This is a genomic window from Streptomyces sp. SudanB5_2050, from assembly GCF_964272335.1.
GTDB lineage: Bacteria > Actinomycetota > Actinomycetes > Streptomycetales > Streptomycetaceae > Streptomyces > Streptomyces rochei.
The window spans coordinates 6,532,518-6,590,188 of the sequence record NZ_OZ186760.1 but is presented as its reverse complement, the minus strand read 5'-3'; the positions used below and the strand labels follow the sequence as shown (position 1 = coordinate 6,590,188).

Genomic DNA, 57,671 nt, shown 5'->3' with positions numbered 1-57,671 from the left:
CCGTCCGTTCTCCACGTGCCCGGCGAGGCGGCGCAGGAACGCCGGGTCGGACTCGCAGGTCAGCGTCACGTCGTACCAGCGCCGGCTGTGCGTGAGGTCGACGGTGTGGTGCACGGTGGCGCCGGGGCGCACCGTGACGGTGCGGCCGCGGCCGCCGTAACCGTCGGCGACCCGGAGCCGGACGGTGCCGCTCCCGGCGTTGGTGAGGGTCAGACGGAGGTCGTCGCCGGCGTGCCGGGCGGTGACCTCGGGGCCGGTGGTCCCGTTGCGGCCCCGGAAGGTGCGCAGGAAGCCGTTGGGGCCGTGCACGGTCAGGTCGTAGGAGCCCTGCGAGTACGCCGAGTTCCACGTGTCGGCGATGCTCTTGCCGGCCTCGGTGGTGTACGTCCAGGGGCCGTCGGTGCGGTTGCCGGAGGTGACCAGGAAGGCGGCGCCGGCCCGGGGACCGGAGGCGAAGGTCAGGGTGAACTTCCCGGCCGCCGCGTCCACGGCACCGTCCACGTGCGGGGCGTACCGCAGGGGGCGGGCGGGGCGCAGGCCGCGTTCCTGGCGGGGCATGTCCGGGTCGGCGGGAGGCGTGGGGCGGTAGTCCGGGTGGCGCTCGCGGTCCGGCGGCTCGTAGGCGTCGGTGTCCGGCAGGCGGGCCGGGCGGCTGTCCTTGCGGGAGAAGTCGAAGGCGCTGGTCAGGTCGCCGCAGATGGCGCGCCGCCAGGGCGAGATACCGGGCTCGCGCACACCGAAGCGGCGCTCCATGAACCGGATGATCGAGGTGTGGTCGAAGGTCTCGGAGCAGACGAAGCCGCCCTTGCTCCAGGGCGAGACGACCAGCATGGGCACGCGCGGGCCGAGCCCGTAGAAGCCCTCCCGGTGCTTCGCGCTGCCCCGGAAGACGTCCAGGGAGACGTCGACGGTGGACCGGCCCTGCGCGGCCGACTTCGGGGGCAGCGGCGGCACCAGGTGGTCGAAGAAGCCGTCGTTCTCGTCGTAGGTGATGAACAGGGCCGTCTTCGCCCAGACCGCGGGGTTGGAGGTGAGCGCGTCCAGGACCTGGGAGATGTACCAAGCGCCGTAGTTGGACGGCCAGTTGGAGTGCTCGGAGAACGCCTCGGGGGCGGCTATCCAGGCGATCTTCGGCAGCCTGTCCGCCTCGACGTCGGCGCGCAGGCGGTCGAAGTACCCGTCGCCGTTCTTCACGTCGGTGCCGGTGCGGGCCTTGTCGTACCAGGGGTCGCCGGGCTTCGCGTTCCGGTACTTGTTGAAGTACAGCAGGGAGTTGTCGCCGTAGTTGCCGCGGTAGGCGTCGTCGATCCAGCCCCAGGAGCCGGCCGCGTCCAGTCCGTCGCCGATGTCCTGGTAGATCTTCCAGGAGATCCCGGCCGCCTCCAGCCGCTCGGGGTAGGTCGTCCAGTCGTAGCCGAGTTCGTCGTTGCCGAGGACCGGGCCGCCGCCCGTGCCGTCGTTGCCCGTGTGACCCGACCACATGTAGTAGCGGTTGGGGTCGGTGGAGCCGATGAAGGAGCAGTGGTACGCGTCGCAGACGGTGAAGGTGTCGGCGAGCGCGTAGTGGAAGGGGATGTCCTCGCGGGTCAGGTACGCCATGGTGGTGGTGCCCTTGGCGGGCAGCCAGCGGTCGTACCTGCCGTTGTGGTAGGCGTCCTGGCCGTCCGCCCAGCCGTGCGGCAGACCTTCCAGGAACTGCATGCCGAGGTCGTCGGCCTCCGGGTGGAACGGCAGCACCTCCGTGCCGTCGGCCTTGCGCTGGTGCCACACCGACCTGCCGTCCTCGAGCCGGACCGGGTGCGGGTCGCCGAAGCCGCGGACGCCGCGCAGCTTGCCGAAGTAGTGGTCGAAGGAACGGTTCTCCTGCATCAGGACGACGATGTGCTCGACGTCCTCGATGGTGCCCGCGCGGTGGTTGGCGGGGAGCGCGGCGGCGCGCTCGATGCTCGCGGACAGCGCGCTGAAGGCGGCCGTCGCGCCCGCGACTTGGAGGAATCTGCGCCGGTTGACATCGGGCATGGGGTGAGGGACCTCTCGACTCGGGGGGTGGCCTTGGCGCGTGCCGGAAGTGCAACCGGCCGGACGGTGCCGGGTGATGACGTGATGCGCGCGAATGGAGTGTTCCAGGAGCAGCAAACGTCAGGGAAGGGTGCGGTGGCGTCGGTGTGAAGGTCCTCGGTACGTGAGGTGTGACGGGTCCACGGCCAGGGGATGGTCGCGATCATGACAGGCATGCACGTGGATTCCCCGCCCACCCGCCGGCCCGTACGGCAGCTCCTCGCCGCCTCGGTGGGCAACGCCGTGGAGTGGTACGACTGGTACGCGTACACCTTCCTGGCCACCTACATCGCCGACCAGGTCTTCCCGAAGGGCGCCGACAACTCGCTGGTGCCGCTGCTGTCGACCTTCGCCGTGTTCGCGGTGGGCTTCTTCATGCGGCCCGTCGGCGGGCTGCTGATGGGCGCGATCGCCGACCGGCGGGGACGGCGTGCCGCCCTGACGGTCACCATCCTGCTGATGGGCGGCAGCAGCCTCCTGGTCGGGCTGACTCCGACCTACGCGGCGGCCGGTGTCCTCGCCCCGGTGGTCCTGGTCGCCGCCCGGTTGCTCCAGGGCCTGTCGGTGGGCGGCGAGTTCGCCGCCTCGACGACCTTCCTGGTGGAGTCGGCGGGTCCCGGCCGGCGCGGGCTGTTCTCCAGCTTCCAGTACGTCTCCACGACGATCGGCCAGCTCGTCGCCTCGGGCGTGGCCACGGTGCTGGTGGACACGCTCAGCGAGGACCGGATGAACTCCTGGGGCTGGCGCGTGCCGTTCGTCCTCGGGGCCGTCCTCAGCCTGGTGGGCTTCTGGATCCGGCAGGGCGCCGAGGAGACCCGCAGCGCGGAGCAGCGACGGGCACCGCGCCCGGGCCTGTTCGAGGCGCTGCGGCGCCATCCGCGCGAGTCCCTGCTGATCTGCGGCATCACGGCGGGCGGCACCATCGCCTACTACACCTGGACGTCGTACCTGCCGACGTACGCGGAGCTCAACACCGGGCTGGACAAGTCCGACGCGCTGCTCGCGGGCACGCTCTCGCTGGCCTTCTTCGCGCTGCTCCAGCCGCTCGGCGGGATGCTGTCGGACCGGTACGGCCGCCGGCCGCTGCTGCTGTTCTTCGGGGTGGGCTTCGCCCTGCTGAGCGTGCCACTGCTGCACACCCTGCGCGACTCGTTCGCCGTGCTGCTGCTCGTCCAGTGCGCCGGCATGGTCCTGCTGACCGGCTTCACCTCGATCAGCGCGGCCGTCAACGCCGAGATCTTCCCGCCCCGGGTCCGGGCGGCGGGCATCGGCTTCCCCTACTCCCTCACCGTCGCCCTGTTCGGCGGCACGGCGCCGTACGTCGGCACGCTGTTCAAGGACCTGGGGCACTCCGGGCTCTTCCCCTGGTACGTCGCCGTGCTGTGCCTCCTGTCCTCGCTGGTGTACCTGCGGCTGCCGGAGACGGCGCACAAGGAACTGGAACGCTGACGCGCGGCCCGGCGGCGTCCTTCCGCCGGACGGAAGCGGCGTTGCCGCCCCCCGCCCTCGCCGTCGGCGCCGAAGGGCTGCACTCCTGCACCGAGGGCACCTGCGGCAGTTGCGAGACCGAGGTGGTCGAGGGCGAGCCGGACCACCGGGACTCGCTGCTCACCGAGGAGGGGTCGGGACCACCCGCAGATGGGTCGCCGCGCGGCGGGGGCGGGCGGGGCGCAGGGGGGTCCGGCGCGGCTCGCGCAGGACCAGCGTCCACCGGGTGCAGCCCAGCTCCGCGAGCGACTTCGGGGTCTCGACCACGATCCGGCACTCGGTGGTGCCCCAGCGCGGGTCGGGGTGGTGCAGCGGCCGTACGGCTCCGTCGTGTTCGACGGCCTCCGCGCCGACCGCGCGGATCCAGTGCGGCAGGCCCTGGCGGTAGGCGGCCTCCATGATCGGGTCCTGGGCGATGTCGCGGCGGACGGCCTGGAGGACCGGGTCCCGCCCGTGGCGCTCCAGGGTGGCCGCGAAGTGCGCCAGCATCGGCAGGCACCAGCTCGACTCGTGCTCCCCGAGGACCGCGGACGCGTCCGGGTGGAACAGCACGAACCTGAGGAAGTTGTCGGCCGGCATGGCCGTCGGGTGCGGTCCGACGCCCCGGAAGAGTGTCCGGAAGGCGCCGTTGGTCAGCACCACGTCCCAGCGGTGGTCGACGACGAGGGAGGGGAAGGGGACGGCCTCCAGGAACGCCGTGTAGTCCTCGAGATACGCCTGGACCTCGGGGGTCGCGGGAGCGGGCCGCGGCGCCGGCCGCTGCCCTCCTGCCTGATGTGCCATCGGGAGGTCACCCCTCTTGCCTATGCGGCCTTCTCGCGGCGTCCCGATCCTGCTGCCCCGACGCGAGCCGTGTCAACTATCGTGGCATTCCGCGCCTGTTGACGGCTGAAATAGGCCACAGTTGTGGCGAGACCTGGATGTGAGTTCGAGCGGCAGGCTACTCTCCGGGAAGTTCACGGCAACCGCTTGTGAGAAGCCTGTGAGGCCTGTGAGAGACGTGGGAGAGCTGTCGGTGACGGGTGGCTTCGAGGCTCCGGGTACCCCGCCGACGGCCGTGCTGTCCGCCGTCGTCGCCCGTGTCTCCGCTCTCGCGGACCGGTTGGGCGTGCCCGCCGCGGAGGTCTTCGACCTCGGCCGCCTGTCCACCGCCTCCGGCGTCCCCGAGCCCGTGGTGGCCGCCCTGCTGAGCGGCCGGCCGGCCGGCGAACCCGATGTGCAGGCCCGGTTCGTCCAGCGTCTGGACCTGCTGCGGCGCACCCGGCTCAAGCCCAACGGCCGCAGGTACACGCAGCAGGAGATAGCCGACGGCGCGGGCATGTCCCGGCAGCAGGCGGGCGCCCTCATCAACGGCGACCGGCGGCCCACCATGGAGCACTGCGACGCCATCCAGCGGTTCTTCAGGGTGCACGCCGGGTTCCTGACCGCCGAGGACCCGGAGGCGCTGGCGGTCGCCCTGCAGCACACCGAGCAGGAGCTGTTGCAGCAGCTCGCCGACCGGGAGCGGGCGGCGGCCGCCGCCGACGACCCGCTGGAGCGGCTGCTCCAGGACCACGGGGTGCGCGGGATCGCCTGGCGGGCCGCCCAACTCCCCACCGACCAGCACCGCGACAAGGTCGCCGAGTGGCTGGACATGCTCCTGGAGAGTGTCAAGCGGCCGGATTCCTGAGCCGGCGGGCGTGGGCGACGGCCATTGTCAGTGGTGGACGGCAAGCTGGTGGTGTGCCGCCGCCGTGCGGGGGCGCGTGACCGCTGACGTCGTTGTGGGGAGAGCCGACCGATGACCACCGCCGTACTGACCGATCACGAGCGCACGGCCGTCCAGGCGTATCTGCGGCTCCTGCACACGGTACGGGCCGAGTTCGACTCCGCGCCGGGACCGGCGGGTGCCCCCCGTCCCGCCGTGGTCCCGCCCTCGGTGCTCGCCGAGGCCGACCAGGCGCTGCGGGAGGCGGGACTCGCGGGGAACGAGGAGGCGTTCTTCCGGCTGCTGAGAAGCTGGTGCCCCGGCACCTGACCGGTCGGCCCGCGAGTGTCCGGCGGGTCAGGTGTACGGGACGGTGACGGCGCTGGCGACCAGTCCGTGCCGGGCGACCCAGCGCCCGTCGAACCGGTGCAGGCGCCGGCCCGAGACGGTCGGCCCCGGCACCAGCAGTTCGGCGCGCAGGGTGCCGCGGCGCGGGTCGTCCGGGTCCACCAGGATCTCGATGTCGGCCTCGGTGAAGTCCAGCCACCGCCCGGTGAGGGGGAACCACGCCTTGTACACGGACTCCTTGGCGCTGAACAGCAGCCGTTCCCAGTGGACACCGGGGTGCTCCCTGCCCAGCCGGCGCAGCCGCTCCGCCTCGGCGGGCAGGGAGACACTGGGCAGCACCCCGTCGGGGAGCGGCCCGTCGGGCTCGGCGTCGATACCGAGGGACGCCAGGTCGGTGGCGCGGACCAGGGCGGCGGCGCAGTAGCCGTCGCAGTGGGTCATGCTGCCGGTCAGCCCCTCGGGCCAGATCGGCGCGCCGCGCTCGCCGTTCAGCACGGGCTGCGCGGGCACGCCCAGCTTCTCCATGGCCCGGCGGGCGCAGGAGCGCACCACGGTGAACTCGCGGCGGCGTTTGGCCACCGCACGCGCCACCAGCGGCTCCTCCTCGGGGTGCAGGGGCAGGTGACCGGCGTCGTCGTTGCCGTGGGCCTCCACGGTGACGACCGTGTCGGGCAGCAGTTCCTCGATCACCGGGCCGCCGCCTCCTGTTCCCGGCGTACGGGCGCGGGCAGGATGCGGCGCAGCCGGCCCGGCGGCCCGCTCCGCTTGCGCCATTCACGCGGGTAACCCACCGACACCTCCTCGAAGCGCACTCCCTCGTGCCAGGTGGTCCGGGGGATGTGCAGATGACCGTAGACCATGGTGTCGACCCGGAACCTGCGATGCCAGTCGGCGGTCAGGCGGGTGCCGCACCACATGGCGAACTCGGGGTACCACAGGACGTCGGTGGGATGCCGGTCCAGCGGGTAGTGGTTGACGAGGACGGTGGGCAGGCCGTCCGGCACCTCGGCGAGCCTGCGTTCGGTCTCGGCGACGCGCGCCCGGCACCACGCCTCGCGGCTCGGGTACGGGTCGGGGTGCAGCAGGTACTCGTCGTTGCACACGACCCCGGTGCCGTGGGCGTAGGCCAGTCCCTCCTCCTTGGTGGCGCACCCGGCGGGCAGGAACGAGTAGTCGTAGAGCAGGAACAGCGGCGCGACGGCCACCGGGCCGCCGGCGCCCTCCCACACGGGGTACGGGTCCTCGGGCGTGGTCACGCCCAGCTCGCGGCAGACCTCGACGAGGTGCGCGTAGCGGGCGGCGCCGCGCAGGGTGACGGGGTCCTTGGGGTGGGTCCACAGTTCGTGGTTGCCGGGGGCCCAGACGACCCGGCGGAAGCGGTCCGCGAGGGTGCCGAGGGCCCAGCGGATGTCGGAGACGGTCTCCGCCACGTCGCCGGCCACCAGGAGCCAGTCGTCGTCGGAGGCCGGGCGCATCGCCTCCACCAGCGCACGGTTCTCCGGATGCCCGATGTGCAGGTCGCTGATGGCCCACAACTGTCCCGGGCCATCGGTCGCCGACGTCATACCCACCCCTTCCGGACCCACGTTCGACGCCACGAGATCACATCGCGGGCCCGGTCACAAGAGCGGCCCGCCGGGCCCGGCCGGACCTTTCGGCGCCCCGCTCGGGGAGCCGGTGCGTCCGCGCGGCGCACTTTGCGTTCGCGGGCGGGCGTGCCCCTATGATCGCCCCAACACCGCCGCCCCGACCCACCGTTCGCGCCAGGGCGCCCCGGTGTCCCTCCAACCCCCTGGCCGGGCACGGCCCGCTCCGCCCTGCCCGCGAACCGTGAAAGGCGGTCTGCATGGTTTCTCCGGTACGCGTCTGGCTCAACCGCACGTACGCGGAGAACGTCTTCTTCATGGATCAGCTGAGGCGAAATCCCGCCGACCGGGCGGTCGAGATCCACGCCACGCACGGCGACCCGGACTCCCCGGTGCTGGCCGCCGCCGACACCGCCGACCTGGAGCCGGAGGGCCTGTCCGCGGCGGGTTACGTGGAGTTCGCGCTGGACCAGTGCGCGCGGCGCGGCATCGACGTCTTCGTCCCCCGGCTGCACCAGACGGCGATCGTCGCCCACCGCGCGGAGTTCGAGGCGGCGGGCACGGCCCTGCTGGCGCCGCCGCCCGAGGCGGTGGCCGTCTTCCAGGACAAGGTGATCGCCTACGAGGCGGTCCGCGCGATCGGTGTGCCGGTGCCGCCCTGGTGGCGGGTGCGCACGGCCGACGAACTGGTGGCCGCCGTCGAGGAGCTGGAGGCACACGGCCACCGGGCGTGCTTCAAACCGGCGTCCGGCGCGGGCGGCGTGGGCTTCCGGATGGTCACCCGGGACCCCTTCTCCCTCACCCACCTCAACGGTTTCCCGAGCCCGTACGTCCCGTTGCCCCTGGTCGTGGAGGCGCTGCGGGCGGCGGAGGAACCCGTCGACTGGCTGGTGATGCCGCGGCTGGAGGAGCCGGAGGTGTCGGTGGACCTGCTCACCGGTCCGGACGGCCGGGTACGGATGGCCGTGGGCCGCACCAAGAACGGCCGCCGTCGCGGCTTCACCCTCCACGAGCGGTGGCTGGGCCCCGCCCGGCGCATCGCCGAGACGTTCGGGCTGCACCACCTGTCCAATGTGCAGTTCCGGATGTACGGGGACCGGCCCGTCCTGATGGACATCAACACCCGGCCCGCCGGCGGGCTGCACCAGCTGGCACTGTGCGGGATCAACGCGCCGTGGGCGGCGGTCCGCCTCGCCCTCGGGGACGATCCGGGCGAGCTGACACCGCCGTTCCTGGGCCAGGACTACTCGGTGGTGGCCGGCCCGCGCCCCCTGCGCCCGGCCCCCGCACGCCACCCCCGCCCGGACCTCGACCTCCCGTCCGTCCCCGCCCACGCGCCGGCGCCGCGGCCCACGGTCACCGCCGCGGCCGACGGACTGGCCGCGGCGGCGGCGCCGGACCCGGCGGCCGGGGCTCCCGCGTAGACGGGGCGCTCGGGAAAGCGAGCGGCACCCGGTCGGCGCCACGGCCCAGCCGTACGCCGTCCGGGCGTCGGTGACCCGGGCGGCGCAGCGCCGGGGAAGCGGCGGCCGGGCGGAAGCCCGGCGGGCTACCTCAGGTACGCCAGGCCCGGATGGACCGCCGTGTACCCCTCGACCAGGCGCCGTGCGACGTTGACCGAGTCGACCAGGGGATGCAGGGCGAAGGCGCGGACCGCCGACGCCCGGGAGCCGGTGCCGGCCGCCGCCAGGACCTCGCGCTCGACGGCCTTGACCGCGCACACCAGCCCCGTCGCGTGCCCCGGCAGCGGGTCCACGGCCACCGGGTGGGCGCCGTTCGCGTCGACCAGGCACGGGACCTCGATCACGGCGTCGGGGTCCAGGGCGGAGAGTGTGCCGCGGTTGCGGACGTTGAGGATCAGGGTGGCGCGCTCGTCGCGGGCGACGGCCCGCATCAGCGCCAGGGCCACCTTCTCGTACCCGCCGGACAGGTCGTCCGCCTCGCGCTCGCCCGCGCCGGCCGCCTCCCGGTTCTCGGCCATGTAGGTGGCCTCGCGTTCGGCGCGGGTGCGGTCCCAGGCGGCCAGCGCCGGGGTGTCCGGGTGCCGCATCTCCTCGTAGAAGCGGCCCTGCTGGTCGCGGAGGAACGCGCCGCGGGTGCGCTCGGCCTCCCGGTAGGCGCGGACCGTCTCCCGGTTGAAGTAGTAGTAGTGCAGGTACTCGTTGGGGACCGCGCCGAGCGAGCGCAGCCAGTCGGGGCCGAAGAGCCGGCCCTCCTCGAAGGAGCCGAGCAGCGCCGGGTCGGCGAGCAGCCGCGGGAGTTCGTCGCGGCCGGCCACGCGCAGGCCCCGTACCCAGCCGAGGTGGTTGAGGCCGACGTAGTCGATGAACGCCCGGTCCGGGTCGGCGCCGAGCACGCGGGCGATGCGGCGGCCGAGGCCGACCGGCGAGTCGCAGATGCCGATGACGCGGTCGCCGAGGTGCCGGGACATGGCCTCGGTGACCAGGCCCGCCGGGTTGGTGAAGTTGATGACCCAGGCGTCCGGCGCCAGCCGGGCCGTCCGGCGCGCGATGTCGACGGCGACGGGCACGGTCCGCAGCCCGTAGGCGATGCCGCCCGCGCCGACCGTCTCCTGCCCGAGGACGCCCTCGGCCAGCGCCACCCGCTCGTCGGCGGCCCGTCCTTCCAGGCCGCCGACCCGGATCGCGGAGAACACGAAGTCGGCGCCGCGCAGCGCCTCGTCCAGGTCGGTGGTCGCGGTGACCGCCGGCGCGTCCGGCACACCGGCCGCCTGCTCGGCCAGCACCCGGGTCACCGCCGAGAGCCGGGCCGCGTCGACGTCGTGCAGGACGACGTCGGTCACGCGTCCCTCCGCGCGGTCCCCGAGGAGCGCCCCGTACACGAGCGGCACCCGGAATCCGCCGCCGCCCAGAATCGTCAGCCTCACGCCCGTACCCTTCCGTCGCCAGCCGCACCTTCCGTCCGGCGCCGATCATGGCACGTCCGGCCCGGCACCCGGCCGACCGCACCACCCCTGTTCCGGGGCCCGCCTGACCCGTACCCTCTGCCCGGGACGCCGCCCCGCCACCGTGCCCGGGAGGCCGCCCCGCCACCGCGCCCGGGAGGCCGCCCGCCGCCCGAGACGACGCCCCGCCCCGTGCCGGGAGGTGCCCGCGCCGTGACCTCCGCCCCCGGACCCCGCGCCCTCGCCCTCCCCCGGCCCGGCCCGCGCGGGACCGTCCCCACCGCGGCCGACCGGCTGCCGGCCGTGCTCGCCGCGTTCGACCAGGAGCACCCGGCGCTCTGCCTGACCGACATCGGCCGCCGGGCCGGGCTGAGCCTGACCACCGCGCACCGGCTGGTGGGGGCGCTGACACGCTCACCGACCCGGCGCGCCTGCGCCGGGTGCCGGCCGAGGTGCGGCGGACCGGGGTCGCGGTGAGCGACCGGCGGATCACGGACGACGCCCTGTCGGTGGTCGCTGCGGTGCGCGGCCCGGACGGCGGCACGGTGACCGCCGCCGTCTCGGTCGTCGTGCCCTGTGCGGGGTACAGGTGCCGACGCTGGTCCCCGCGGTGCGGCCGACGGGACGGGGGATGTCCCGGGCCCTGGGACGGCACCCGGTGCGGACCGGCCGGCCGGTGCCGGAAATCCCTCGCACCGGTGAGGACACGGCCCCGCGAGGCTCGTGATACTGGGACGGCCCTTGCCCCGAGGAGCCGCCCATGCCCGCACGGTCCCCGCTCGCGCCCCTCGCGGCGCGGCTGCGCACCACGAACCCGTACGCCGTGGACGCGGCCGTCGCCACGCTGGTGCTGTTCGCCGTCTCCCTTCAGTGGATGTTCCCCGACGAGGGCGACGACCCGCTGTCCTGGCCGGGCTGGTTGCTCGGGGCGGCCACGGCGGTGCCGCTGGTGTGGCGGCGCGCGGCGCCCTTCGCGTCCGCCTGCGCCGTGTCGGCGGCCACGCCCGCGCAGGCGGTGTACCACGCGCCGCCGCCCGACCTGATGTACGGCGGGTTCGTCGTCCTGTACACGCTGGCCGCCCTCGGCCGGCCCTGGCAGCGGCGGGTGATGCTCGCGGGCTGGCTGATCGGGGTGGCGGTCACCATCCGGCACAACGAGGACGCCGAACCCTTCGAGTACGCCTTCCAGTTGCTGAGTCTGGTGGGCGCGTACGCCCTCGGGGTGCTGGCCCGCACGCAACGGGCCTACACCGCCGCGCTGGAGGACCGGGCCCGGCGGCTGGAGCGCGAACGGGCCGCCGACACCGCGCGGGCGACGGCGCGGGAACGCGCCCGCATCGCCCGGGACATGCACGACGTCCTGGCGCACGCGGTCAGCCTGATGGTGGTGCAGGCCGAGGCGGGGCCGGTGGTGGTGCGCAGCGATCCGGCGCGCGCCGAGGCGGCGTTCGACGCGATCGCGAGCACCGGGCGGGACGCGATGACCCAACTGCGGCGCATCCTCGGCGTCCTCGGGGACGAGGAGCGGCCGGACGCCGTGCCGAGCCGTGTGCCGCAGCCGGGCGTGGACGGGCTGGCCGGTCTGGTCCGGCAGGTCGCCGAATCCACCGGCCTGCGCGTCCGGTTGCGGGTGACGGGTGAGCCGCGGACGCTGGCGCCGGACACCGAGGTCGCCGCCTACCGGATCGCACAGGAAGCCCTCACCAACACGGTCAGGCACGCGTACGCTTCCTGCGCGACGGTCGGGCTCGACTGGCGGGAGGACGAAGTGACCCTGACGGTGACGGACGACGGGCGGGGCCCGTCCCCGGTGCCCGGGACCGGCGGGCACGGTCTGATCGGCATCCGGGAGCGGGCCGCCGCCTGCGGTGGCGATGCCGTCACCGGCGGTGGGCCCGGCGGCGGCTTCCGCGTGGCCGTACGCCTGCCCGTGGCGGCCGGACGGCGGGCGGCGCTCGGGTGACCCTCCGGGTGGTGGTCGCGGACGACCAGGAACTGGTCCGCAGCGGGTTCACCATGATCCTCGAGGCACAGGCCGACATCGAGGTCGTCGCCGAGGCGGGGGACGGGGCCGAGGCGGTCGCCGCGGTCGCCCGGCACGCGCCCGACGTGCTGCTCCTGGACATCCGGATGCCGGTCATGGACGGTCTGGAGGCCGCCCGGCGGGTGTGCGCGCGGTCCGGCTGCAAGGTCGTCATGCTGACCACGTTCGACCTGGACGAGTACGTGTACGAGGCGCTGTACGCGGGCGCGAGCGGCTTCCTGCTGAAGGACGTGCGCCGGGACGACCTGGTGCACGCGGTGCGGGTGGTCGCGGCCGGTGACTCGCTGCTGGCGCCCGCGGTGACCCGCCGGCTGGTCGCGGACATCGTCCGGCGCCGACGGCGGGAGGCCCCCGCCGGCGCCACGCCGGAACGCCTGGAGGTGCTGACCGCCCGTGAGGTGGAGACGCTGCGGCTGCTGGCGCGCGGGCTGTCCAACTCCGAGATCGCCACGACCCTGTTCGTCAGCGAGCACACCGTCAAGACCCATGTCAGCAACGTGCTGGGCAAGCTCGCCCTCAGGGACCGGGTGCAGGCGGTGATCTGCGCCTACGAGACGGGCCTGGTGGCACCGGGCTCCCCCTGACGGGTGAGCCGGGCGGCGCCCTCCCCCGCACGGGCGAGCGCCGCGAACCGCTCTTCCCGGCGATCCGGCCGCACCCCCGGGGCCGCGACGCTGTGGGCGACGCCGGTGGAGGCGTCCCCTGTCGTACGACGACCGCCGGGAGGGACCGTGCTGTCCACACTCGCCCGGGCGGCGACCCGCCGCCCACTGACCGTGATGCTCCTGTGGGGCCTGTTCCTGCTGCTCGGCTTCGGCCTGGGGACGGGGGTGTTCGGCAAGCTCTCCGACGACGTACCGGACGTCCCCGGCACCGAGTCGGAGGTGACGGCCGAGTACCTGGACGACATCGACCCCTCCGGTGCGTCGATCACCGCGGTCGTCGAGGCCACGGCGGTCGGCGCCCCCGAGGTCCGCGCCGAGGTGGGACGGGCCGTCGCCGATCTGCGCAGGACGGCGGGCGTCGCCGCCGTGCCCGACCCGTACGCGACGCGCGGACTGATCGCCGGGGACGGGCGGGCGCTGATCGTCCCCGTCGAGTTCGAGGGCGGCCTCGGGGACGAGGCCGAGGAGGAGGCGGTGGAGGCCGCGGCCGGGCGGCTGCACGCGATCGACGCGTCCGCGGTCCACGTCAGCGGTGGTCCGCTGCTCGGCGATCAGCTCGGTGAGCGGGCCCAGCAGGACGTCGCGCACGCCGAGATGATCTCGCTGCCGGTCGTGCTGGTGCTGCTGCTGGTCGTCTTCGGCGGGCTGCGCGCGGCCGGACTGCCGCTGCTGATCGCGGTGGCCGGCATCGCGGGCGCCTTCCTCGGCCTGTTCGCCTTCAGTCAGTTCACCGACATCTCCGTGTACGCGATCCAGGTGACGACGATGCTGGGGCTCGGCCTCGCCGTGGACTACGCCCTGCTGATGCTGGTCCGCTTCCGCGAGGAGCTGCGCGAGGCCGGGGACGTGGTGGAGGCCGTGCACCGCACGGTCGCGGCGGCCGGACGGACCGTGCTGTTCTCCGGCCTGACCGTGGCGGTGAGCCTGACCGGGCTGCTGGTCTTCCCCAGCACCTTCCTGCGCAGCATGGGCCTGGCGGTGGCCGCGGTGGTCGTCGTCGACATGCTCGCCGCGCTGACCCTGCTGCCCGCGCTGCTGACCCGGTTCGGCGGGCGGATCGCCCCCGCCGAGGTGCGGCCGGAGGGCGAGGAGGGCCGGCTCTTCGCCCGGCTGGCCCGCTTCGCCGCCCGACGGCGCCTGGCCGTCCTGGCGGTGGTGGTCCCGGCCCTGCTGGTGCTGGCACTGCCCGTCACCGGGATGCGGATCAACATCGGCGACGCGCGGCAGCTCCCGGCGAGCACCGAGGCACGGCGGCTGTACGACGCCGTGGAGGCGCACTTCCCGCCGGGCACCGGCGTCTCACCGGTCACCGTGGTCCTCCGGTCGGGCACCGACGCGGCGACGGCCGACCGGATCGCGGCGCTCGTGCCGGGCACCGAGCGCCGCGAGCTGCCCGACGGCACGGCCGTGCTCGAACTGCGCCCGGCGGGCACCGTCGACGGGCCGGCGGCCACCGAGCTGGTCGAGCGGGTACGGGAGCTGCGCGACGACGAGCCGGTCCAGGTCACCGGCACCGCCGCCCAGTTGGTGGACTTCCGGCAGATGCTGGCCGACCGCGCGCCGTGGGCGGTGCTGACCGTACTGGCGGGCATCTTCCTGCTCCTGTTCGCGTTCACCGGGTCGGTGCTGCTCCCGCTGCGCACGATCGCGACCACGCTGCTCAGCCTCGGCGCCGCGCTCGGCGCCGTGGTCTGGGTGTTCCAGCACGGCCGTCTGGCCGGGCTGATCGGCGCGGAGGGGCTGGGCGCGCTGAGTCTGACGGCCCCGCCGCTGATCATCGCGATCGCGTTCGGGCTCGCCATGGACTACGAGTTGTTCATCCTGGCCCGGATGCGGGAGGCACGGGAGCGGACGGGCGACGACCGGGAGGCCGTGGTCACGGGTCTGCGCCGCTCGGGCCGGGTGGTGACCTGCGCCGCGCTGCTCCTGGCGGTCGTGTTCGGCGCCTTCATGACGGGCGGCTTCTCCCCCATCCTGCAGATCGGGCTCGGCCTGACCCTGGCGGTGCTCGTCGACGCCACGGTCGTACGGATGCTGCTGGTCCCGGCGAGCATGGCACTGCTCGGCCGGCACGCCTGGTGGGCCCCGGAGCCGCTGCGCAAGGCGCACGCGAGGTTCGGAGTGCGTGAGGAGGCGGCCGTCCCGGAGCCGCCCGCACCGCCCGCGCCGGCCCGCCGCTGAGACCGGGAGCCGAGGCCGGGAGCCCAGGCCGGGAGCCGAGGCCGGCGCGCCGGGCCCCTCCTCGCCGACAGGGGGGAAGGGGCCCGGGGTGTGGCGCGCGCTTGGGCCCATTCGCGCCGTTCGTGGGTGTTCACGGGGTGAACTCCCCGGCGTGGCAAGGACTTTCCCGGCTTCACCTCTTGACGACGGGTACGCCCGGGAGCACATTGGCCGCACCCTGAGAGCGCTCTCAGAAGCATCGCGGAGAGCGCCCCGGGCCACTTCCGCTTCCCTCCCCCGCATCGAGAGGCGACCCCCACATGAGAGAGACCTCCGGCAACCCGCCCGGGCGACGGCGACTGCGCCGGGCCCTGGTGGCCGTCGTCGGCACGCTCGGCCTCGCCGCGGCCGCCACCGCCGTCACCGGGCCGTCGGCCAACGCCACCGTCCCGCCTCCCCCGTCCGGTTGGACCCAGGTCTTCGCGGACGACTTCGACGGCGCGGCCGGCTCCGGCGTGAACACCGCGAACTGGCAGTACGCGACCGGCACCGGGTACCCGGGCGGCCCCGCCAACTGGGGCACCGGCGAGATCGAGACGATGACCTCCTCCCCGAGCAACGTCTCCCTCGACGGCGCCGGCAACCTGCGCATCACCCCCCAGCGCGACGCCGCCGGCAACTGGACCTCGGGCCGCGTCGAGACCAGGCGCGCCGACTTCGAGCCGCCGGCCGGCGGCAAGCTGCGCGTCGAGGCCCGCATCCAGGTCCCGAACGTCACCGGGGCGGCGGCCAAGGGCTACTGGCCGGCGTTCTGGATGCTGGGTGCTCCCTACCGCGGCAACTACTGGAACTGGCCCGCGGTCGGCGAGATCGACATCATGGAGAACACGCAGGGGCTCAACACCGTCTGGGCCACGATGCACTGCGGCACCTCTCCGGGCGGCCCCTGCAACGAGACCAGCGGCATCGGCGGCAGCACCGCCTGCCCCGGCGCCACCTGCCAGGCGGCCTTCCACACCTACCGCGTGGAGTGGGACCGCTCGACGAGCGTCGAGCAGATCCGCTTCTACGTCGACGGCAACAACTTCCACACCGTGCGCGCCGACCAGGTCGACGCCACGACCTGGCGGAACGCCACCGACCACGGGTACTTCCTCATCCTCAACGTCGCGATGGGCGGCGGCTTCCCGAACGCCTTCGGCGGCGGCCCGGACGCCGGCACCCAGCCCGGCCACTCGATGCTCGTGGACTACGTCCAGGTGCTCACGGCCGGTGGGAGCGGTACCACGCCGCCGCCGACCGGCGGTGACCGGGACGCCTACAGCACCATCGAGGCCGAGTCGTACGACGCCCAGTCCGGCACGATGACCGAGGCCACCTCGGACTCGGGCGGCGGCGGCAACCTCGGCGCGCTCGCCAACGGCGACTGGGTCCAGTACAAGGGCGTGAAGTTCGGGTCGAGCGCGGCCACGCAGTTCAAGGCACGGGTGGCCAGCGGTGCGGCCGCCGGCGTCAGCGGCCTGGTGGAGGTGCGCCTGGACAGCCGTACCGGTACGCCGGTCGGCAGCTTCGCGGTGGGCAACACCGGGGGCTGGCAGTCGTGGCGGACGATCCCGGCGAACATCGGGGCGGTGACGGGTACGCACGACGTGTACCTGACCTTCACCAGCGGACAGCCGGCGGACTTCGTCAACGTGAACTGGTTCGGCTTCGGCCGCTGAGCGGCGGACGGCCGACCTCCCGAAGGAGGACGGAGGGGTCCCGCGCGGGCAGGCGCGGGACCCCTCCGTCGTGTGTGTCTCAGCGCAGCTCGGCCCGGAACGCCGCCGGCGTCCGGTCGGTGTGCTGCTGGAAGAACTTCGAGAAGTTCGCCGCGTCCGGGAAGCCCACCGCCGCGCCGACCCGGCCGATCGGCATCTCAGTGTGGGCGAGGAGGCGCTTGGCCTCCAGGACGACACGCCGGTCGATGAACCCCTTGGGCGTCTGGCCGGTGGCCGCGCGCACCGCGCGGACGAGGGTGCGGCGGGAGTAACCGAGCGCGTCCGCGTAGGCGCTGACGCTGTGGTTGGTGGCGAAACCCCGTTCGACGGCGTCCCGGAAGAGGGTGAACGTCGTGTCCCCGGACGCCGGCCCCGGGCGTTCCTGCTGCGCCGAGCTGACCGCGAGGTGCGCGAGCCGCAGCAGGAACGCGGACAGCGAGTGGCGCAGCACGGCGGTGTGCAGGCTCAGCGGGAGGGTGGTGGCGTCCTCGTACTCCCGGCGGAGCTGGTCGAGGGAGGCGGCGAGAGCGGCCAGGCGCGCCTCGTCCGGGCGCAGCAGGGGCGGCAGGTCGTAGCGGTAGAGGCCGGTGGCCTCCACGGTGGCGCGGGGCAGGAAGCCGGGCTGCATGGTCAGCACCGTTCCGCGGTACTCGCTGTCCGGCGAGAAGCGGTGGACCTGTCCGGGCCGGATCCACAGCAGCTCGCCGGCCGTCGCCTCGTACTCGGCGAAGTCGATCATGTGGCGGACCGGTCCGCCGGTGAACAGCATGACGACGTGGAAGTCGATGCGGTGCACGCGGTGCAGCGGGGCGTGCGCGTGCCAGGTGCGGCCGGCGCCCATGGGGCCGACCTGCATGCCGACGCCCAGGAGGCTGAGATCGACCGGGAAGGGGAAGGTTCTGATCCCGTCGCCGTCGCCCCGCGGGCCACCCCCGCCGTCTTGTCGGTTTTCGTGCGCCATGTCCTTCTCGTGCCGTCCCGCCCGTGCGCCCGCGCGCCGGGCCGTGTCCCAGTTTCACCACAGGCTGGCACACCACGACCTTCACTCTCAAAAGTCAGACTTTTAAGTTTGAACACGTCAGACCCGATACCCCGCTCCGATCGAGGATTTCTTGAAGATGAGCACGCACACAGTGGACAGCGCGGACCGCTTCGAATGGACCGAACTCGACCGGCGTGCCGTCGACACCGCCCGTGTCCTGGCGGCCGACGCGGTGCAGAAGGTCGGCAACGGCCACCCCGGCACGGCGATGGCGCTCGCCCCGGCCGCGTACACGATCTTTCAGAAGGTGATGCGGCACGACCCCGCCGACCCGGAGTGGACCGGCCGTGACCGCTTCGTCCTCTCTCCGGGACACACCTCGCTGACCCTCTACACCCAGCTCTACCTCGCCGGGTACGAGGTGGAGCTGGACGACCTGAAGGCCTTCCGCACCCACGGCTCGAAGACGCCCGGCCACCCGGAGTACGGGCACACCGCGGGCGTGGAGACCACGACCGGCCCGCTGGGCCAGGGCGTCGCCAACGCGGTGGGCATGGCGATGGCCGCCCGCTACGAGCGCGGTCTGTTCGACCCCGAGGCGCCCGAGGGCGAGTCCCCCTTCGACCACACCGTCTGGGCGATCGTCTCCGACGGCGATCTCCAGGAGGGCGTCTCCGCCGAGGCGTCGTCGCTGGCCGGCCACCAGAGGCTCGGCAACCTCGTCTTCCTCTACGACGACAACCACATCTCGATCGAGGGCGACACCGCCACCGCGTTCTCCGAGGACGTGCTCAAGCGGTACGAGGCCTACGGCTGGCACGTGCAGCGCATCGAGCCCGCCGACGACGGTGACGTCGACGTGCACGCGCTGTACGCGGCGCTGACGGCGGCGAAGGCCGAGACCGGCCGCCCGTCCATCATCGCCATGCGCACCATCATCGCCTGGCCCGCCCCGAACGCCCGGAACACCGAGGCATCCCACGGCTCCGCCCTCGGCGAAAAGGAGGTCGCCGCCACCAAGCGCGTCCTCGGCTTCGACCCGGAGAAGTCCTTCGAGGTCGCCGACGACGTCCTCGCCCACACCCGCGGGGCCCTGGACCGGGGTGCGGAGGCGCACGCCGCCTGGGACAAGCGGATCGACAAGTGGCGGGGCGCCCGGCCGGAGCGCGCGGCGCTGTTCGACCGGGTGGTCGCGGGCCGGCTCCCCGAGGGCTGGGAGGACGCCCTGCCGGTGTTCGAGACCGGCAAGGCGGTCGCCACCCGCGCCGCGTCCGGCAAGGTGCTCCAGGCGCTCGGCCCGGTGCTGCCGGAGCTGTGGGGCGGCTCGGCCGACCTGGCCGGCTCGAACAACACGACGATCGACAAGACGTCGTCCTTCCTCCCGGCGGGCAACCCGCTGCCCGAGGCCGACCCGTACGGCCGCACCATCCACTTCGGCATCCGCGAGTTCTCGATGGCCGCGGAGATGAACGGCATCGCGCTGCACGGGAACACCCGCGTCTACGGCGGAACGTTCCTGGTCTTCTCCGACTACATGCGCAACGCGGTGCGCATGTCGGCGCTGATGCAGCTCCCGGTGACGTACGTGTGGACGCACGACTCCATCGGTCTCGGCGAGGACGGTCCGACCCACCAGCCGGTCGAGCACCTGGCCGCCCTCCGCGCCATCCCGGGCCTGAACGTGGTCCGCCCGGCCGACGCCAACGAGACCGCCATCGCCTGGGCGGAGATCCTCAAGCGGCACTCCACCCACCCGGCTCCGCACGGTCTGGCCCTCACCCGCCAGGGCGTGCCGACGTACGAGCCCAACCCGGACGCGGCGCGGGGCGGGTACGTCCTCGCCGAGGCGTCCACCGGCTCCCCCGAGGTCGTCCTGATCGCCACCGGCTCCGAGGTGCAGCTCGCCGTCGCCGCACGGGAGGCGCTGGAGGCGGAGGGAACGCCCGCGCGGGTGGTCTCGATGCCGTCCGTGGAGTGGTTCGAGGAGCAGCCCCGCGAGTACCGCGAGAGCGTGCTGCCGCCGTCCGTGAAGGCACGGGTGGCCGTGGAGGCCGGGATCGGCCTGACCTGGCACCGGTTCGTCGGCGACGCGGGCCGCATCGTCTCGCTGGAGCACTTCGGCGCCTCCGCCGACGCCAAGACCCTGTTCACCGAGTACGGCTTCACCGCCGAGCACGTGGCCGCCGCCGCCAGGGAGTCCCTGGCCGCCGCCCGCGGCTGAGCCGGACGCACCGAGAAGCAGAAAGAGAAGATGATCACTGTGACCGAAGCAACCGCGACCGCGGGAGCGCTGCGACGCCTGTCCGAGGCGGGCGTCTCCATCTGGCTGGACGACCTGTCGCGGCGGCGGATCGAGTCCGGCAACCTGGCCGAGCTGATCGAGACGAAGCACGTCGTCGGCGTCACCACCAACCCGTCGATCTTCCAGGCCGCCATCGGCTCCGGCGAGGGCTACGAGGAGCAGCTCGCCGACCTCGCGACCCGCGGCGTCACCGTCGACGAGGCGGTCCGCATGATGACCACCGCCGACGTCCGCGCCGCCGCCGACGTGCTGCGCCCGGTGCACGAGGCGACCGGCGGCCGGGACGGGTGGGTCTCCATCGAGGTCGACCCGCGCCTCGCCCACGACACCCGGGCCACGGTCGCCGAGGCCCGTCAGCTGGCCTGGCTGGTCGACCGGCCCAACGTGATGATCAAGATCCCGGCGACCAGGGCCGGTCTCCCGGCGATCACCGAGGTCGTCGGCGCCGGCATCAGCGTCAACGTCACGCTGATCTTCTCGCTGGAGCGCTACCGCGAGGTCATGGACGCCTACCTCGCCGGTCTGGAGAAGGCGCAGGCGGCCGGGCTGGACCTCGCCGGCATCCACTCCGTGGCCTCCTTCTTCGTCTCCCGCGTCGACAGCGAGATCGACAAGCGGCTGACGGTGCTGGGCACGGACGAGGCCCTGGCACTGAAGGGGAAGGCGGCGCTGGCCAACGCGCGGCTGGCCTACGAGGCGTACGAGAACGTCTTCGCGGGCAGCCGTTTCACCGCCCTGGCCGGAGCCCGTGCCCACGCCCAGCGTCCCCTGTGGGCGTCGACCGGGGTGAAGGACCCGGCATTCCGGGACACCCTGTACGTGGAGGAGCTGGTCGCTCCCGGCACCGTGAACACGATGCCGGAGGCCACCCTGAACGCCGCCGCCGATCACGGCGACGTGCGGGGCGACACGGTCACCGGCGGTTATGCCCAGGCCCGGGCGGACCTCGCGGCCGTGGAGCGGCTCGGCATCTCGTACGACGAGGTGGTGGAGCAGCTGGAGCAGGAGGGCGTGGCCAAGTTCGAGGTGGCCTGGCAGGACCTGCTGGACGCCGTGACGAAGTCCCTCGACAGCAAGGGAGTTGACGGGGAATGAGCGAGGACCTTCCCGCTGAGACGGTCGGCGAGACCAAGGCGACGAAGGAGGCCAAGGAGACCGAGGCGGCCCGGGAGGCGGCGGGGCCGCTGCACGCCCAGCAGGCCGAGGAGTCGCGGGCCGCCGGGGCGCCGAAGGCCGGCAAGTCGTCCAGGTCCGCCCGGGCCGGGAAGAAGTCGGGGGCGGCCGGCGCCACGAAGGGCGTGAAGGCGGACGAGAAGCCCGTCGAGCCGGTGGCGCCCCTCGACTGGAGCAACCCCCTGCGCGATCCCCAGGACCGCCGCCTCCCCCGGATCGCCGGCCCCTCGGGGCTGGTCATCTTCGGCGTCACCGGCGACCTCTCCCGCCGCAAGCTGATGCCGGCCGTCTACGACCTGGCCAACCGCGGTCTGCTGCCGCCGGGCTTCTCCCTGGTGGGCTTCGCCCGCCGCGACTGGGAGAACCAGGACTTCGCGGAGGTCGTGCACGACGCGGTCAAGGAGCACGCGCGCACGCCGTTCCGCGAGGAGGTCTGGCAGCAGCTCGCCGAGGGCATGCGCTTCATCCCCGGCGACTTCGACGACGACGAGGCCTTCGAGCAGCTGCGCAAGGCCGTGCAGGAGCTGGACACCTCGCGCGGGACCAGCGGCAACTACGCCTTCTACCTCTCGGTGCCGCCGAAGTTCTTCCCGAAGGTGGTCCAGCAGCTCAAGAAGCACGGGCTGACCGACGCCCCGGAGGGCTCCTGGCGCCGCGCGGTGATCGAGAAGCCGTTCGGGCACGACCTGGGCAGCGCCCGGGAGCTGAACGCGCTGGTGCACGAGGTCTTCGACCCGGAGCAGGTCTTCCGCATCGACCACTACCTGGGCAAGGAGACCGTCCAGAACATCCTGGCGCTGCGCTTCGCCAACCAGATGTACGAGCCGATCTGGAACCGGTCCTACGTGGACCACGTGCAGATCACCATGGCCGAGGACATCGGCATCGGCGGCCGGGCCGGCTACTACGACGGCATCGGCGCCGCCCGCGACGTCATCCAGAACCACCTGCTCCAGCTGATGGCCCTCACCGCCATGGAGGAGCCGGCCGCCTTCGACGCCCGCTCCCTGCTCACCGAGAAGCTGAAGGTGCTGCGGGCGGTGCGGCTGCCCGACGACCTCGGCGCGCACACCGTGCGCGGACAGTACGAGGGCGGCTGGCAGGGCGGCGCGCAGGTCCCCGGCTACCTGGAGGAGGAGGGCATCGACCCGGCCTCCACCACCGACACCTACGCGGCGATCAAGCTGGGCGTCGACAACCGGCGCTGGGCGGGCGTCCCCTTCTACCTGCGCACCGGCAAGCGCCTGGGCCGCCGGGTCACCGAGATCGCGGTGGTCTTCCAGCGGGCCCCGCACTCCCCCTTCGACTCCACCGCGACGGAGGAGCTGGGCGAGAACGCGATCGTCATCCGCGTCCAGCCCGACGAGGGCATGACGGTGCGCTTCGGCTCCAAGGTGCCGGGCACCTCGATGGAGATCCGGGACGTGTCGATGGACTTCGCATACGGCGAGTCCTTCACGGAGTCCAGCCCGGAGGCGTACGAACGGCTGATCCTGGACGTCCTGCTGGGCGACGCCAACCTGTTCCCGCGCCACCAGGAAGTGGAAGAGTCCTGGCGGATCCTCGACCCGATCGAGGAGTACTGGAGCACGCACGGGAAGCCCGCGCAGTACGCCTCGGGCGGCTGGGGCCCCCGGGAAGCCGACGAGATGCTCGCACGAGACGGACGGAGCTGGCGCAGGCCATGAGGATCGACCTGACCGACACCACGGCAAGCAAGATCAACAAGGCGCTGGTCCAGGGCCGCCGGGCCATCGGCACACCGGCCGTGGGCATGGTGCTCACCCTGGTCATCGTCACCGACGAGGAGAACGCCTACGACTCGATCAAGGCGGCCGAGGAAGCCTCGCACGAGCACCCCTCGCGCACCCTGGTCGTGATCAAGCGGCACCCGCGCAACCTGCGCGACCGCACCCGTTCGCATCTCGACGCCGAGGTCCGGGTGGGCTCCGAGGCCGGCACCGGCGAGACGGTGGTGCTGCGCATGTACGGCGAGGTCTCCGAGCACGCCGACTCCGTGGTGCTGCCGCTGCTGCTGCCGGACGCCCCGGTCGTCGTGTGGTGGCCGGTGGACTCGCCCGACGACCCCGCCGGGGATCCGCTGGGTGCGCTGGCCCAGCGCCGCATCACCGACCTGTACGCGGTGGAACGCCCGATGGAGACCCTGGAGCGCCGGGTCCGCACCTACGCGCCCGGCGACACCGACCTGGCCTGGACCCGGCTGACGCTGTGGCGTTCCATGCTGGCCGCCGCCCTCGACCAGGCCCGGGTGCCGGTGACCTCCGCGACCGTGGAGGCCGAGGCGGACAACCCGGCGGCCGAGCTGCTGGCCCGCTGGCTGGAGGCGCGGCTGCACGTCACGGTCGACCGTGTGATCACCGACGGTCCGGTCGTCACGGCCGTCCGCCTCGGGACCGCCAACGGCGAGATCGTCATCGACCGGCCCGAGGGACCGATCGCCACGATGACCCTGCCCGACCAGCCCCCGCGTTCCCTCGCGCTGAAGGTCCGCTCGACCTCCGAACTGATCGCCGAGGAGCTACGGCGCCTCGACGCGGACGAGATGTACGCCATCGCCCTGCGCGGCGAGGCCGGCAAGGAGACCCCTGTCCATGTCTGAGACCGACACCCCGAAGCTCGACCGGCGGCCCGAGTGGACCGCGCTGGCGGACCACCGCAAGGACGCGCTGGCCCACCCGGACCTGCGCGAGCTGTTCGCCGACGACCCCGGGCGGGCCGAGCGGTACGTCGTGCGCGTCGGCGACCTGCGCATCGACTACTCCAAGAACCTGGTCACCGACGAGACGCTGGCGCTGCTGCGGGAGCTGGCCGCCGCGACCGGCGTATTCGAGCTGCGCGACGCGATGTTCCGCGGCGAGCGGATCAACATCACCGAGGACCGGGCGGTGCTGCACACCGCGCTGCGCGCCCCGCGGGACGCGGTGATCGAGGTCGACGGCGAGAACGTCGTGCCCAAGGTGCACGCCGTGCTGGACAGGATGGCCGACTTCTCCGACCGGGTCCGTTCCGGCGAGTGGACCGGCCACACCGGCAAGCGCATCAGGAACGTCGTCAACATCGGCATCGGCGGCTCCGACCTCGGTCCGGCGATGGCCTACGAGGCGCTGCGGGCGTTCACCGACCGCTCGCTGACCCTCCGCTTCGTGTCGAACGTGGACGGCGCCGACCTGCACGAGGCGGTCCGGGACCTGGACCCGGCCGAGACGCTGTTCATCGTGGCGTCCAAGACGTTCACCACCATCGAGACGATCACCAACGCGACCTCGGCGCGCTCCTGGCTGCTGGACGGCCTGGGAGGCGACGAGAAGGCGGTCGCCAAGCACTTCGTCGCCCTGTCGACGAACGCCGAGAAGGTCGCCGACTTCGGCATCGACACGGCGAACATGTTCGAGTTCTGGGACTGGGTCGGCGGCCGTTACTCGTACGACTCGGCGATCGGTCTCTCCCTGATGATCGCCATCGGCCCGGACCGCTTCCGGGAGATGCTCGACGGCTTCCGCATCGTCGACGAGCACTTCCGCAACGCCGAGGCCCCGGCCAACGCCCCGTTGATCCTCGGTCTGCTGGGCGTCTGGTACGGCAACTTCATGGGCGCCCAGTCGCACGCCGTCCTGCCGTACAGCCACTACCTGTCGAAGTTCACCGCCTACCTCCAGCAGCTGGACATGGAGTCCAACGGCAAGTCGGTGGACCGCGAGGGGCGCCCCGTTCAGTGGCAGACCGGGCCGGTGGTCTGGGGCACGCCGGGCACCAACGGCCAGCACGCCTACTACCAGCTGATCCACCAGGGCACCAAGCTCATCCCGGCCGACCTGATCGGCTTCGCCCGGCCCGTCGCCGAGCTGAGCGACGAGCTGAAGGCCCAGCACGACCTGCTGATGGCCAACCTGTTCGCCCAGGGACAGGCGCTGGCCTTCGGCAAGACCTCGGACGAGGTCCGCGCCGAGGGCGTGCCCGAGGAGCAGGTGCCGCACCGCACCTTCCGGGGCAACCACCCCACCACCACCGTCTTGGCCACCGAGCTGACCCCCTCCGTCCTGGGCCAGCTGATCGCGCTGTACGAGCACAAGGTGTTCGTGCAGGGCGCGATCTGGAACATCGACTCCTTCGACCAGTGGGGCGTCGAGCTCGGCAAGGTCCTCGCCAAGCGCGTCGAGCCGGCCCTCACCGAGGGCGCCGACGTACCCGGCCTCGATCCGTCCACGGCCGCGCTGGTGGCCGCCTACCGTGAACTGAAGGAAGTGCACTGACATGCAGATCGGTCTTGTGGGCCTCGGCAAGATGGGCGGCAACATGCGCGAGCGTCTGCGCAACGCCGGCCACACCGTCGTCGGATACGACACCAACCCCGAGCTGGCCGACGTGAACAGCCTCGTCGACCTGGTCGAGCAGCTGGAGCGGCCGCGCGCGGTCTGGGTGATGGTGCCGGCCGGTGCCGCCACCCAGAGCGTCATCGACCAGCTGGGGAGCCTGCTCCGGCACGGCGACACCGTCATCGACGGCGGCAACTCCCGCTGGACGGACGACGAGAAGCACGCCGAGGAGCTGGCCAAGCACGGCATCAACTTCGTCGACGCCGGCGTCTCCGGCGGCGTGTGGGGCCTGAAGAACGGCTACGCGCTCATGGTCGGCGGCGAGAAGGAGGTCGTCGACGACCTCAAGCCGATCTTCGACGCGCTCAAGCCCGAGGGCCCCTACGGCTACGTCCACGCGGGCAAGGTCGGCGCGGGCCACTTCTCCAAGATGGTCCACAACGGCATCGAGTACGCCATGATGCAGGCTTACGCCGAGGGCTGGGAGCTGCTGGAGAAGGTCGATTCCGTGGACAACGTCCGCGAGGTCTTCCGCTCCTGGCAGGAGGGCACGGTCATCCGCTCCTGGCTGCTCGACCTGGCCGTCAACGCCCTCGACGAGGACCACCACCTGGACAACCTGCGCGGCTACGCGCAGGACTCGGGCGAGGGACGCTGGACCGTCGAGGCGGCCATCGACAACGCCGTGCCGCTGCCCGCGATCACGGCCTCCCTCTTCGCGCGGTTCGCGTCCCGGCAGGAGGACTCGCCGCAGATGAAGATGATCGCCGCGCTGCGCAACCAGTTCGGCGGCCACGCGGTGGAGGCCGCGAAGAAGTAGGCGCTCACCGGGGCGGTCCGGAAAGCGCGTTGACGTGATCGGCCGGTTCGGGTCAGAGTCCCTCCCTGATGGAGATCAACGACCTGACACCGGCCGAGACGCGCGTCTGGCGGGCGTTCGCCTCCGGCGCCCTCGTGGACTTCCGCGCCTCGGACGACGAGGACCCCGCCGACGGTGGCGCCTGGGGACCCGAACGCACCGTCCGCGCCCGCGTGTTGAGGACACTGCTGCTGGACGGCCCGCGCGCGGAGGGCGAGGTGCCCGCGCTCAATCTGGCGGGGGTGCGCGTCACCGGTGTCCTGGAACTCCAGTACGCGACGGTCGACCATCCCGTGCGGCTGCGGTACTGCCACTTCGAGGACGTGCCGCGCCTGTACGGAGCGCGGCTGCGCGAGGTGAACCTGAGCGAGTCCGTGCTGCCCGGGCTGGTCTCGCACGCCGTCCGGGTGGAGGGTGTGCTGCGGCTGACCCGCACCCGGTTCGCGGGGATGGTGCGGCTCGGCGGCGCGGAGGTCACCGGGAGCCTGTACCTCGAGAGCACGCGGATCCAGGCGCCGGACGCCGAGGGACCGGTGCTCCAGCTCAACCAGGCCGTGCTGGGTGCCGACCTGTGGGCACCGGGCCTGGTGGCGCGGGGCGAGGTGCGGCTCGACGGCGCCCGGGTGACCGGGACCGTCAACCTCACCGACGCGGTGCTCGACCGGCCGGGCGGCACCGCGCTGAAGGCCGAGACACTGGCGGCCGAGTCCGACGTGCTGATGCGGAACGCCGAGGTGCGGGGCCGGCTGGAACTGCGCGGGGCGCGCATACCCGGGCGGCTGGACCTCTCCCACGCGCGTCTGGCCAACCCCGACGGAACCGCGATACGGGCCAGCAGCTGTGTGATCGGCGAACTGTGGCTGCGCCAGTGTCCGAGGGTGGAGGGCGCCCTCAACCTGCGCCGCTCCCAGGTGGACGTCCTGTTCCTCGAACCGGAGGCCGTACCGGCCTGGGTCCAGCTCAACGACCTCACCTACACCTCGCTCATCCCGCACGAGCCCGCCGAGCGACGGCTGCCGATGCTGGAGAAGGGCGACAGCTATCTGCCCTTCGTCTACGAGCAGTTGACCGCCTCCTACCGCAGGATCGGTGACGACGACGCGGCCCGGACGGTCCAGCTCGCCAAGCAGCGACGGCACCGGCGCACCCTGCCCTGGTACGGCCGACTCTGGGGCCACGTACAGGACATGACCGTCGGCTACGGCTTCCGGCCGCTGCGCGCGGGCGGCTGGCTGCTGTCGCTGCTCGCGGTCGGCTCGGTGGCGTTCGGACTGCACCACCCGCCGCCGCTCAAGCCCGCCGAGGCCCCCGACTTCGACCCGGTGTTCTACACCCTCGACCTGTTGCTGCCGGTGATCTCCTTCGGGCAGGAGAACGCCTTCGCCCCCGAGGGCGGCCACCAGACGCTGGCGTACGTCCTCATCATCACGGGGTGGATCCTGGCCACCACGGTGATCGCGGGCCTGACCCGCACCGTCAGCCGGCAGTGAACGCCCGCACCGCGTGCTGCGCCGCCAGCCGGACCGGCGCGTTCGCCGCGCCGTAGCCCCGGTAGCCGCCGTCGCGCTGGACCAGTTCGAAGAAGACCCGGCCGACGGTGTGCGTGTAGCAGTGCCGGAAGGTGCCGTGCGCGTCGCGGTCGTAGAGGATGCCCAGCTCCCGGTACGTCTCCAGCTCCCCGTCGGCGAACTCGAAGCGGGCGGCGAGGTCGTCGTAGTAGTTGGCGGGGATCGGCAGCAGCGGGCCGCCGGCCTCGCGGTAGCGGCGGGCGGCGGCGACCACGTCGTCGGTGGCCAGGGCGAGGTGCTGGGCGTGCGCGGTGTCGTCCGTGGGTGCCGGGCCGACGGTCAGGGCGATGCGCACGGCGCCGTCGTCCGTGCTCACGGCGCGGCTGCGCAGCAGGCCGTAGGGGTCGGCGACGTCCACGCTCTCCTGCGAGCGCAGGCCGAGCACGGAGCGGTGGAAGAGGGCCGCCTCGTCGAACTGGTGCCAGGGCTGGGCGAGGGAGAGGTGGTCGACGCGCCAGGGTCCCCCGTCGTGCGGCGCGGGCGCCACGTCCTCGAAGTCGGCGCGCCAGTCGGGCAGCGGGGAGCGCCGGGTCGCGCAGAAGAACAGCTCCGTGCCGTCGGGCGCGGCGACCGCCTCCAGTTCCGCGTCCCCGGGCGCGCGGCGGCGCGGCAGCACCGGGGCGAGCAGGGCCTCGGCGCGGCGGGCGGCCCCGGCGGGGTCGGGCGACTCCAGGCCGACGGCGGCCAGCCGGGTGCCGTCGCGGCGCTCGGCCGGGCCGGTGTTGACCAGGACGCGGGCTTCGCCGTGCTGCCACAGGTCGACGGGCTTGCCGCGGTGGCGTGCGGTGCGGGTGAAGCCCAGCGCCCCGAGCACGGCGGAGACGGGGGCGGCGTCGGGCGTGACCAGTTCGGCGAAGGCGATCCCGGTGGGCGGTGCGGGGGCGGGCGGGGTCGCGAGGCCGACGGTCTCCTGGAGGGTCAGCAGGGAGCGCCGGGCGTCCACCGCCGTGGGGCCGGCCTCGGACTGGCGGAAGACGTCGTTGAAGACCTCCAGGGAGAGCGGGCCCCGGTAGCCCGCGCGCAGCACGTGCCGCACCAGACCGGCGACGTCGAAGCCGCCCTGGCCGGGGAAGCAGCGGTAGTGGCGGCTCCACTGGAGCACGTCCATGGCGAGCAGCGGCGCGTCGGCGAGCTGGAGGAAGAAGATCTTCTCGCCGGGGATGTCCTCGATGCCCTTGGGGTCGCTGCCCCGGGAGAGGATGTGGAAGCTGTCGAGGCAGGTGCCGAGCGCGGGGTGGTCGGCGCTCTTCACCACCTGCCAGGCGTGGTCGTAGGTGCTGATGTGCCGGCCCCAGGCGAGCGCCTCGTAGGCGACGCGGACGCCGTGGTCCTCGGCGAGGCCGGCGAGGCGGCTGAGTTGCTCGGCGGCGAGGGCGTCGTCGTCCAGGGCGTGCGGCGAGACGCTGGAGCAGACCAGGACGGTGTCCGCGCCGAGCCGGCCCATCAGCTCGAACTTGTGCCGGGCCCGGCGCAGGGCGCGGGCGAACTCCTCCTCGGGCAGCGCCTCGATGTCCCGCATGGGCTGGTAGAGGTCGACCGAGAGGCCGAGGTCGGCGCAGCGGGCGCGGATCTCCTCGGGGGTGAGGGGGCTGGCCAGCAGGTCGTTCTCGAAGATCTCCACGCCGTCGAAGCCCGCCCGGGAGGCGGCGGTGAGCTTCTCGGTGAGCGAGCCGCTGAGGGAGACGGTGGCGATGGACGTCCGCACGTCGGTACCTCTTCCTACTTCGGGGCGCCGACCACGCCGGCCAGGTCGGCGATGTCGGCGAGCATCCGCACGGCGTCGGGTTCCCGCCCGGTGAACAGCCGGAACGCGTCGGCCGCCTGGAAGACCGCCATGCCGCCTCCGTCGAGGGTGGCGCAGCCCAGGGCGCGGGCGGTGCGCAGCAGTTCGGTCTCCAGCGGGCGGTAGACGACCTCGGCGACCCACAGCCCGGGGTGGAGCAGGGCGGCGGGCAGCGGCAGGCCGGGGTGGGCGGCCATGCCGGTGGGGGTGGCGTGGACGATGCCGTCGGCCTCGGCCAGCAGCGCGGGCAGCCGGTCGGGGGCGGCACAGGCGGCGCGTCCGGTCCCGAAGTGCCGGTTCAGCTGGGCGGCGAGGGCGGCGGCCCGCTCGGGCAGCGCGTCGACGACGGTGACCTGCCCGGCGCCCAGGGTGAGCGTGGCGTGGGCGACGGCCGCGCCCGCGCCGCCGGCGCCGAGCTGCACGATCCGCTCCAGCGGCGCGTCGGGCAGGCCCCGGGCGAAGGACGCGGCGAAGCCGGTGACGTCCGTGTTGTGACCGGTGGCCCGGCCGGTGTCGTCGAAGACGACCGTGTTGACCGCGCCGAGCGCCTCGGCCTGCGGGGCGAGCGCGTCCAAGTGCTCGATGACGAGCTGCTTGCACGGGTGGGTGATGTTCAGCCCGTCGACGCCGAGGTCCCGGGCGGCGCGCAGCAGGTCGCCCACGGCCTCGGGCGGCACCCCGAGGGTGTCGACGTCGATCAGCCGGTACAGGTAGCGCAGGCCCTGCCGGTCGGCCTCCCGCTGGTGCAGGGCCGGGCTGAGCGACGGGCCGATGCCGGAGCCGATCAGTCCGACGAGATACGAGTCCTTGGCCACCGGGGACCTCCTGAGCGGCTCGGGTCCACGCCCGAGCGACCAATGTACGAACCAGTACGTTAGTCATAGCAGGAGGGCGGGGCGGGAGGGAAGGCCGGGGCTTCTACAATCACCGCACGTCCCTCGCCCGCAGCGCCTCCCCAGCCCGCAGTTCCGCCCCGGCCCCCGAAGGAACCCGATGACCAGCGTCGACGAACCGGCACGATCCGGCGCGCGCACCCGTGACGCCGCCCGCACCCGGGCCGAGATCCTCGACGTGGCCACGCGGGAGTTCGCCCGGGCCGGCTACGACGGGGCCCGCGTCGACGAGATCGCCGCCCGCACCCGCACCACCAAGCGGATGATCTACTACTACTTCGGCGGCAAGGAGCAGCTGTTCACGGCCGTGCTGGAGCGGGCGTACGGCGTGATCCGGGAGGCCGAGCAGCAGCTCGACGTCGAGCACCTGGACCCGGTGGCGGCCATCCGGCGCCTCGCCGAGGTGACCTTCGACCACCACGAGCGCCACCCCGACTTCATCCGCCTGGTCAGCATCGAGAACATCCACGACGCCGAGCACATCGCGTCCTCCGAGATGCTGGCCAGCATCGGCTCCCCGGCCCTCGAGGTGATCCGCCGCATCCTGGAGGAGGGGCAGCGCTCCGGCCTGTTCACGGCCGACGTCGACGCCGTCGACCTGCACGCGATGATCAGCTCCTTCTGCTTCTTCCGGGTCGCCAACCGGCACACCTTCGGCGCGCTGTTCGGCCGCGACCTGGTCGCCCCGGACCAGCGCGAGCACTACCGGACCATGCTCGGCGACATGGTGATCGCCTACCTGACGGCGGAGCGCGCGGCGGACTGAGCGGCCGGCTCCGGGACGGCCGGGACCCCTTGACACACGCGAAACGTGCGCGCAACATCCCTTCCCATCCGCGACTAACTACCCAGTGGGTTAATTAGCCGATCGGCACTTCTCCCCTCCGCTCGCTCCGCCTACGGTGGAGCCCCCCGAAGGAGCAACGCCGTGTCCGTCCCCGCCCCCGCGCCCCAGGGCGCCGCTCCGCCCGGCCAGCCGAAGAAGGCGGCCACCGCCGCCTGGATCGGCAGCGCACTGGAGTACTACGACTTCTTCATCTACGGCAGCGCCGCCGCGCTGATCTTCCCCGAGGTCTTCTTCGACGAGTCGGACCCGGCCACCGCGACCCTGCTGTCGCTGGCCACCTTCGGCGTCGCGTACGCCGCCCGTCCCGTCGGCGCGTTCTTCCTCGGGCACGTCGGCGACCGCATGGGCCGCAAGAAGATCATGGTGTTCACGCTGATCCTGATGGGCGTGTCGACCTTCCTCATCGGCTGTCTGCCCACGCGCGAGCAGGTCGGCACGCTCGCTCCGGTGCTGCTGGTGCTGTGCCGCATCCTCCAGGGCATCTCGGCGGCGGGCGAGCAGGCCAGCGCCAACTCGATGACGCTGGAGCACGCGCCGCCGGGCAAACGCGGCTTCTTCACCAGTTTCACCCTCAGCGGCACCCAGGGCGGGCAGTTGCTGGCCACCCTGGTCTTCCTCCCCGTCGCCGCCCTCCCCGAGGAGCACCTGCTGACCTGGGGCTGGCGGGTCCCGTTCTGGCTGAGCGTCGTGGTCGCGGTCGTCGGTTACGTCATCCGCCGAAAGCTCGACGAGACGCCGGCCTTCGCGCAACAGGCGGCCACCGAGGGCGTCGCGAAGATGCCGCTCGTGGTGCTGGCGCGCGACCACTGGGCGGACGTGCTGCGGGTGGTCGCGGGGGCGCTGATCGCCTCGGTCAGCACGATCTTCACGGTGTGGGCGCTGGCCTACGCGACCAGTGACTCGGTCGGCATGTCCCGCACCGCCATGCTGTGGGTGGGGGCGCTCGCCAACGTCGTCGCGCTCGCCGCGATCCCGCTGTGGGCGACGCTGTCGGACCGGATCGGCCGGCGCCCGGTGTACCTGATCGGCGCGGTGGGCAGCGCGGTGACGATGTTCCTGTACCTGTGGGCGATCTCCAGCGGCTCGTACGCGCTCACCTTCCTCACCGGCATCGTCGCCTTCGGTGTCGTCTATAGCGCCGCGAACGGCGTGTGGCCCGCCTTCTACGGCGAGATGTTCTCCACCCGGGTCCGGTTGTCCGGCGTGGCGATCGGAACGCAGATCGGCTTCGCGGTGGCCGGGTTCGCGGTGACGTTCGCGGCGCGGATCGCCGGTCCGGACGGCGACGACTGGTTCGCGGTGGCGCTGTTCACGGCGGCGCTGTGCGTCCCGCCGGTGATCGCCGCGCTGTCGGCCCGGGAGACCCACCGGGTGCCGACCGAGGAGCTGGGCGAGCGCGGTCGCGCGAAGGCCGCCGCCCCGGAGACGGTGGCGGCCTGAGCCCCGGGCCGGTGGCCGACCGCGGGTCCGTCGGCGTTGGAGGGCCGCGGGCCGGCCCCCCGCCCCGGTTCAGGCTTCGGTGGCGGCGGCGTCCAGCAGCGGGCCGAGTTCGCGGGCGACGGTCGTCAGCGCCCGTACGTCCCGCTCGGCGCGGGCGATGACGATCGCCCCCTCCAGGGCGCTGATCATCAGTGTGGCGAGCGGCTCGGACCGGGCCGCCGGCACACCCATACCGGTGAGGGCGTCGGCGACCGGGCGGGTCCAGGCGGCGAAGGCGTCGGCGGCGGCTCGGCGGGCGGTCTCGGAGGACTGGGCGCGGTCCACCGTCGCCGCGGCGACCGGGCATCCGCCGGCGAAGCCGGAGGTCCGGTACTCGTCGGTCCACTGGCCCACCATCGCCGCGAACAGCCCGCTCGGCGTCGGCCGCTCCATCGCCGCCAGGAAGCGCGCGACCCGGTCGGCCGCGTACCGCCCGGCCCACCGCAGCGCCTCGGCGACCAGTTGCTCCTTGCCGCCGGGGAAGTAGTGCTGGAGCGATCCCCGGGGCGCCCCGGCGTGCGCGGCGACATCCCGCATCCCGGTCGCCTCCACCCCGTCGCGGCGGATCAACTGGGCGGCGCTGAAGACCATCCGCTCCCTGGGGCCCCGTTCGGGCTTCACCATCGAGGGCTCCCTCCGCACCTCGCACCTTCACTCACCTGCCGTCCACCGCCCTTCCCGGCGGCGTGACCACTCTATGACGGGCGTCATAACCGGGGCTACTATGACAGGTGTCATAACGAGGGCCCGCCGTGTGGCGCGCCCGGTACGGACGGACGGGTGGTGCGTCGTGCGGGTCGGTTTCCTCGGTCTCGGTGTCATGGGTCAGCCGATGGCCCTGCGTCTGGCGGACGCCGGCACACCGCTCGTGGTCCACAACCGCACCCCCGCCCGGGCCGAGCCCCTGCGCGCGGTCGGCGCCGAGGTGGCGGCCGGTCCCGCCGAGGTCTTCGAGCGGGCCGACGCGGTCCTCCTGATGCTGGCCGACGAGGCGGCGACCGACGCCGTGCTGGCGCGCGGCACCCCGGAGTTCGCCTCCCGCGTCGCCGGGCGCCTGGTCGTCCACATGGGCACCACCTCGCCGGAGTTCTCCCGCGGCCTGGAGACCGACGTCCGCGCGGCGGGCGGACGCTACGTCGAGGCGCCCGTCTCCGGTTCCCGGGTGCCGGCGCAGAACGGCCGGCTGGTGGCGATGCTGGCCGGCGAGGAGAGCGCGGTGGCCGAGGTGGCCCCGCTCCTCGCTCCCCTGTGCCACGAGTCCTTCGCGTGCGGTCCGGTGCCGGGTGCCCTGCTGACGAAACTCTCCGTGAACCTGTTCCTGATCACCCAGGTGACCGGTCTCGTCGAGGCGTTCCATTTCGCCGAGCGCCAGGGCCTGGACCGGGCCCGTTTCCTCGACGTCCTGGAGGCCGGCCCGATGGCCAGCGCCGTCTCCCGCATGAAGGCGCCGAAGCTGCTGGCGGGTGACTTCAGCGTGCAGGCGGCGGCCCTGGACGTCCTGAAGAACAACCGGCTGATCGCCGAGGCGGCCCGCGGGGCGGGAGTCGCCTCTCCCCTCCTCGACGCCTGCCACACCCTGTTCGAGGAGACGGTGGCCCTCGGGCACGGCGGTGAGGACATGGTGGCGGTGCTGCGCGCGATCGAGGCGCGTACCGGAGCGCACGGCGGGTCCCGAGGTCTGGAGGCGTCCTGACGGGGTATGCCGGACGCACCTCGGTGAGCGACCTGGGAGGCGAGGGACATGACACCCCTGCGGCAGGAGATCGACGCGGACGCGGCGGGACTGGACGCCGACGCGCTGGACCGGCTCGACGGGCACTTCGCCCGGCAGGTCGACGAGGGGCGGCTGCCCGGTTTCCTGGTGGCCGTCGCCCGCGGCGGGCGCGTCGCCCACCTCACGGTGCACGGGATGCGGGACGTGGCCGCCGGACTGCCCGTGACGGCCGACACCCTGTGGCGCATCTACTCCATGACCAAACCGGTCACGGCCGTGGCCGCCCTGACGCTGGTGGAGGAGGGGCGGCTGTCGCTCGACGACCCGGTGGAGCGGTACCTCCCGGCGTTCGCCGGGCCCCGGGTGTACGTGGAGGGGACCGCGGACGACGTCGTCACCCGGCCGGCCTCCGGGCCGGTCCTGGTCCGGCACCTGATGACCCACACGGCCGGCCTCACCTTCGGCTTCTACCACGCGCACCCCGTCGACGCCCTGTACCGGGCGGCCGGCCTGGAGTCGTCGACGCGGCCGGGCGCGGACCTGGCGGAGACCGTCGACCTGTACGCGAGCCTGCCGCTCCAGTTCGAGCCGGGCACACGGTGGAACTACTCGGTGGCCAGCAATGTGCTCGGACGGCTCGTGGAGGTGGTGTCCGGCCGGCCGCTCGACGTGTTCTGCGCCGAGCGGATCTTCCGGCCGCTGGGCATGCCGGACACCGGCTTCGAGGTCACCGACGAGCAGGCCGGGCGGCTGGCCGAGCTGTACGGCGAGACGGACGACGGCGGCATCGCGCCGGTCCCCGGACTGCCGCTGCGGGGCCGGCCGCGGTTCCTCTCGGGCAGCGGCGGCCTGGTCTCCTCGGCGTACGACGTCCACCGCTTCGCGGAGCTGCTGCGGCGCCGGGGCGAACTCGACGGGGTCCGCGTCCTCGCCCCCGCGACGGTCGACCTGATGACCCGCAACCACCTGCCCGGCGACGCCGACCTGCGCTCCTTCGGCAGCCGCCCGGCGCACGACCGGCCCGGCAACGACGGTGTCGGCTTCGGACTCGGGGTCTCCGTGGTGATCGACCCGAGCCGCACCGAGGCGCCCTCCGGGCTCGGCACGTACGGCTGGAGCGGGGTGGCGACGACCACCTTCTGGGTCGACCCGGAGCATGACCTGACGGTGCAGTTCCTGACCCAGGTCCGGCCGAAGTCCTCGCACACCGTCTACCCGGACCTCAAGCGGCTCGTGGCCGCCGCCCTGACGGACTGACCGTCCCCCTCAGGACGACAGGTGCGCCACCGCGTCGAGGTGGGGCAGGTGGTGGTCGAGCCGTTCCCGTTTGGTGCGCAGATAGGTGATGTTGCTGGCGCACGGCGGTATCAGCAGCGGCACCTGCTCGGTGACCCCGATGCCGTGCCGCACCAACGCCTCCCGTTTGCGCGGGTTGTTGGACATCAGCCGCACCGAACGCACCCCGAGGTCGGCCAGGATGCGGGCGGCCACGCCGTAGTCGCGGGCGTCCACCGGCAGACCGAGCGCGAGATTGGCCTCCACGGTGTCCAGGCCCTCCGCCTGCAACGCCATCGCACGCAGTTTCGCGAGCAGCCCGATGCCCCGGCCCTCGTGACCGCGCAGATAGACGACCACGCCGCTTCCGGCGGCGGCCACCTCCTGGAGGGCCGCGGCGAGTTGGGCGCCGCACTCGCAGTGCCGGGAGCCGAGGGCGTCGCCCGTCAGGCACTCCGAGTGCAGCCGGGTGAGCACGCCGTCGGGGCCCGGGTCGCCGTGGACGAGTGCGACCTGCTCGTCCCCGCGCTCGTGGTCGAAATACCCGTACGCCCGGAATTGCCCGTAGACGGTGGGCAGCGGAGTCACCACGACACGCTCCACATCCGTGCGCTGCGCTGCCTGCTCACCGAGTACACCGATTTTTTCCGTCATGATTCTCGCATTCCTCAACAGATGCTCTAATGGCTCAACAGTTTTCTCGACCGAGACGAAGGGCCGTGCGGGAATGGATGTCTCACTGGTGCCGGCGGACACGACCGAGGACGTGCGCGGGCGGGGCGTGGGAGTGCCGCGCCAGATCGCGGTGCTGCCGGTGGGCAGTTACGAACAGCACGGCCCCCACCTGCCGCTGGCCACCGACACGCTCGTCGCGTGCGCCGTGGTCCGGGAGATCGCCGCCGCGTACCCCGTGCACCCGCTCCCGCCGGTGACGATCGGCTGCTCGCACGAGCACGCGGACTGGCCGGGTACGGTCAGCGTCTCCGCGGTGACGCTGTACGCGGTGGTACGGGACATAGCCGACTCCCTGCGCCGCTCGGGCGTCGACGCGCTGGTGGTGGTCAACGGCCACGGCGGCAACTACGTACTGGGCAACGTCGTCCAGGAGGCGTCCGCGCGGGGGGAACGGATGGCCCTGTTCCCGGCCGTGGAGGACTGGGAGACGGCGCGGGAGCGGGCCGGGGTGACCACCTCGCTGCTCACCGACATGCACGCGGGGGAAATCGAGACATCCATTCTTCTGCACGCGCATCCCGAATTGGTCCGGCCCGGTCACGAGGCCGCCGATTTCGTCGCCGACGACCGGCGTCATCTGCTCTCCCTCGGTATGTCCGCCTATACCGATTCCGGTGTCATCGGACGCCCGTCACGCGGTTCGGCGGAAAAGGGGAAGGAACTGCTGGCGAGCCTCGCGGATTCCTTCGCTGCGTATTTCTCGCTCCTTACGGAGGTGGAGCCGCCCCGGCCGGGGGGCGAGCGCGGGTAGGTCCCGCCGGGCGCGGGGTGGGGGGCGGCCGGGTGGGGGTGTGGGCCCGGGTGGGACCGGGGGTGGGGGTCCGGGTGGGACTGGAGGTGGGGGTCCGGGTGGGACTGGAGGTGGGGGTCCGGGTGGGACTGGAGGTGGGGGTGGGGGTGTGGGTGGGGTACGGCGGTGGTGCCGGAGCGTCCGGCGCGCTGTCCGGCGTACCAGCGCCCGACGAGCACGACGGCGCCGGGCAGCCCGGCCACGAAGCTGAGGACCCCGTACACCGCTGCCACGCCCAGTCCGGTGCCCGCGCCGAGCCCGGCCGCGCCGAACGCCCAGGCGGTGACGCCCTCCCGGGGACCCCAGCCGCCGACGTTGAGCGGCAGCGTCATGGCGAGCAGCGCGAGCACGGCCAGCGGTGTCAGTACGGCGACGGAGGCTCCGCTGCCGGCCACGCGGGCGGCGAGGAAGAACATCGCCAGGTACCCGGCCAGGACGACGGCCGACGACAGCGCGATCCCCGGCAGGTTCGCGCGGGACAGCAGCGCTTCGCGCGCCTCGGCGAGCATCGTCGGCCGGCCCCGCCGTCCCTCGGGCGCGGGCACCCGGTTCCTGCGCACGGCGACGGCGACGGCGAGCGCGCCGAGTACGGCCGGCGCGGCGATCGGCGCCGCCTGCCGGGCCCCGGTCAGCAACGGGGAGGGCATGGTGAGCAGCACCGCCACGCCGAAGACGGCCAGCGTGAGTTGACCGGCGGCGCGTTCGAGGACGACGGATCGCACGCCGCGTCCCAGGTCGCCGGTGCTCCGCCCGTGCCGCACCGCGCGGTGCACGTCGCCGAGGATTCCGCCGGGCAGGGCGGCGTTGAGGAAGAGGGCGCGGTAGTAGTCGGCGACGGCCGGCGCGAGGGGCAGCCGGATGCGCAGACCCCGGGCCACCAGGGACCAGCGCCAGGCGCTGCACACGGTGGTGACCAGCCCGATCCCGAGCGCCGCCAGCAGCGCGGGCCCGTCGATCCGCCGCAGCCCGCCGAGCAGCGGCCCGGTCCCCGTCCGCCACAGCAGCACGCCGAGGACGAGGACGCCGGCGAGGGTCCCCAGCCGGGTGCGCAGGGCGCGCGCGCCCGCGTCGGCCTTGGGTGCGCTCACGAGGCCGCGCCCTTCGGCCGGCACAGCGCCAGCAGGTCGGTGTGGTGGACGACGACGCGCAACTCCCCCGCGGCGCAGGCGGCGAGGCGCTCCTCCACGTACCGGGCGGCCGGCTCGCGCAGCTCGGGGCGCTGCTCGACGGCCGCCGCCACCCAGCCGCGCAGCCACTGCCCGGCGAGCGCGGCCTCGTCCGGTCCCAGCCGCCAGGGGGCGGACCGCGTCCGTACGGTCGCCCCGTACGCGGCGAACGCCTCGGCGGCCGTGCTCACGGCGTCAGGACCGAGCAGGCCGGAGCGGCGCTGGTGGTCGTTGAAGGCCAGGGTGAACTCGGTGTCCAGGGGGTGCTCGGGAGTCAGTTCGACACGACCGGCGACGGAGAGGGTCAGCAGCGCCGGGCATCCCGCGGCGGCACAGGCGGCGGCGAGCGCGTCGACCTCCCGGGCGGTGAGCACGTCCAGCAGCGCGGACGCCGTCACCAGCCCGGCACCGGTCAGCGCGTCCGGTGTGAGGCGGGCCAGGTCGCCGCGCCGGGTCTCGACCGTGACACGGCTCCCGTCGGCCGCGGCACGCGGGGTGCCGACGGCGGCGAAGTGCAGGAGGTAGGGGTCGCGGTCGTGCAGCACCCAGTGCTGGGCGCCGTCGAGCAGCGGCGCGAGCCAGCGTCCCATCGAGCCGGTGCCGCAGCCCAGGTCGTGCACGACGAGCCCGTCGTGCGCCGCCCGGCCCGGCCTGTCGGCGAGGCGGACACGGAGCGGACCGAGAAGGTCGTGCGCCCGCGCCGCGGCGTCGGCGGGCTCCCGCAGCCGCAGCCACTCGGGCGCGTAGCGGGGCGGGTCGTCGGGGTGGTCGGGGGTGGCGCCGGTACCGGCGGCGGTCGTCGGGGGCTCGGCGGCGGACTCCGGGGCCTCGGCGGCGGGCTGCTCCGCGGACCCGGTGAAGGGCCTCGCGGTCCCGGTGAGGGGCGTCGCGGTCCCGGCCGTCTCGCGCAGGCGGATGGTGTCCCGGTCGGCGGCGGGCCCTGGGGGGTGGGCGGCGGGGCGGGCGGAGTGATCGGCGGCGGGGTGGGCGAGGTGGTCGGCGGCGGGGTGGTCGGTGAGCCGCCCGGCGCCGGGCTGTCCGGCGGCCCAGGCGGCCCACGCGGCCCACGCGGCCGGCCGATCGGTGCGCCCGGCGGTCCCGGCGGACGGTTCCGGAGCGGTGCCGCCGGGCGCGGTGGCAGGACGGCCGCGCCTTCGCACCGGTTCCCCGCCCCGCGGCGGGTCCGTCGGGAGTGGTGCGACCGGGCCGACCGGTCCCGCGCCGGGGATCACGCCGTTCGCGGACTCGGCGGCGTCCTGCGGGCCGGGCCGGGCCGCCACGGGCCCCCCGGCCGGTGCCGTCGTCTTCCTCATGCCGCCCTCCGGGGCTCGTCCGGGAGCCTGCGGAGTACCGCGGCCAGGCTCCGTGCCGTGGCCGCCCAGCCGTTCAGGGCGGCGCGGCGGCCGCGCGCCGCCGCCTTGAGCCGGCGCCGCACGTCCGCCTCGCCGAACCAGCAGCGCAGTTCCGCGGCGAGCGCGGCGGGGTCCTCCGGCGGCACGAGGATGCCGGGCACCCCACCGTCGGGCGCGCGTCCCAGCGCCTCCGGGAGGCCGCCGACGTCCGTGGCGAGCACGGGCACCCCGCGTGCGAGGGCTTCGGTCACCGCCATGCCGTACGTCTCGGCGTACGAGGTGAGGACCATGAGGTCGGCGCTTGCGTAGGTGGCGTCGAGTTCCGCGCCGGACCGCGGACCGGCGAGCTCCAGCCGTTCCTGGAGCCCGTGCCGCTCGATCAGCCTCCGCAGCCTGCCGACGTACTCCGGGTCGTGCCCGAGCCCGCCGACGCACACGCAGCTCCACGGCAGGTCGGCGACGGTCGCCAGCGCCTCCACCAGCCGGTGCTGCCCCTTGCGCGGGGTGACGGCGGCGACGCACACCAGCCGCGAGACGCCGTCGGTACCGGGTGCGAGGGGCGCGATGTCGGCGCCGGGGGCGGCGACATGGACGCGGGCCGGGTCGAGACCGTGGTGGGAGACGAGCCGGCGCGCCGCCCAGTCGCTGGTGGCGACGACCGCGGGGACGGCACGCAGCACCGCGCGTTCGCGGGCGTCGAGGTCGGCGGCGACACCGGGGGCGAGGCCGGTCTCGTCGCCGAGCGGCAGGTGGACGAGGACGGCCGCCCTCAGGCGCTCCGCCTCGGGGACGACCACCTCCGGGACCCCGCAGGCCACCAGCCCGTCCAGCAGGACCACGGCGCCGTCCGGCAACCGGCGCAGCAGCCGCGCGAGTTCGGCGCGTGCGGCGGCGTCCGGCCGGGGCCAGGCACCGTCGACGGGCAGCCCGCGCACCCGCCAGCCGAAGCCGGGCAGGTCCAGCCGTACGCGCCGGTCGTAGGCGTTGCCGCCGCTCGGGGCGGCCGGGTCGTCGACCCCGCCGGGCATGACGAAGTGCACGGAGCGCAGGGACATGGGGACGATCCCGCCGTTCCTCGGTGCGGCCGGCGACTGCGCCGGCACGTAGGCGAGGCGAGCGCGCCCCGCCGTGGTGGGATTCACCGGCACGGTGGTCGGGGCGACCACCGGCTCGATCGGCGTGCGACCTGCCGGCTCGATCCTCGTGGAACCTGCCGGCCCGATCGTCGTGGAACCTGCCGGCTGGGACCTCGTGCGCCCCACCGGCTCGGGCGTCTCGGCCGCCGCCGGCTCGGGCGTCTCGGCCACCACCCGTTCGGTGGACGTGTCGGTCACAGCGCACGCTCGTAACTGGCCCAGGCGATGTGCGACTCGTGCAGAGTGACGGTGAGCCCGGCCAGACCTCTGGCTCCCTCGCCGAGCGCGCCCTTGCGCACGCGTTCGGCGAGCCGGTCGGCGATGACCATGGCCAGGAACTCGGTCGAGGTGTTGACGCCGGCGAAGTCCGGTTCGTTGTCGAGGTTGCGGTAGTTCAACTCGCTGACGACGGCGCCCAGTTCCCGGGTGGCCAGCCCGATGTCGACGACGATGTTGTCCTCGTCCAGCTGCTCGCGCCGGAAGGTGGCGTCCACCAGGAACGTCGCTCCGTGCAGACGTTGCGCCGGTCCGAAGACCTCGCCGCGGAAGCTGTGGGCGACCATGAGGTGATCGCGGACGGTGATGCTGAACAACGGACGACCCTCCAGGTGTGGCACGTCTGGTCCCCCGCCGGTCGGTGCGCGGGGTACCGTCCATTACGGCCCGGTGCCTTCCCGTGTTCAGCGGCCCGCACGTCTTTCTCAAGGTCAGGCGCGGAGGACTCGCCCGTCGAAGCCGCCCGGTCTCAGTCGTCGTTCCCGGCGTACCTGATCCGGTGGCACAGCGCCGGGATCTCGCCCGAGGCCAACCCCGGCATCACGTCGGGCAGTTCGGCGAACGCGGACTCGCCGGTGACGAGCGCGTCGAGCGCCGGGTCCGCGAGAAGGTCGAGGGCGAGGGCGAGCCGGTCGGCGTAGGTGCGGGTGCCGGCGCGCGCCGGGGAGACGGTGCCGACCTGGCTGCCGCGCAGGGTCAGGCGGCGGGAGTGGAACGCCTCGCCGAGCGGTACGGCGACGCGCCCGTCGCCGTACCAGCTCAGTTCGACGACGGTGCCCTCCGGCCGCAGCAGCTCCAGCGAGCGGGCGAGGCCCGCCTCCGTCGCGCTGGCGTGCACGACGAGGTCGAGGCCGTCGAGGGCGTCGGCGGGGGACGCGAAGCCGACGCCCAACGCGTCGGCGACCTTCGCCCGGTCCGGGTCGGCGTCGACCAACTGGACGCGGACGCCCGGGAACCGGGCCAGCAGCGCGGCCACCGAGCAGCCGACCATGCCCCCGCCGACCACCGCGATCCGGTCGCCGACCAGGGGCGCCGCGTCCCACAGCGCGTTGACGGCGGTCTCCACGGTGCCCGCGAGCACGGCCCGCCCGGCGGGGACGGCCGGGGGCACGGGGGTGACGGCGGCGGCCGGGACGACGTACCGCGTCTGGTGCGGGTACAGGCAGAAGACGGTGCGCCCGACGAGGTCCCCGGGCCCCTCCTCCACGACGCCGACGTTGAGATACCCGTACTTCACCGGTCCCGGGAAGTCGCCCTCCTGGAACGGCGCGCGCATGGCGGCGTACTGGCTCTCGGGCACCCGGCCGCGGAAGACGAGCGTCTCGGTGCCCCGGCTGACGCCGCTGAAGAGCGTGCGCACGAGCACCTCGTCCGCCGTCGGCTCGGGCAGGCGCACCTCGCGGATCACGCCCCGGCCGGGCGAGTCGAGCCAGAACGCGCGTGCGGTGCCTGTCATCGGATGTCCTCCTGAACGATCGGGAAGCCGCCCACGTACCGACGGATGCACGAGCCGCGCACAAGGTAGCGGCGCAGATCGTCTCTGTCACTCGGCCGGAGGGTGTTCGGTGGCCCTGAACAACACGTACAACGCCTACGACGCGAGGCCCGTTCAGCAGGAGACCGCGGTGGGGGCGGCCGCGCAGCTCCTTCTGCTGATCCTGCTCGCCACCGCGGTCGGCATGGGCACCGCGGGCTGGCTGACCGGCCTGGCCTTCGCACTCGCGTCATGGGCGGTGCTCTCCCGGGCCCTGCACCGCTCCCGGCTGCCGTCGTTCGGCCCGGCCAACCGGGTCACCCTCGGCCGGACCGTCCTGGTGGGCGGCGTGACGGCCCTGGTCGCGGACTCCTTCAGTGAAGCACCGCCCGTCTCCCTCCTCGTCGGCCTGACGGCCGTGGCTCTGCTCCTGGACGGCGTGGACGGCAAGGTCGCCCGCCGCACCGGCACCTGCTCCCCGCTGGGCGCCCGCTTCGACATGGAGGTCGACGCGTTCCTGATCCTGGTGCTCAGCGTGTACGTCGCGACGGACCTGGGCCCGTGGGTACTGCTGATCGGCGGCATGCGCTACGTGTTCGTCGCGGCGGCGCGCGTGTGGCCGTGGCTGACCGCCCCGCTGCCGCCGAGCACGGCCCGCAAGACGGTGGCCGCGCTGCAGGGCGTGTTGCTGCTGGTGGCGGGCGCGCACCTGCTGCCGCGTCCGGCCAACGCCGGGGTGGTGGTGCTGGCGCTCGGGCTGCTCGTGTGGTCGTTCGGGCGGGACGTGGTGTGGCTGTGGAGGACGTCGCGGACGGCCGCGCGGCCGTCGGTGACCGGACGGACGGCGGCGCGGAAGCTCGTCGCTCCGTGAGCGCCGTACGCCGCCCCGCACCGTCGGTCCCGCGCGGCCCCGGGCCCTGCGCGCAGCGGGACCGGTGGCGGGACCGGTGGCCGTGCCCGCCACCGGTCCCGGGAGCGATACCCACCACGGCACCCGGGGCCTGCGCCCACCACGGACGACCCGAAGACGAAGCCGTCACCACCGCACCCCGGGACCGCGCCCACCACGGACGCCCTGAAGACGAAGCCGTCACCACCGCACCCCGGGACTGCGCCCACCACGGACGCCCCCACCGGGACTGCGCCCACCACAAGCCCGAAGACGAAGCCGTCATCACCCCACCGGGCGCCGAGCCCACCACGGACCCGAAGGCTACGCGCGCCGCGGCAGCATCCCCGCCGCCGCCAGCGGTACGGCGGCCAGCACCAGCCACGGCACGGCGGCCGGCAGCCCGCTGTCCAGCAACAGGCCGGTCGCGGAGCTGCCCGCCAGCACGATGAGCCCGGAGACCGAGGACAGCGCCCCCGTGTAGAGCCCGAGCCGTCCGTCCTCGGCCAGGTCCGGCACCCAGGCACGGGCGACGGGCGCCACCAGCATCTGCCCCAGGGTGAGCAGGACGACGAACCCGGCGGCGGGCACCAGCCCGCCCGCCCCCGTCCACCCGGCGGGCCGCGCCACCGCCACCACGGCGAACCCGGCCGCGACCAGCGCCAGCCCCGCCACCATCGACCGGCGAGGCGCCAGCCGCTCCCCCGCCCACCGTGTCACCGGCAACTGCGCGGTTACCACCAGCAGCGAGGACAGCGCGAACAGCCAGGCCAGCGGCGCCTGGGAACCGGCGGCCCGCTCCACCTCGGCGGGCAGGGCCAGGTAGAGCTGGTTGTAGGCGAGCAGATAGGCGCCGTACGCGCAGCACAGCGCGAGGAAACGCCGGTTGCGCAGCAGCAGCCGCGCACCGCCCTTGGCCCGCACCCGCGCCCGCCCGGGAATGTGCTGCGGCAGCAGCCACGCGTGCCCGGCGAGGACCAGCACGAAGACACCGGCCCCGGCCAGACACGCCGTACGGAAGTCGACGGCCAGCAGCAGTGCCCCCAGCAGCGGCCCGACGAAGGCCCCCGCCTGACCGGCGACGGTGAACAACGCCAGCACCCGGGTCCGGTCCCCGCCGCCCGCCTCCTCCCACAGCACCGCCTGCCGGGCCACCTCGGACTCGACGGCCGGGGAGAAGAGCGCGGCGGCGAATCCGATGAGCAGCACGGCCGCCACGACAGCCCAGGTCCGCTCGGCGAACCCCAGCCACACGAACCCGGCGATCCGCAGACCGCACCCGGCGAGCACGACGGGTCGGACGCCGTACCGGTCGGCGAGCGCCCCGCCCACCACGAACAGCCCCTGCTGGCTGAAGGTCCGCAGCCCGAGGACGAACCCGACCAGCCACCCCGCCATGCCGATGCCCTGCCCCAGGTGCTCGGAGAGGAAGGGCAGCACGGCGAAGAAGCCGATGTTGAAGGCGAGCTGGGTGAGGACGAGGAGCCGCAGCAGCGGCGAGAGCGGCACGGCCGCGCGGTCGGCGGTGCCTGCCTTCCGGCCGGTGAAGAGTGAGGTCATCGGGTGCCGGCCGGTTCTTTCCGGGGCGCGGCGGTCCGCTCGGCGCCGACCGGGACGGCGGTGTCCGGGCGTCGCCTCCGGGGCCGGCGCAGTCCGCCCGCCGCGGTGACGGCGAGGGCACCGAGCAGGGCGAGGACGGCGGCGGGGGCGAGGACGGCCCAGGGCGCGCGTTCGGCGTAGGGCTGGTTCTCGGCGAGGAGCAGGCCCCACTCGGGCGACGGCGGCTGGGCGCCCAGCCCGAGGAATCCGAGCGAGGCGAGGGCCAGGGCCACACCGGGCAGCCTCAGCAGCGCGTGCCGCAGCACCGGCGGGAGGACGGCGGGCAGCAGTTCGCGGCGCAGCAGGTACCACCGTCCGGCGCCCAGCCCCCGGGTGGCGGTGATGTGCAGGGTGGCGCGTTCCTGACCCAGCAGCGCGGAGGTGTGCGCGGCGAGCGGCGCCCAGGCGACGGCACCGACGGCGAGGGCGGGCGTGGCCGCGCCGCTGCCCGCGACCGCGGTGACGAGGAGCGCGGCGAGGACAGGGGGCACTGCGTTGACGGTGTCGACGAGCGGCGCGGACAGGCGGGGCACCAGCCCGAGGAGCACGCCCGCGACGAGGGCGGCGGCCGTGACGGCGGAGGCGAGCAGCAGGGTGTCGAGCGCACCGTGGCCGACGCGGGCGAGCAGGTCGCGGCCGAGGGAGTCGGTGCCGAAGGGATGGCCGAGGGAGGGCGCCAGCAGCCTCTCCCCCGTGTCGAGGGCGAGCGGGTCACGGGTCAGCCCGGCCACCACGACGGCGAGCAGGACGGCACCGTAGACGAGCGGGAGCACGCCCCCGGCGGGCGGTGCGGGCCGGTGCAGGGAGGACAGCGCGCCGTCCCGCAGGGCCGGCCCGGTGAGCAGCCGCGCGGCGAGGCGGGTGGCGCCGGTGGCGAGCGCGGCGAGCAGGACCAGGGCGAAGGTGCCGGCCTGGAGGACGGGCAGGTCCTGGGCGAGGGCGGCCTGGAGGGTGGTCCGGCCGAGGCCGGGGATGTCGAAGACCTGCTCGACGGCGACGGCCCCGCCCGTCAGCCCCACGACGAACAGTCCGAGGTTGGGCAGCAGCGCGGGCACGCACCGGCGCAGCGCCTGCCGCGCGATGCGCCGGCCCGGCAGCCCGCGGGCGGCGGCGGCCAGCGCCCACGGTTCGCCGAAGGCACCGGGCAGCAGATCGTCCAGAAGCCGCCCGATCACGGCCCCGGCGGGCAGTCCGAGGGCGAGCGCGGGCAGCACGGTCCACTGGGCCCCGTACCACCCCAGCGCGGGCAGCCACCCCAGCTGCACCCCGACGACGGTGGCGAGCACGGAGGCGACGAGGAACTCCGGCAGCGAGGCGACGACGGCGGAAGCGGTCCCGCCGCGCCGCCGCCCACCGAGCCGGCGCCGGGCACCCAGGCGCAGGGTGCGGGCGCAGATGATCCCGGCGGTGAGGGCGGCGACGAGCAGCGCGACGGACATGAGCAGCAGGGAGGCCCCGAGCGCCCGCAGCACGTCCGGCAGCACCTCGCTCCCGGAGATCCACGACTGTCCGGCGTCCCCGCGCGCCAGCCCGCCGAGCCACCGCCCGAGCACGTGCAGCGGGCCGCCGTCGAGCCCGAGCTGCGCACGGATGTCGGCGAGCACCTCGGGCGTGGGCTCCCGCTCGGCGGACCGCGCCTTGAGCACGGTGTAGGCCGGATCGGTCCGCGTGAGCCACGGCAGCAGCCCGATGCCGCACACCAGTCCCCCCGCCAGCGCCACCCGCCACACCGCGGTGGCCACCCGCTGCCGCACGGCTCAGCGCCGGGTGCCGGTGCCGACGAGGGTGCGCTCGTACGGGTCGAGGATCACGCCCTGTACGGAGTCGGCGACGCCGGTGATGATCCGCTGGTGCACGAGCGGCACGACGGCGTCAGTGCCGAGGATGCGCGCCTCGGCGGCCATGGCGGCGTCCTGCCGCTTCGCGGTGTCGGCGATCCCCACGGCCTCGGCGACGGCGCGGTCGACGTCCCGGTCGCAGAGCTGGGCGATGTTGAAGCCGCCGTCGCAGGTGTAGTCGCCGGCGAGGACGGCGACGGGGTCACCGGTGTCGAGGAGGGTGTTCCGGGCGAGCACGAAGGCGTCGAACTTCCCCGCCAGGGCGTCCCCCTCCAGCCGCGAGTACTCCCGCACGGTGAGCTTCACCTTGAACCCGGCCTTCTCCAGCTGCTGCTTCACCACCTGGGCGACCTCGGGCAGCTCGGGCCGGTTGTCGTAGGTGGCGAGGTTGACGGTGGCGCCACCGGGCTTCTCGGCCTCCGCCCGCCCGACGGGCGCGGTCCGCTTCCCCTCCGCCCAGGTCACGGCGGGTCCGTAGATCCCGGCGCTGGGGTCGGCGTACCCCTCGTACACGTCCTCGGCGAACACCGAGGTGTCGATGGCGCTGCGCGCGGCGGCCCGCAGCCCGGCGTCCTCGAACGTCCCGGAGGAGGCGTTGAGGAGCAGGCTGGTGGTCCGGGTGGTGGCGGTGTCGCGCCGTGTCTTCTCGTCGAGCGTCGCGGCCTGGGCCACCGGAACGGCCTCGGCGATGTCCAGCTCCCCGGTGCGCAGGGCGTTGGCGCGGGCGGTGCCGTCGGCGATAAAACGGGCGTCGATGCCGGAGGCCTGGGCGCGCCCGCCCCAGTAGTCGTCGAACCGGTCGAGGGTGGCGGAGGTGGCGCCGTTGACCTCGGTCAGCTCGAAGGGCCCGGTGGCGTGGCCGACGGGATCGACACGGCCGTTCCCCTTCTCATAGGCCTTCGCGGAGAGGATGGCGAGGCTGGGGCTGGACAGCCGCAGCGGCAGCACCGGGTCGGGCTCGGCGGTGGTGATCCGGACCACCCTCTCCCCCTGCGCCTTCGCGCTGAGGGTGACACCGGCGAGGGCGGCGGGCGCGGGCTTCGCGTCGGTGGCGCGGGTGAGGGAGTCGGCGACCGCGGCCGGGGTGACGTCGCCGCCGTCCTGGAAGGTGGCGTCGCGGAGGGTGAACTCCCAGACCTTGTCCCCGTCCCTGCGCCAGGACTCGGCGAGTGCGGGGGCGGCGGAGCCGTTGGCGTCGAGGGCGGTGAGGCCCTCGGTGACACCGAGACGGCTGAGGAGGGTGGCGTCGGCGCCGTACGGGGAGAGGTTCTCGGCGGGCGGGAAGGCGAGGGCGACGCGGAGCCGGGCCCCGTCCCCGCCGCCACCGTCCCCGGAGTCGTCACCGCCTCCGGAGGCGAAGCAGCCTGCTATCAGCGGGGCGAGCATGAGGGGGGCGAGCAGCCGGGAGCGGCGGTGGGAGCGCATGGTCCTCGGATCGGTCGGGTGCGTGCGTGGTGCGGGGACAGGACGGGAGCGGCGGCGACAAGAGCCTACATGACAATCATTTCCATGATCGCGGGCCCCTTCCTCATACGCCTCACGGCATCGGCACGTCGAAGTGCACGATGCCCTGCCCGCCGCCGGCGTCCTCCCGCTCGTCGTGCACGACCTTGGCGAGCGAGCGCCAGAACGGCTCGGCACCGGTGACGGCGGGGTCGGTGTGCAGGTACACGGCCCGGTACCCGCCGTCGGCGGCGGCGAAGGCGAGCAGCTCGTCCACGAGCCGCCGCGCGAGCCCGCGCCGACGATGCTCGGGCCGCACGTACACGCGCCGCAGCTGAGCGGTGACGCCGGAGGGGTACTTCTCGGCTACGTGCGCGGGGTTCGGCGGGTGCGCGGGGCCCCGAGAGTCGAGCGCACCGGTGGCGACGACCTCACCGTCCCTGCCGTCCACGGCAACGAGCAGCGTGTGCCGGGCCGGCGTCACGTACGCCCCGCCCAGGTCGATGATGTCGCCGTGCCAGCGGGGGACGTACCCGGTGCCGAAGTCCCGGTAGACGGTGTCGAGCATGACGGCTCGGGCTCCGTCCAGGTCGGCCGGGGCTGCTGTCCTGATGCTGTAGTCACTGTCGCGCACTTGCACATCATATGCAGTAGGCCATGCCCGCTGGTCAGGGCCCTCGTCGGAGCCCGTGCCCCCCACGCATGAACCCCCGGAGCGATCAGCGGTGCCGCCACAACTGGTAGAGCTTGAAGACGTCCATCCGCCAGTGCATCTCCAGGGACAGTTCTGGCACAGACTTCCTGCCGCGGCTGTCATGGACATGGCGGTACGAACGGTGCGGCGCCAGGTCACCATGGGCCACCAGTGCGGCCAGCGGAGGCTCGTGCGCCGGTGTCTCCTCGTCGACCAGGAGGAGGATCTCGCCTTGGTCCTCCTCGTGGAGACGGTGCAGTCCTCCACCCACCCGGTGGGCCAGCTCTTCCCAGGTGACGGTGGTACCGGCGCGCGCGGCGCCCTGAAGGACGGTGCGCACGCGTGCGGCGAGCGGCGCGAGTGCCCCGCCGCTGCCGCTTTCCGCCTGCAGTCGGTGTCGGAGATCCGCGCGCTGACGTCTCAAAGTCTCGTCGTCCGCTTCCGGCAAGGGGCCGGCAAGACCGCGGCGGATCCGGTCGGCCTCCGTGAGAGCGTCCGCGATCTCCGTGGTGGTCAGCGTGTCCTTCCGGACTTCGAGATCGCGGAGAATCCGCCGAAGTGTCTCGAGGGAGCCGTTCGCCGACGTCGTGGATTCCCTGTCACGCACCCACTGCTTGAATTCGCGCATCAGACCGGCCACGGCCTCGCCGTCCTGGGGTGAGAGGCGCAGAGAGTAGACGGGTCCCATCGCGTTGTGGACGTGCCTCGCCAGCGCGAGGTCGCCCGCATCCCGGGCCGAACGGAACTCGTCGGCCATCCGGTCGAACACCTCACGTGGTGGGGTGTCGGGCACGCCCGGCCCCTCGAGACGCCGGCGCAAGACCTTGCGCCAGTGGCTCAGGCGCTGCAGCACAGGGGTGGGCAAGAAGGGGTTGCCGATCAGCAACGCCAAATCGTCCGCCTCGCGCACAGCCCTGTTGAACGCCGGAAACGGGAGGTCCGCTTCCGCCTCCTCGAGGTGGCGGAGGATCACGTGAAGCCGCACCATGGGCCCCTCCCCGGGGCGTGCGGGCGGCAGTGCGGAAGCACCTGCCCCCTGGGCCGGACCGGGATGCGCCGACGACCGCGCGCTGTGGATGCGCGTCCGGTGGTCTTTCCAGATCTGGGCCACCCCTGCTGCATCGGTCCAGTGGGGCCAGCCGAGAGCCAGGAGCACCTGCCGGAAGAAGGGAGGTGGTGTGTCGTCGTGCGGCTGCGCCTGCCTGGAGAAGGTGATCAGGCTGGACAGGAGGGGCCGGTGCCCCTTGGCATGCGGCGCGTCCACCGCGGTGAGCAGGCGCAGTTGCCGTGCCTGGGTGACTTCGTCGGGCCGGGTCCCGGTCTGCTCGAGCAGCTCGTACCAGGTGATGGTGGTGCGTTCGCGGGCGGTCCTCGCCAGGACGCGGGTCAGTTCGGCGACGAGGCGGTCGTCCGATGCGGTAACGCGCTGCGACGGTGCAGGGGTGAGTGTGCTCGGGGATTTTTTCGCGTCCGCTCCGGCAGGCCGTTCGGGCTTCTGCTGCGAGGCAGGCGTCGCCGCTGCGGTCGCGTCCTTCCCACGCGCGGGCGCGGGCGGCTTGAGCAGCGCCCATTCCGCCGCTTTCGCGGGCGTGAGACGAACGAAGCCTTCCGCGCGAAGCATCCATCGCGAGTCGGGAAGGGCTGGTTCGGGGCCGTTCAGTACTGCCGCTCGGTCGGTCAGTACGTACACATGGTGAGGTTCTGGAGCCGCAGCCGAGGCCGGCAGGGATATTCGGGCAGGGAACCTCGTCGACCCGATGGGCTGGGCATCCACGTTGTAAAGTCCCCGGCCGCCCTCCTCGGACACCAATGAGGCGCCCGTGAACGCGACGCGCCCCGTCATGAGCGGGAGTACGGGACCGATGGCGGAACCGCTGCCCTGACCCTCCGGCGTCCGAGCGGTTTCCGCCTTGCGGTCTTCGACGGCGTGACGCTCCGGGCGGGGCGCGGGCACGGTTCCCTTCGGCCGAATCCCGTACGGCGTCTCCCCCAGCCACGGAGTGACGATCCCGGCGTGCACCAGTCGGCACTTGTCGAGCGTCGTCCATTCGACCTGGTGGCCGGGTGGGTGCGTTCCGACGTACACGACGCGGGTGCCGTTCTCGGTCGCGCACTTGAAGCGCAGGGCATACCCGGTGGCGTCGACCTCGTACGGGGCGAGCTGGCTCTCCGGTCCGTACATGCGGATGGTGGCCGGTTTCCCGGGCGGGGCACTGAGGCGCTCCCCGTCGGCCTGCCAGTCCTTGAAGGAGCGCCGGGCCATCTGCACGTGGATCAGGCGACGCTTCTTCTTGGACCCGAAGCGGAGCTCAATCGCGTCGCTCCGCGCGCCCTTCTGCTGGACGTACTGGACCGCGACGGTCGGCTGCCCCTGTCTGCGCAGCCACTTGGTCATGGCCTCACCGATGTAGAGGTGGTCGGCGCTGTCCTCACCGAGGGCGGTGCGGCTGCACCGGACCGGCGGGCGGTGCGCGAAGTGCGATTTCTTGTCGTCGCAGGCACGCAGCGTAAGAAGCTTCCCGCACCCGCCCAGGAGGGTGCCACAGGTGAAAGCGTTGGGCCCGTGCTCCTTGCGGAGCCCGTCCGCGGCGTGCTTCTCGTACGGGAGGAAGAGAGGAATGTGTCCGTCGGGGCCGCCCAGCACGGCTGTCTGAACCTTGCGGGTGTCCTCTTCAAGTCCGACTGGGATCATCGGCGGCCGTCTCCTTGCTGTACGTGCAGAGCGCTCGTCCGCAAGAGTCGGACGGCACGCCAACTTCGACTGCGCAGACCCCGCTCGGGTTGTGCACGATTCCGTCACAAGCGAGACCGCACCGTTCCGGACACGGGCGTGCCGTCAGCCGAACCGCTGCCAGCCTGGGCATCTTGAGGGGCCTCGGCGGCGGCCGTCGATGGCGGTCGTTCGGTTCGCGCAGTGAGTGCGGGGCGCCTACGCGGGCAGTGCGGGGAACACGACTACCGAGCCGTCCTCATTGCGGGCAATCTCGATCGCCACGTCCGTCGCGCGGCTGTCGACCGAGACACCATCGCCCAGCTTGCGGATCCGGCTCGCCGCACTCATGAGGCGATCGACTTCACCGGCAGTGAAGACGGGCCGCACACCGCGCGGACGTGCCAGCTCCAGCGCGGACAGGCGTACCAGAACACCTGCGATGCCCGACTCCAGCTTGTCGAGACGCTGTTGGTCGACCTTGAGCGCGCGAGCGAAGTTCTCGAACAGGTTGCCGGAGTCGGCCTGGGCGTGCTCGACGGCCTGCAGCACGATGACCCGCTGCTTCAGCGCAATGGCCAGGGCGGCGAGTTCGAGGTGCGCACGGAACATGCCACCCTGGTCGTCCACACCGGGAAACGACTTGTTCAGCGTGTCGATCTCGACAGCCTTGCCGTCGGGCAGCTTGTCGAGCGCGCTCTGCCACTGGGCAAGGCGACCCTCAGCGGCGACCAGCGCCTTGCTGATGGCGTGCGCTGCCGAGTCCAGCCCCACTGAGAGACCGAGCTTGCCCTGATCCAGCAGAATGGCAGTGGCCTTGTCAATGGCATCGCGGCAGGCGTCGAGGTCTCTGCGCTCGTCATCAAGCTTCTGTTCGTGCAGTTGCTCCAGCAGTTCCGTGATGTGCTCGATGGCTTGCTGGCGCTTGCGGTCGGCGCTCGCGCTCACCCCCACCGCCACTGCCATGAGCACGAGCGGCGCGGCCACGGTGAGCGCCGCGCTGCCGACGACCGCGACGCCCGCTGTTGCACCCGCTCCACCGGCTGCGCCTGCCGCTGCCGCTGCACCGACGGGCACGAACGTCGCCTGGGCGGCGATGCCCGTCTGGTTCACGAGTGCACTGTGGATGCCGCCGGCCGCCGCCTTCGACGCCATCGGACGAACGATGCCCTGACCGACCTGGGCGGCCACCTTCGCCGGAATCACCATGCGATACAGGCCTTCTCCGGCAGCGGTCGCCGTAGCCGCCGCGGAGGAACCCTTCGCCGACTGCGTGACGAGCTGTGACAGGTGCTGTGCCAAGGGACTCGCGGCATCGAGCGGGATGCCCCGGCTGCGGTCGAGCTTTTCCGGCAGCGGATGCACCTCAAGCGTGGCGATGGGCTTGTCGGCCAGGCCGGCCAGCACACTGCGCAGTTCAGCCAAGCGCTCAACCGTCATCGGCTCGTCTCCGGCCAGAACGGGCACCCGAACGTCACCGGTCGCCAGTGTCCACACCGGAACGATCGCCTTACGGTTGTCAGTCATCGTCTCCCCTTGTTCTCCCACAACAGCCTGCGGCTGCCCTACGACAAGTAGACATGAGTCACCCCGCTCAGGCGGCATCTCAGCTCTTTCCTCGAGGCACTACGCACGTTCGGGGAGCGTCGGACATCGGCTCGTACTCCGACTCGGCCGTGCCCTGTCTAGTTGTTGTGACGCTTGTCACCGAACAGAACTTCAGGTGTCAGCCGACCCGCTTCCACTCCTGGCACCGGTTGGTCTTGAAGTACTCACCCTTGTTGAGGGTCACCCGGCCGGTGCCGTCCAGGTTGTTGTTGGCGATGATCGAACCGAACTCGCCACTGGCGTCCTTGGCCCGCTCCCAGTAGCAGCCGAACTCGCCCTCGGGCCCGGCCGTCTTGTAGGTGCCGGCCTTGATGTCCTCGCCGACGAGGTACTCCCCGTCTCCGGAGAAGCTGGTCGCCGGTCCCGGCTCCTCGGTCTTCTTCGGCTCGGCGGTCACCGTCTCGGTCACGGTCTCGGTCACCGTGGGCGCGGGTTCGGCCTCGGCGGGCGATGCCGTCTCGGTGACGGTGACCGTGGGGCGAGGATCGGCCTCCGAGGCGGCGACCGTCTCACCCCCGCCGCCCGAGTCGCCGCTCGAGCCGATGCCGACGCCCACGAGCAGCGACACAAGGGCGACGGCGCCGTACTTCAGCCATGCCCTGCCGCGCGGAGCGGGCCGCCCGATCGGGCTGCTCGGAGGCACCGGCGGGAAGGGGGGTTGACCGCCGCCGTACGGACCGGGAGTCGACGGAAGGATGTGACCGCTGTCGGGACGGTGGTCCGGGGCGGGCTTCTGATCGGTCATGTTCTCTGCTCCGTTTCGCACATGTGCCGGGTGAGCCGAAGCGAACCGGCACTCCGCCTGCTCGTGGTGTCGTGGCCGCTCGCCGACGCCGTGGTCGGTCGACGCGGTTCACAGCCCCCGGATCTGACGCCCCGCCTCGGTCGCCGGGTAGAGGATCGCGTCGGCGACGCGACCGCCGGAGTCCTTGACCCCGCCACTGAAGTTGAGGCGGCCGGACGTGCCGGTCTTGGCGGCGACCCCGTCCCAGTACTTCGCCTCGCGCTCCCAGCGGATGCCGTCCAGGAGTCGGAGCAGGTCGTCCATGCGGAACACGGACCCCGAGTCGCTCCACGGCATGGTGGGGTGGACGGCGATGCCGAGCCCGGCCAGGACGGCGGGCGCGGTGATGGCGCCGCGCTCGGTGAAGTCACGGGCGTGGCGGACGATCAGCTCGCCGAGGACGGGTACGAGGGCAGCCTCCGCCTGCTCGGGCCGGACGCCCGCCGGCAGCTCGTCCTCGTGCACGGACTCGGCAGAACGCGCCAGCCCGCCCCGCCCGTAGAGCGTGGTGACGACGAGTGCGCGCAGCGCGGAGAGGGTGACGACCTCGCGGTCACCGGCCGAGAGCTGCCGCTTGCTGACGTTGACGAGCCGGGCGAACGGCACCCGCTGCCCGCCGACGTCGACCCGCACCGAGTCGGCCACCAGGTGCGCGAGCCGGGTCCCGAAGTCCCGCTGGTCCATGGACATGGCGAGGTTCTTCGCGACGGCGACGCCCTGGACGTTGCGGTCGTAGAAGATCTGCCGCGCGTCCGCCGGCGCCAGGTCGACGTAGAGCTCGAAGGGGATGCGCACCTGCGACAGCTGCGGATACGTCAGGCCGTACGCCTCCGGGTCGTCGTAGAGGTCGTGCCAGGCGGTGGTCTGGGTCTCGCCGTCGATGGCGATGACCATCGTGCCCGGCGCGACGGTGAGGGTGCGCAGGCCGGTGCCGGGGACGAATTCGTCACTGAGTGCCGCGAGCGGTCCCGCGTGCCACAGGGTGATGGGCGGCGTGGACCAGGCAGCGCCGAGTTCGCCCTTGAGACCGGCGGCGATGTACTCGGCGTACGGGGCGACGTTCTTGCCCTTCTGCGAGGACTTCAGCGTGCGCTGCACGGTCGCGCGCAGTTCGGCGTGCCGGCGCACCAGACCCGACGAGGCCTTCAGTTTGCGCGGGTCCTCCTCGGCACGCGGCGACGGCACCAGCTGGACGAGCGCGGGCACCGCCATCGTCCCGACGACCGCGCCGTCGCGGAACGGCATGACGGTGAGCTGGGTGCCTTCGACGACTGCGGTCGGCATGGTCAGGCGCATGGGTCTCCCCCGGAGTGGTCTTCGGAGTGGTCCGACAGGTGCGATCGACACCCGCCGTCCGCGCCGACTCGCGCTGGAGCGCGGTGAGGGCACGGCTTCAGGTCACGGCTTCAGGTCACAGCACACGGCTGCGCCGGTCCGGAGCTTCCTCGTTGGAAGCGTGACCAGATAAGCAGCACAATGAAAGCCTTGTCAATCACCTTGACTGACTTGACGGGTGCTGTAAGTTGTTGACTGTCCACTCCCGAGAGACCCAGGAACCGCCATGCCCCAGCAGCCCACCGCACAGGTGACGGCCGCCGAGATCTCCCGCATCGCCGGGGTCACGCGCGCCACCGTCAGCAACTGGCGCCGCCGGCACGACGACTTCCCCGAGCCCTCCGGAGGCACGGAGAGCAGCCCGCTGTACGACCTGGGGGCGGTCCGCGCATGGCTGGCCGCGCGCGGCCACGCCTCCGCCGCAAGCCCGGCGGAAGAGCTCCGGACGACGCTCCGCCTGCACGGCCGCGGCGACAGCGGCTCCGGCGACTCCGGCGAATTGCTCCTCCTCGTGCTGGCGGCGGCCCGCCACTCCCCCGACGACCTGGCGGCCACCGCCGCACTGTCCGACGCGGACCTCGCGGCCCGGGCCGAGCACGACCGGGCGTCCGTCGCCGAAGCTGTACCCGGCAGCGGGGCGGGACCCGCCCGTTTCACGGCCGAGGACGCGGCCGTCCTCCGCGCGCTGTACGCGTGTGTACGCGAGGAAGGCGGCCAGGCCGCGCTGGGCGTGCTCGCCGAGTGGGAGCTGGAGGACAGTGCGGCGAGCGGCGCCTACCGGACCCCCGAGCCGCTCACGGACCTGATCGCACACCTGGTCCCCGGCACCCCGGCCCGCGTCCTGGACCCGGCCTGCGGCAGCGGCTCCCTCCTCGCGGCGGCAGCCCGGCGCGGCGCACGCGAGCTGTACGGCCAGGACGTGCTGCCCGTCCAGGCCCGGCGCAGCGCGGTCAGTCTGATGCTGACCGCCCCCGAGGCCACGGTCACCGTCCGCGCCGACGACAGCCTCCGCGCGGACGCCTTCCCGGACCTGCTCGCCGACGCGATTCTGTGCAACCCGCCCTACGGCATCCGGGACTGGGGCCACGACGAACTGGCCTACGACCCGCGCTGGGCGTACGGCGTTCCGGCTCGCGCCGAGTCGGAGCTGGCCTGGGTGCAGCACGCGCTCGCCCACCTGACGCCCGGCGGGTACGCGGTCCTGCTGCTGCCGCCGGCCACGGCCGGGCGTGCGTCGGGGCGGCGTGTACGGGCGGAGCTGGTACGCAGCGGAGCCCTGCGCGCGGTGGTGGCGCTGCCGGCCGGCGCGTCGGTGCCGCTGCACGTCGGGCTGCACGTGTGGGTGCTGCAACGGCCCGAGCCGGGCGGCCCCGAGCGCAAGACGGTGCTGTTCGTGGACACCGCCGCGGAGGCGGCGCCGGGCACGGCGACGGCGACCGGGCGCGGTGGGACGGCGGCGACCGCGCGAACGCGGGGCGGCAGCCGGTCCACGTCCGCCTCCCTGGACTGGGTGGGCATCATGGTGCGTGCCCTGGACGCGTGGCGGGCGTTCACCGACAACCCCGACACATTCGAGGGCGAGCCCGGTGTCGCGCACGCGGTCGGCGTGGTGGACCTGCTGGACGACGTGGTGGACCTGACCCCGGCCCGGCTCGTACGGGCCTCACGGGCCGGCATCGATCCGTCGGACCTGGCGGCCGAAGCCGACGCGACGCGCCGGAACCTCGTCGATGCCGCGAAGTCCCTCGCGCGGACAGCGGGCCGGGCGGACTGGAACGCCGCGGGCACCTCGGCGCGGGAGTGGCGTACGGCGACGGTCTCCGACCTCGCCCGTGGCGGGGCGCTCACCCTGCTGCGGACGGCACCGGACAGCGCGCGCACCCGCGCCGCCCAGGCCGCGGGCGGCGGGACCGGCACCGACGGAGGGCGAGG

General features: G+C 73.3%; 44 protein-coding genes and 3 pseudogenes (2 of these 47 cut by a window edge). 24 read left to right on the top strand and 23 right to left on the bottom strand.

Annotated features, from left to right (window positions below; all coding sequences use genetic code 11):
- A protein-coding gene (locus ACFZP7_RS29055; RefSeq protein ID WP_385636779.1) for a phosphocholine-specific phospholipase C crosses the window boundary here: on the bottom strand, positions 1-2,019 show its 5' portion. Its footprint begins 36 nt before the window's first position; only the first 2,019 of its 2,055 coding nucleotides appear in the window; the start codon lies at positions 2,017-2,019; the stop codon falls past the left edge of the window.
- A 192-nt stretch (positions 2,020-2,211) separates the two neighbouring features.
- On the opposite strand from ACFZP7_RS29055, the gene ACFZP7_RS29050 reads away from it, so the two are divergent.
- Both ACFZP7_RS29050 and ACFZP7_RS29045 read left to right on the top strand, forming a co-directional pair.
- Positions 2,212-3,507, top strand: a complete 1,296-nt coding sequence (locus tag ACFZP7_RS29050; protein ID WP_127441562.1) for an MFS transporter — start codon at positions 2,212-2,214, stop codon at positions 3,505-3,507.
- Positions 3,441-3,653 (top strand): annotated as a pseudogene (locus ACFZP7_RS29045) (2Fe-2S iron-sulfur cluster-binding protein); the annotation flags it as partial. The gene ACFZP7_RS29050 and the pseudogene ACFZP7_RS29045, both read left to right, overlap by 67 nt.
- 13 nt (positions 3,654-3,666) lie before the next feature.
- On the opposite strand, the gene ACFZP7_RS29040 reads toward ACFZP7_RS29045, so the two are convergent.
- Complete coding sequence (locus tag ACFZP7_RS29040; protein ID WP_031020390.1) at positions 3,667-4,329, bottom strand: hypothetical protein; 663 nt, start codon at positions 4,327-4,329, stop codon at positions 3,667-3,669.
- Between the two features lie 232 nt (positions 4,330-4,561).
- Between ACFZP7_RS29040 and ACFZP7_RS29035 the strand changes: the two genes are divergently transcribed.
- Both ACFZP7_RS29035 and ACFZP7_RS29030 read left to right on the top strand, forming a co-directional pair.
- The gene (locus tag ACFZP7_RS29035) at positions 4,562-5,215 is read left to right on the top strand and encodes a helix-turn-helix transcriptional regulator (RefSeq protein WP_086877936.1); all 654 of its coding nucleotides are present in this window, start codon (positions 4,562-4,564) and stop codon (positions 5,213-5,215) included.
- 111 nt (positions 5,216-5,326) lie between these two features.
- Positions 5,327-5,563, top strand: coding sequence for a hypothetical protein (locus ACFZP7_RS29030; protein WP_019330310.1), 237 nt, complete (start codon positions 5,327-5,329; stop codon positions 5,561-5,563).
- Positions 5,564-5,590: 27 nt separating this feature from the next.
- Here ACFZP7_RS29030 and ACFZP7_RS29025 read toward each other — a convergent pair whose 3' ends face one another.
- Positions 5,591-6,271, bottom strand: a complete 681-nt coding sequence (locus ACFZP7_RS29025) for a 4'-phosphopantetheinyl transferase (RefSeq protein WP_019330309.1) — start codon at positions 6,269-6,271, stop codon at positions 5,591-5,593.
- Positions 6,268-7,146 carry a metallophosphoesterase family protein gene (locus tag ACFZP7_RS29020; protein WP_385636777.1) on the bottom strand — a complete coding sequence of 293 codons (879 nt, stop codon included), beginning with the start codon at positions 7,144-7,146 and terminating at the stop codon, positions 6,268-6,270. The genes ACFZP7_RS29025 and ACFZP7_RS29020 overlap by 4 nt, the downstream gene beginning before the upstream one ends.
- Positions 7,147-7,427: 281 nt before the next feature.
- Here ACFZP7_RS29020 and ACFZP7_RS29015 point away from each other — a divergent pair, with 281 nt between their 5' ends.
- Positions 7,428-8,591: an ATP-grasp domain-containing protein gene (locus ACFZP7_RS29015; protein WP_385636775.1), complete on the top strand. Its 1,164-nt coding sequence runs from the start codon at positions 7,428-7,430 to the stop codon at positions 8,589-8,591.
- Between the two features lie 125 nt (positions 8,592-8,716).
- Here the strand turns inward: ACFZP7_RS29015 and ACFZP7_RS29010 are convergent, their stop codons facing one another.
- Entirely contained in the window at positions 8,717-10,054 is a 1,338-nt protein-coding gene (locus ACFZP7_RS29010; protein ID WP_385636772.1) for a 6-phospho-beta-glucosidase, read from the bottom strand.
- A 312-nt stretch (positions 10,055-10,366) separates the two neighbouring features.
- On the opposite strand from ACFZP7_RS29010, the pseudogene ACFZP7_RS29005 reads away from it, so the two are divergent.
- From ACFZP7_RS29005 to ACFZP7_RS28985, 5 genes and pseudogenes are all read left to right on the top strand, one after another.
- A pseudogene (locus ACFZP7_RS29005) lies at positions 10,367-10,799 on the top strand (helix-turn-helix domain-containing protein).
- A gap of 33 nt (positions 10,800-10,832) precedes the next feature.
- On the top strand, positions 10,833-12,035 hold the full coding sequence (locus ACFZP7_RS29000) for a sensor histidine kinase (RefSeq protein WP_385636769.1): 1,203 nt from the start codon (positions 10,833-10,835) through the stop codon (positions 12,033-12,035).
- A complete protein-coding gene (locus tag ACFZP7_RS28995; RefSeq protein WP_031020400.1) occupies positions 12,032-12,700 on the top strand; it encodes a response regulator transcription factor in 669 nt (222 codons plus the stop codon). Before ACFZP7_RS29000 ends, ACFZP7_RS28995 begins: the two co-directional genes overlap by 4 nt.
- Before the next feature lie 147 nt (positions 12,701-12,847).
- Positions 12,848-14,962, top strand: a complete 2,115-nt coding sequence (locus ACFZP7_RS28990) for an MMPL family transporter (RefSeq protein ID WP_385636766.1) — start codon at positions 12,848-12,850, stop codon at positions 14,960-14,962.
- A gap of 299 nt (positions 14,963-15,261) precedes the next feature.
- Positions 15,262-16,662, top strand: a complete 1,401-nt coding sequence (locus ACFZP7_RS28985; protein WP_210901210.1) for a glycoside hydrolase family 16 protein — start codon at positions 15,262-15,264, stop codon at positions 16,660-16,662.
- Between the two features lie 79 nt (positions 16,663-16,741).
- Here the strand turns inward: ACFZP7_RS28985 and ACFZP7_RS28980 are convergent, their stop codons facing one another.
- Complete coding sequence (locus ACFZP7_RS28980) at positions 16,742-17,662, bottom strand: AraC family transcriptional regulator (RefSeq protein ID WP_030974525.1); 921 nt, start codon at positions 17,660-17,662, stop codon at positions 16,742-16,744.
- A gap of 157 nt (positions 17,663-17,819) precedes the next feature.
- On the opposite strand from ACFZP7_RS28980, the gene tkt reads away from it, so the two are divergent.
- The 7 genes from tkt to ACFZP7_RS28945 all read left to right on the top strand — a co-directional run bounded on the left by tkt (position 17,820) and on the right by ACFZP7_RS28945 (position 27,841).
- Complete coding sequence (gene tkt / locus ACFZP7_RS28975) at positions 17,820-19,904, top strand: transketolase (protein WP_385636762.1); 2,085 nt, start codon at positions 17,820-17,822, stop codon at positions 19,902-19,904.
- 30 nt (positions 19,905-19,934) lie between these two features.
- The gene (tal, locus tag ACFZP7_RS28970) at positions 19,935-21,080 is read left to right on the top strand and encodes a transaldolase (RefSeq protein WP_030974530.1); all 1,146 of its coding nucleotides are present in this window, start codon (positions 19,935-19,937) and stop codon (positions 21,078-21,080) included.
- Positions 21,077-22,846: a glucose-6-phosphate dehydrogenase gene (gene zwf / locus ACFZP7_RS28965; RefSeq protein ID WP_125536529.1), complete on the top strand. Its 1,770-nt coding sequence runs from the start codon at positions 21,077-21,079 to the stop codon at positions 22,844-22,846. The genes tal and zwf overlap by 4 nt, the downstream gene beginning before the upstream one ends.
- On the top strand, positions 22,843-23,778 hold the full coding sequence (gene opcA / locus ACFZP7_RS28960) for a glucose-6-phosphate dehydrogenase assembly protein OpcA (protein WP_125536528.1): 936 nt from the start codon (positions 22,843-22,845) through the stop codon (positions 23,776-23,778). The genes zwf and opcA overlap by 4 nt, the downstream gene beginning before the upstream one ends.
- Entirely contained in the window at positions 23,771-25,429 is a 1,659-nt protein-coding gene (pgi, locus tag ACFZP7_RS28955; protein WP_385636759.1) for a glucose-6-phosphate isomerase, read from the top strand. The genes opcA and pgi overlap by 8 nt, the downstream gene beginning before the upstream one ends.
- Before the next feature lies 1 nt (position 25,430).
- Positions 25,431-26,312, top strand: a complete 882-nt coding sequence (gene gnd, locus ACFZP7_RS28950; RefSeq protein WP_019330695.1) for a phosphogluconate dehydrogenase (NAD(+)-dependent, decarboxylating) — start codon at positions 25,431-25,433, stop codon at positions 26,310-26,312.
- A 68-nt stretch (positions 26,313-26,380) separates the two neighbouring features.
- Positions 26,381-27,841, top strand: coding sequence for a membrane-associated oxidoreductase (locus ACFZP7_RS28945; RefSeq protein WP_385636757.1), 1,461 nt, complete (start codon positions 26,381-26,383; stop codon positions 27,839-27,841).
- On the opposite strand, the gene ACFZP7_RS28940 is transcribed toward ACFZP7_RS28945, so the two are convergent.
- Together ACFZP7_RS28940 and ACFZP7_RS28935 are read right to left on the bottom strand one after the other, a co-directional pair.
- A complete protein-coding gene (locus ACFZP7_RS28940) occupies positions 27,828-29,624 on the bottom strand; it encodes a bifunctional sugar phosphate isomerase/epimerase/4-hydroxyphenylpyruvate dioxygenase family protein (RefSeq protein WP_385636754.1) in 1,797 nt (598 codons plus the stop codon). The genes ACFZP7_RS28945 and ACFZP7_RS28940 overlap by 14 nt on opposite strands.
- A gap of 14 nt (positions 29,625-29,638) precedes the next feature.
- Positions 29,639-30,517, bottom strand: coding sequence for a shikimate dehydrogenase (locus ACFZP7_RS28935; protein WP_385636751.1), 879 nt, complete (start codon positions 30,515-30,517; stop codon positions 29,639-29,641).
- Positions 30,518-30,695: 178 nt separating this feature from the next.
- Between ACFZP7_RS28935 and ACFZP7_RS28930 the strand changes: the two genes are divergently transcribed.
- Positions 30,696-31,361: a TetR/AcrR family transcriptional regulator gene (locus tag ACFZP7_RS28930; RefSeq protein WP_019330699.1), complete on the top strand. Its 666-nt coding sequence runs from the start codon at positions 30,696-30,698 to the stop codon at positions 31,359-31,361.
- A gap of 162 nt (positions 31,362-31,523) precedes the next feature.
- A complete protein-coding gene (locus ACFZP7_RS28925; protein WP_385636748.1) occupies positions 31,524-32,882 on the top strand; it encodes an MFS transporter in 1,359 nt (452 codons plus the stop codon).
- 69 nt (positions 32,883-32,951) lie between these two features.
- Here the strand turns inward: ACFZP7_RS28925 and ACFZP7_RS28920 are convergent, their stop codons facing one another.
- A complete protein-coding gene (locus tag ACFZP7_RS28920) occupies positions 32,952-33,545 on the bottom strand; it encodes a TetR/AcrR family transcriptional regulator (protein WP_031020420.1) in 594 nt (197 codons plus the stop codon).
- 166 nt (positions 33,546-33,711) lie between these two features.
- Between ACFZP7_RS28920 and ACFZP7_RS28915 the strand changes: the two genes are divergently transcribed.
- Positions 33,712-34,614, top strand: coding sequence for an NAD(P)-dependent oxidoreductase (locus ACFZP7_RS28915; RefSeq protein WP_385636746.1), 903 nt, complete (start codon positions 33,712-33,714; stop codon positions 34,612-34,614).
- Positions 34,615-34,662: 48 nt separating this feature from the next.
- Entirely contained in the window at positions 34,663-35,892 is a 1,230-nt protein-coding gene (locus tag ACFZP7_RS28910) for a serine hydrolase domain-containing protein (protein WP_385636744.1), read from the top strand.
- 9 nt (positions 35,893-35,901) lie between these two features.
- On the opposite strand, the gene ribA is transcribed toward ACFZP7_RS28910, so the two are convergent.
- Positions 35,902-36,564: a GTP cyclohydrolase II gene (gene ribA / locus ACFZP7_RS28905; RefSeq protein ID WP_029394581.1), complete on the bottom strand. Its 663-nt coding sequence runs from the start codon at positions 36,562-36,564 to the stop codon at positions 35,902-35,904.
- Positions 36,565-36,637: 73 nt separating this feature from the next.
- On the opposite strand from ribA, the gene ACFZP7_RS28900 reads away from it, so the two are divergent.
- Positions 36,638-37,396, top strand: a complete 759-nt coding sequence (locus tag ACFZP7_RS28900) for a creatininase family protein (protein WP_037823698.1) — start codon at positions 36,638-36,640, stop codon at positions 37,394-37,396.
- A gap of 290 nt (positions 37,397-37,686) precedes the next feature.
- On the opposite strand, the pseudogene ACFZP7_RS28895 reads toward ACFZP7_RS28900, so the two are convergent.
- The 5 genes and pseudogenes from ACFZP7_RS28895 to ACFZP7_RS28875 all read right to left on the bottom strand — a co-directional run.
- Positions 37,687-38,442: pseudogene (locus tag ACFZP7_RS28895) on the bottom strand (YbhN family protein); the annotation flags it as partial.
- A 77-nt stretch (positions 38,443-38,519) separates the two neighbouring features.
- Entirely contained in the window at positions 38,520-39,512 is a 993-nt protein-coding gene (locus ACFZP7_RS28890) for a hypothetical protein (RefSeq protein ID WP_385638536.1), read from the bottom strand.
- A 398-nt stretch (positions 39,513-39,910) separates the two neighbouring features.
- A complete protein-coding gene (locus ACFZP7_RS28885) occupies positions 39,911-41,101 on the bottom strand; it encodes a glycosyltransferase (RefSeq protein WP_052731547.1) in 1,191 nt (396 codons plus the stop codon).
- A gap of 182 nt (positions 41,102-41,283) precedes the next feature.
- Positions 41,284-41,682, bottom strand: a complete 399-nt coding sequence (locus tag ACFZP7_RS28880) for a 6-carboxytetrahydropterin synthase (protein WP_019330710.1) — start codon at positions 41,680-41,682, stop codon at positions 41,284-41,286.
- A 152-nt stretch (positions 41,683-41,834) separates the two neighbouring features.
- A complete protein-coding gene (locus tag ACFZP7_RS28875; RefSeq protein ID WP_062135001.1) occupies positions 41,835-42,821 on the bottom strand; it encodes a zinc-binding alcohol dehydrogenase in 987 nt (328 codons plus the stop codon).
- A gap of 109 nt (positions 42,822-42,930) precedes the next feature.
- On the opposite strand from ACFZP7_RS28875, the gene ACFZP7_RS28870 reads away from it, so the two are divergent.
- Complete coding sequence (locus ACFZP7_RS28870; protein WP_385636741.1) at positions 42,931-43,710, top strand: CDP-alcohol phosphatidyltransferase family protein; 780 nt, start codon at positions 42,931-42,933, stop codon at positions 43,708-43,710.
- A gap of 342 nt (positions 43,711-44,052) precedes the next feature.
- Here ACFZP7_RS28870 and ACFZP7_RS28865 read toward each other — a convergent pair whose 3' ends face one another.
- The 8 genes from ACFZP7_RS28865 to ACFZP7_RS28830 all read right to left on the bottom strand — a co-directional run bounded on the left by ACFZP7_RS28865 (position 44,053) and on the right by ACFZP7_RS28830 (position 55,700).
- A complete protein-coding gene (locus ACFZP7_RS28865) occupies positions 44,053-45,288 on the bottom strand; it encodes an MFS transporter (protein ID WP_127445194.1) in 1,236 nt (411 codons plus the stop codon).
- On the bottom strand, positions 45,285-47,081 hold the full coding sequence (locus tag ACFZP7_RS28860) for an ABC transporter permease subunit (protein WP_385636738.1): 1,797 nt from the start codon (positions 47,079-47,081) through the stop codon (positions 45,285-45,287). Before ACFZP7_RS28860 ends, ACFZP7_RS28865 begins: the two co-directional genes overlap by 4 nt.
- A 3-nt stretch (positions 47,082-47,084) precedes the next feature.
- Complete coding sequence (locus ACFZP7_RS28855) at positions 47,085-48,590, bottom strand: ABC transporter substrate-binding protein (RefSeq protein ID WP_385636735.1); 1,506 nt, start codon at positions 48,588-48,590, stop codon at positions 47,085-47,087.
- Positions 48,591-48,702: 112 nt separating this feature from the next.
- Positions 48,703-49,242 carry a GNAT family N-acetyltransferase gene (locus ACFZP7_RS28850; protein WP_385636732.1) on the bottom strand — a complete coding sequence of 180 codons (540 nt, stop codon included), beginning with the start codon at positions 49,240-49,242 and terminating at the stop codon, positions 48,703-48,705.
- A gap of 85 nt (positions 49,243-49,327) precedes the next feature.
- Entirely contained in the window at positions 49,328-51,994 is a 2,667-nt protein-coding gene (locus ACFZP7_RS28845; RefSeq protein ID WP_385636729.1) for a hypothetical protein, read from the bottom strand.
- Between the two features lie 237 nt (positions 51,995-52,231).
- The gene (locus tag ACFZP7_RS28840; protein WP_385636726.1) at positions 52,232-53,539 is read right to left on the bottom strand and encodes a hypothetical protein; all 1,308 of its coding nucleotides are present in this window, start codon (positions 53,537-53,539) and stop codon (positions 52,232-52,234) included.
- A 199-nt stretch (positions 53,540-53,738) separates the two neighbouring features.
- Positions 53,739-54,365, bottom strand: a complete 627-nt coding sequence (locus ACFZP7_RS28835) for a hypothetical protein (RefSeq protein ID WP_385636724.1) — start codon at positions 54,363-54,365, stop codon at positions 53,739-53,741.
- Positions 54,366-54,473: 108 nt separating this feature from the next.
- A complete protein-coding gene (locus tag ACFZP7_RS28830; protein WP_385636721.1) occupies positions 54,474-55,700 on the bottom strand; it encodes a DNA sulfur modification protein DndB in 1,227 nt (408 codons plus the stop codon).
- Positions 55,701-55,965: 265 nt separating this feature from the next.
- On the opposite strand from ACFZP7_RS28830, the gene ACFZP7_RS28825 reads away from it, so the two are divergent.
- Positions 55,966-57,671, top strand: partial view of an N-6 DNA methylase gene (locus tag ACFZP7_RS28825; RefSeq protein ID WP_385636718.1) — the 5' portion only. Its footprint extends 502 nt past the window's final position; the window shows 1,706 of its 2,208 coding nt (coding positions 1-1,706); the start codon lies at positions 55,966-55,968; its stop codon lies beyond the right edge, outside the window.

Bases quoted from the DNA above. Each gene is read 5' to 3' on its own strand.
- ACFZP7_RS29050 (WP_127441562.1), top strand. From the start codon at position 2,212: ATGGTCGCGATCATGACAGGCATGCACGTGGATTCCCCGCCCACCCGC.
- ACFZP7_RS29040 (WP_031020390.1), bottom strand. From the start codon at position 4,329: ATGGCACATCAGGCAGGAGGGCAGCGGCCGGCGCCGCGGCCCGCTCCC.
- ACFZP7_RS29030 (WP_019330310.1), top strand. From the start codon at position 5,327: ATGACCACCGCCGTACTGACCGATCACGAGCGCACGGCCGTCCAGGCG.
- ACFZP7_RS29020 (WP_385636777.1), bottom strand. From the start codon at position 7,146: ATGACGTCGGCGACCGATGGCCCGGGACAGTTGTGGGCCATCAGCGAC.
- ACFZP7_RS29015 (WP_385636775.1), top strand. From the start codon at position 7,428: ATGGTTTCTCCGGTACGCGTCTGGCTCAACCGCACGTACGCGGAGAAC.
- ACFZP7_RS29000 (WP_385636769.1), top strand. From the start codon at position 10,833: ATGCCCGCACGGTCCCCGCTCGCGCCCCTCGCGGCGCGGCTGCGCACC.
- ACFZP7_RS28985 (WP_210901210.1), top strand. From the start codon at position 15,262: ATGAGAGAGACCTCCGGCAACCCGCCCGGGCGACGGCGACTGCGCCGG.
- ACFZP7_RS28980 (WP_030974525.1), bottom strand. From the start codon at position 17,662: ATGGCGCACGAAAACCGACAAGACGGCGGGGGTGGCCCGCGGGGCGAC.
- tkt (WP_385636762.1), top strand. From the start codon at position 17,820: ATGAGCACGCACACAGTGGACAGCGCGGACCGCTTCGAATGGACCGAA.
- tal (WP_030974530.1), top strand. From the start codon at position 19,935: ATGATCACTGTGACCGAAGCAACCGCGACCGCGGGAGCGCTGCGACGC.
- zwf (WP_125536529.1), top strand. From the start codon at position 21,077: ATGAGCGAGGACCTTCCCGCTGAGACGGTCGGCGAGACCAAGGCGACG.
- opcA (WP_125536528.1), top strand. From the start codon at position 22,843: ATGAGGATCGACCTGACCGACACCACGGCAAGCAAGATCAACAAGGCG.
- pgi (WP_385636759.1), top strand. From the start codon at position 23,771: ATGTCTGAGACCGACACCCCGAAGCTCGACCGGCGGCCCGAGTGGACC.
- gnd (WP_019330695.1), top strand. From the start codon at position 25,431: ATGCAGATCGGTCTTGTGGGCCTCGGCAAGATGGGCGGCAACATGCGC.
- ACFZP7_RS28945 (WP_385636757.1), top strand. From the start codon at position 26,381: ATGGAGATCAACGACCTGACACCGGCCGAGACGCGCGTCTGGCGGGCG.
- ACFZP7_RS28930 (WP_019330699.1), top strand. From the start codon at position 30,696: ATGACCAGCGTCGACGAACCGGCACGATCCGGCGCGCGCACCCGTGAC.
- ACFZP7_RS28920 (WP_031020420.1), bottom strand. From the start codon at position 33,545: ATGGTGAAGCCCGAACGGGGCCCCAGGGAGCGGATGGTCTTCAGCGCC.
- ACFZP7_RS28910 (WP_385636744.1), top strand. From the start codon at position 34,663: ATGACACCCCTGCGGCAGGAGATCGACGCGGACGCGGCGGGACTGGAC.
- ribA (WP_029394581.1), bottom strand. From the start codon at position 36,564: ATGACGGAAAAAATCGGTGTACTCGGTGAGCAGGCAGCGCAGCGCACG.
- ACFZP7_RS28900 (WP_037823698.1), top strand. From the start codon at position 36,638: ATGGATGTCTCACTGGTGCCGGCGGACACGACCGAGGACGTGCGCGGG.
- ACFZP7_RS28875 (WP_062135001.1), bottom strand. From the start codon at position 42,821: ATGACAGGCACCGCACGCGCGTTCTGGCTCGACTCGCCCGGCCGGGGC.
- ACFZP7_RS28865 (WP_127445194.1), bottom strand. From the start codon at position 45,288: ATGACCTCACTCTTCACCGGCCGGAAGGCAGGCACCGCCGACCGCGCG.
- ACFZP7_RS28855 (WP_385636735.1), bottom strand. From the start codon at position 48,590: ATGCGCTCCCACCGCCGCTCCCGGCTGCTCGCCCCCCTCATGCTCGCC.
- ACFZP7_RS28845 (WP_385636729.1), bottom strand. From the start codon at position 51,994: ATGATCCCAGTCGGACTTGAAGAGGACACCCGCAAGGTTCAGACAGCC.
- ACFZP7_RS28840 (WP_385636726.1), bottom strand. From the start codon at position 53,539: ATGACTGACAACCGTAAGGCGATCGTTCCGGTGTGGACACTGGCGACC.
- ACFZP7_RS28835 (WP_385636724.1), bottom strand. From the start codon at position 54,365: ATGACCGATCAGAAGCCCGCCCCGGACCACCGTCCCGACAGCGGTCAC.
- ACFZP7_RS28830 (WP_385636721.1), bottom strand. From the start codon at position 55,700: ATGCGCCTGACCATGCCGACCGCAGTCGTCGAAGGCACCCAGCTCACC.